The following is a 49,630-nucleotide window of genomic DNA, read 5'->3' as shown; positions in this document are numbered from 1 at the left end:
TTTGTCTGAAAGCCAACCAGGTTAAAGGCAGTCTTGTCCAGGTTTTCAGCCCTTAGCTGGACCACGGCAAAAGGCTGTTTTCCGGTACGCGGGTCAATAAGCCCCACTGGTTTTAGCGGACCATAAGCCAGAGTCATTTCCCCTCGCGCTGCCATGGCCTCGACAGGCAAACAGCCCTCAAAATGAATTTCCCGCTCAAAATCCTTGGCCGCAACAGTTTTTGCGGACACAAGCTCTTTATAAAACCGGAAGTATTCCTCCTTGGTTAAAGGACAATTCAAATAATCTTTATCGTCCGGCGCATACCGCGCACCCCAAAAAACCTTTTCCATGTTGATGGAATCCGCGCTCACAATAGGTGCTATGGCGTCATAAAAATAAAGATTTTTGCCATCCACCCCTGTTATTTTACTTAACTCCTCAGCCAAAGGATCACTGATTAAAGGCCCGGCAGCAATAATTATGTAGTCGTAGTCTTTAAGCTCCGGATCATCCAGGCTTTGAATTTCCTTAATCTTAACCTGAATACTTTCTCTGGTCTGAATCGCATTGGTAATAAAGGCAGAAAACTTTTTCCTATCCACGGCCAATGCCTTGCCGGCCGGAACCCTGCATGCTCTTGCAGCCTGAAGCGTAATACTATTTAACTGCTCCATCTCATGTTTTAAAAGCCCAATGCCCGTGGTTAGCTCCTCTGATCGCAGAGAATTTGAACAAACCAGCTCGGCCAGAAGGGGGCTTTTGTGGGCCGGAGAAAATTTTTGCGGCTTCATCTCAAAAATGGTACAGGGGATATCAAATCTGGCAAGTTGCCAGGCAAGTTCACATCCGGCCAACCCACCGCCGATAATGGCTATATTTTTATGCATGTGTTACTCCCATATATAATGTTGAATGTTGAATGTTTAATGTTGAATTAAGAGGATAAAAAAATAACGTCGAACAAAAAAATGCTGCAAATAAAGAATCTAAGAACCTATTTTTTCTTATCTCAGGGCATAGCAAAAGCAGTAGATGATGTCTCTCTCACCCTGAATCCAGGTGAGACCCTGGCTTTAGTAGGAGAATCCGGCTGTGGCAAGAGCATGCTTGCCTTGTCAATTTTAAGGCTTGTGCCAACGCCTCCTGGCAAAATTGTCCACGGCAAGATTGAATTTAATGGCCAGGACCTGCTTCTTTTAAGCGAAAAACAAATGCAAAAAATACGGGGAAATAAAATCTCCATGATTTTCCAGGAGCCCATGACCGCACTAAACCCGGTTTTACGCATAGGCGAACAGCTCTGCGAACCCTTGATATACCACCAGGGATTATCCAGGAACCAAGCCAAAGAAAAGGCTCTAAAATTGATGCAGGAGGTGGGCATTCCTGACCCGGAAAGGAGATTTTTTGATTTTCCCCATCAACTAAGTGGAGGGATGCGCCAGAGAATCGTCATTGCCATGGCGCTCTCCTGCTCCCCGAAAATAATTTTGGCCGACGAACCAACAACTGCTTTGGATGTAACCATCCAGGCCCAGATACTGAATCTCTTGCAAAAAATGCAAAAGACCAATAATACGGCTACCGTTTTAATTACGCACGACCTGGGTCTTGTAGCCAGCACATGCCAGCGCGTGAACGTAATGTATGCAGGAAAAATCGTTGAGCAAAGTCCGGTAAAAGAACTCTTTAAGGATCCTTTGCATCCCTATACGCAAGGGTTGCTTGATTCTCTTCCCAGGATTGATAAGGACAAGGAACTGATTCCTATTCGCGGCTCAGTGCCTAATTTGCTTAATCTTCCTCCAGGATGCGCTTTTCATCCCCGGTGTAAATTTAAAAAAACCATTTGTCAGCAAAAAGAACCGCCTTTACTCTCCCACTCTCAGACAAGAAAAGTTAAATGCTGGCTTTATTAATGCGAGACAGGGTAAAATGCTAAAAATTAAGAGTCGAAGAGGTTAATTAGGTTAAAAGGTGAATTGGAATTTCAACCAATTTAACCATTAAAGAGCCTGTGGCCAAACCCTATTTCAAGCGCTGATTGAAAGTCCTGGTTTCTGAAATGCATTACAAACGGCTTGGGTAACCCAATCTTAATGAACCTTGCGGAAAAACAGAGCATCGAGATGAGTGGGCTAAATATTTTGCGATATTGACCATAACTATCGATAATAAAAAGAATATTTGTTTACCCAAAGTATCCCATTATGCTCTGTCCGCAAGCAAACTTTAGATGGGTCCAAGTCTTTGTAGCAGCATGAAAGAAACCAAGACTAGAATAAACCATGGAAATTGAGTTGATATAAAGGTTCGGCCACAGGCTCTAAAACCAATTAACCTATTTAACTATTTAACCAAAAACTCAATGAACTCAACAACTCCATTATTATCCCTTAAAAACATCAGTAAGATATACACGGTAAAAAAAGGCCTTTTAAACAAAAAAAGGCTCGAGTTAAAAGCCGTCAAGGATATTAACCTGGATATCTATCCTGGAGAAACTATTGGTCTTGTTGGTGAATCCGGGTGCGGCAAATCTACCTTGGGCAAGATCATCTGCGGGTTGGAGCGGCCTACACAGGGTCAAATCTTCTGGTATGGCCAGGAACTTTCCTGGCCCCGAAAATTTTCTCCCCGAGATATACAGATGATTTTTCAGGACCCCTTTTCATCACTAAATCCACGGCAAAAAGTAAAAGATATCATTGCCGAGCCTTTAAAAATCAACAAAATAGGTACCCCAAAAGATATCCGGGACAAGGTTCTAGAACTGGCCACTCAAGTGGGACTTTCACCTGAACATCTTAACCGCTATCCCCATGAATTCAGCGGAGGACAAAGACAGAGAATAGCCATAGCCAGGGCCATCAGCCTTAACCCCAGACTGATTGTCTGTGATGAACCGGTCTCTGCCCTTGATGTATCTGTGCAGGCCCAGATACTTAAGCTTTTAAAAAGATTGCAAACAGAGTTCAATTTGACATATTTGTTCATTTCCCACGATCTGGCTGTGGTCAAGTATCTTTGCCAACGCATAGCGGTTATGTATCTCGGAGGACTGGTGGAGATAGCCAGCAAAAAAGAACTCTACTCGTCCCCCAAACATCCTTATACGCAGGCCCTGATCAAGGCTATCCCCATTCCTGACCCTGAAATACAAACCGCCACCATTCCCAATACCAGCACTGACACAAACACTAACACATACTTTGAACTTCCAAGCCCTATAAACCCACCATCAGGATGCAGCTTTCATCCTCGTTGCCCACAAAAAATGGACATTTGTACACACAAAAAACCATCCTGGGCCACGATTTCACCAAATCATAGGGTGCGCTGTTTTTTGTACGAGAAGCCTTGAATGTAAGTGAGACAGTGATATAGTGAAGGAAATCAAAAAACGGCCATGATTTTCTTAAGTTAAAGGAATTTCAGAATTTTTGAAGCTGAATTTCAACACTCGGAATTGACAGGAGTTTCCATGACTTTTGACCGCACTCATAACCCAGAACCCACAACTCAGAGCCGCCCAGAAATCCTGGCTCCGGCAGGGAGTGAAGACTCCTTCCTGGCAGCCATAGCTGCGGGGGCCGATGCCATCTATTGCGGTCTAAAGCACTTTTCCGCACGCATGGAGGCTGAAAATTTCTCCATCAGTCATCTCGCAGGGCTAACAGAGCTGGCCCACACCAGAGGAATCAAAGTCTATGTGGCCTTAAACACGCTGGTCAAGGAAGATGACCTGGACAGCGCTGGCCGCCTTTTGGATCGCTTGAAACAATACGTTCATCCCGATGCCTTGATTATCTCTGACTTGAGCCTTGTTAACCTGGCCCGGCAGGTAGATTATAGAGGAGAAATACATTTATCGACCCTGGGACATCTAAGCTTAAAATCCGGGTTGGCTTTGGCCAAAAACCTGGGAATCTCAAGGGTTGTGTTGCCCAGAGAACTAAACATTGATGAAATTAAAGCTTTGGCTTCTGACTCGCCCATAGACCTGGAAATTTTTGTTCATGGCGCGCTCTGTTACGCTGTTTCCGGCCGGTGTTATTGGAGTAGCTTTTTAGGAGGGAAAAGCGGGCTAAGGGGCAGGTGCGTACAGCCTTGCCGTCGATTATACACCTACAAGGGGATAAGACAAAGATTCTTTTCCTGCCTGGATTTAAGCCTGGATGTCCTGACCAAACCACTATTGTCCATACCGCGTATCAAGTCCTGGAAAATCGAGGGTCGCAAGAAAGGTCCCCATTATGTCTATTATACTGTGTGTGCCTATCAGATTTTGCGCGACCACAAAGATGCACAGATGAAAAAAATGGCCCTGGAACTCCTTGATCAAGCCTTGGGCAGAAACAGAACCCATTATTATTTTCTACCCCAGCGCCCATATAACCCAATAGCCCCGAAAAACCAGAGTGGATCAGGAAAATTTATTGGCAAGGTCCAGGGCCCGGCAGAAAAACCTTTTTTTACGCCCAGAGAAGAACTTATTCCCGGCGATCTTCTGCGAGTTGGTTTTGAAGATGAAAAAGGGCATCACTTGGTCAAAATTAGAAAAAGAATACCCAAAAGAGGAAAATTTCACCTTTCAAAAAAAGTAACAAAAAACACCCCGATCTTTCTTATAGACCGCCAGGAGCCGGAACTAACGTCTAAAATCAAAGCCCTGAAGGAGAAACTTGGAAGCTTGGAGACGGAGAAACGGGGAAGCAAAGTACTTTCTTCTAACTTTAAGCCTCGTATCCCTCACCCAAAAAAGTCGAAGAGCAGGCATGCGACGGCTTCTCTGGACCTGAATATCTTTCGCCAACCAGTTAGGACCGCAAGTAAAGCCCCTCTTGGCTACTGGCTAAGCCTGGATTTTAAAAAAGGCGTGCAATTCAAGGCCATAACAAACAAGTGGTTTGTCCTGCCTCCGGTTATCTGGCCCGGTGAAGAAAAGGCCTGGCAGAAACTCATTGAGCATCTGGTAAAAAAAAGAGCCAGAAATTTTATTTTAAATGCCATCTGGCAAATGGGCTTGTTCCCGAAGAACAAGAAACTCAACTTATGGGCAGGACCTTTTTGTAATACCAGTAATAGCCTGACTATACTCACCCTAAAACAAGTGGGCTTTGCCGGCGCGATCGTCAGCCCCGAACTTGAGAGAGACAGTTTTTTGGCTCTTCCGGAGCATAGTCCTCTGCCACTGGGCATAGTTCTCAAAGGACTTTGGCCCCTGTGTATTTCGCGCACATTTTCAGATGATCTCAAAACCAGAGAGCCATTTACAAGTCCTAAACAAGAAACGGCCTGGGCCATCACCTATGATAAAAACTACTATCTCTTCCCCAACTGGGAGCTAAACCTTTCTGAATACAAAAACATATTATCTCAGGCTGGATACTCTCTGTTTATTTATATCCACGAACCTATCCCACCTAAAATCAAACTCAAAAAACGAGCCGGACTCTGGAATTGGAAACATAAATTACTGTAAGATGTGAGTATTAGTTGTATTTCGCCCAACGTGCAACGAACTTTCTTCTGGCATGATTTATGCTTGAAATATCGTGACCAAACTTAAAATTTCAAATTTAACTGAACAGCCATGTATAAATTTTTATTATCCATTGTTATCCTCTGTCTGGCAGCCTGCTCAACCATTGAGTCAAAAATAGAACAAGATTTTGAGCCTTCACTGGATACCTTGACCTTCTATCAAAGTCCGGTTGTGGAAAGATCTGCCGCACCCATCTATACCATGCCTCCCTTTCCTGCTAAAACCGCATTAAAAGCAGTTTTCTTCCCCTTTTATGTGCGTGAGCAAGTGGAAAAACCAAAGGTTATCGGAGATACCATTGGCTACCTTTTCTGGCAGGCGTGGGTTGGACAGGGAGTATTTCCGGCCATGGTCTATGAGAACAAATTCGGGTATCCCGGCAAAGAAAAGGCAAGGGCTTATGCCATGAAAAAGGGTGCCGATCTTTATGTTCTGGGCCAGTTGAAACATTTCCTTGATGGAGGTTCGCAAGGTAGCTCCAGCCTGGCCATCCAGGTCAACATTTACTCCATCTACTCCAATAAGTTGGTCTGGACCATGGAACACTCAGGCCGGATAGATAACAGGCCAGATGTAGATTTTGTCCTCTTTAAACGAAAAACATGGATGCCGGAGTCACCCCTCTACGTCATCTTAAATGCCCTGGCCTATGATCTGGCAAGGCCAGTAAAAAAATGGGCTGCCGGTCAAGATTTCCGTAAGGGGCTAAAACATCTACGTTATTGACGTAACAGCAAAAAATCATTTAACGATAAATGGATAACTGTGACGCAATTTGTCAGGAGATAAAGGCAAAGGGCTAACGGAATTATTTAGGCCCCAAAAAATTAAAGGCATAGGGAAGACGTAACTAAAAAAAGTGTAAATTCCTGCATCAGGTACAGCACGGGGAAATGCTGGAGGTATAAGAACGTGGAACAAAAGACTCATTTAAAAATCAACCCAATATTATGGGGTCGCCCCATAGAGCTTGCAGACGGTTCAGCCAAGGTTGAGTTAACTGTGACCAAAGAAATGGCTGCCGATGAATATGGTCTTACCCATGGCGGAACTATTTTTGGACTGGCTGATTACGCCGCAATGCTTGCAGTCAATCATCCCAATGTTGTTCTGGCCGGGGCAAAAGTAAAGTTTTTGAAGCCCGTGCAAACAGGTGATGTATTACTGGCCAAGGCCAAAGTAGAGAAAACCGAAGGGAAAAAAATAACTGTTTTTGTACATGTAGAAAAGGACGCAGACCAGGTCTTCTCCGGAGAATTTATTTGTGTTATCCCTAACAAGCATGTTTTGAACAAGTGACAAATGTATTTTCCTACACTTTTCTTAATCCTTTAATGCCGCAAGAAAACTCCTGGCCTGGACTTTGTAGCGACTATCTTTGGATGCCTCTAAAAAAGCCTTCTTCGCCATGGAAAAATTTTCCATCTCCATGGCGCATACTCCCAACATGAAATGAGCAAGTCCATTTTTTGGTTCTATACTTAAAGCATTCTGAAACTCTCTGGCCGCCTCGGCCCATTTACCGTAACTATAATAAACCTTGCCTTTTTCCAGATAGCGTCGGCCTGTGGGTTCTTTTTGTAGGGCAAGGTCCAGGTAATAAATAGCTTTATCCAAACGTCTGGCCAGGGCAAATTCTTTAGCCAGTTCGTCGCACTTCTTGGGCTCGGGAGAGCTTCCATACGCCTTTTCTAAAGCCTTGGCAGCTTTTAATGGAAGATTTAAATATGAATAGATATTGGCCAGTTCCAGCCATTCTTTTGAGGTTGGAGATTTAAGCTTGTAAGCCACCTCAAGGGCGCTAACAGCCTGTGGATAATCTTGCTTCTGAAATGCAGTATAGGCCAGGAGTTTCCAGGACTCACTTGTTGTGGGGTTATGGGCAAGATGCTTTAATATAACGTCCTCGGCTTTCTTGAATTTTTTAAGTTCAAGTAGCACATATACATACAACTCTACCCAATCTTTTTGGACCTTATCAGCAGTCCTGGTAAACAGACGCTCCAGGGGACGAAGCGCCTTATAGTAGTCTTTGGCCTGATACCAGGATAAAGCCGCGTTATAGAGTAATTCCCCGTCAGGTTTGTCTGCCAGGCTAAAAGCCTGTTCAAAAAATTTCCCGGCTTCCCTGTATTTTCCCAATTCATAAGCTGCCTGAGCAAAATTTTGACACAGAGCAAAACAATCGGGGTCAAGGGCAATACCTGTTTTATAGGTATTATAGGCGTTTTGAAAGTCATGGCTCAAATACCATACGTTGCCCAGGAGATAGTAAATCATTGCATGGGGCTTTTTCGGATACTTTTGAACATAATCCAAAAGAAATTTCCTGGCCTGAGCATAGTCTTTTTGCTCTATGGCCTTTTGTGATACGTACAGGGTCTTCTGCACTGCCCAGGGGATTTCTGGACGAGGCCGCCCTGCCCAGGCTGACAGACTAAAAAGCAAAAAACCGGACAGAAAAAACAGAGGTACAGGCAACAAGCGCATCTTTGACCTCACTGAGCAAGATTAAATTGAATAGGCAATCGTATCCAGGTAGGTACAGGCATCCCCTGATATCTGCCAGGCGCAAAGCGCCATTTTTTAACGGCCATGAGGACACTCTGCTCAAACACCCCTTTGGGCCTGGCTTCCTCAATGGTTATTTTTCTCACATAACCGTGTTCATCGACTAGAAACCTGACCACCACTTTTCCGCTGATATTTCTGCGCCGGGCAATAAAGGGATAGATGGGTTTTACCTTATTGATGAGTTTCGGGGCTTGATCTACCTCTCCGAGCTCAAATTCGCCGAGGCCAGAGGGCAACCCTGGTAACGGGTTGGATACCCCAGACGAAAAAATCTCAATATCTGTCTTTAGTTTGGCTTGAAGCGAAAATTGCTTTTCTGGCAAAAGACAGCCTAAATCTGGTTTGATCTGTCCCACTTCTTTTCTTTGAGAGAAAGCAGTCTCCGGCACCTTTTTAGGTAGGTTTGGTTTAGGTACATCACGTTTTTGGAGATGGGACTTTGGCTGCCCCGGTCTATACGTGCTCAAAATAATCGGCTCGGTAAATTCTCTGTTTATTGTTACTAAATCCCTGGAAGACAAATATGGGATGGATAAAAAAACAACTAAATTGAAGACAAAAGCTATAGCAAAACTCAAGAACCATGCTTTACGAGACATAGGTTTATCTATTGGGCTTTTGGGCAGCAATACTGATATTTTTGGCTCCGGCCAAACGGCACGCATCCAAAACCCGAATCACCGTACCGGTCTGGCTGGCCTTATCCGCAACCACAACTACCGAAGCCTCTGGATTTTCTGCCAGAAACCTTTCCACGTGTCCCCGCACCGACCGAATATCCACTGTTTTTCCTGAGATGAAAATCAGTCCATCCTTGGTCACGCCTATAACCATATTAACTTTTTCCTTTGTTATGGCTGACCTGGCTGTGGGTCTTTGCACATCCACCCCGGCCTCTTTGACAAAACTTGTAGTGACCAGGAAAAAAATGAGTAGAATAAAGACCATGTCGATAAGCGGGGCCATATTGATCTCAACAGTCCTGGAGCGTCTGCTGTTTTTGTAACGAAAGCAACTCATATATATCCCCACTGTCCTTCTCAACTAGTCATCATCTCAACCATCAGACTATTGCAAAAGCGCTTAATCCGGGCCTTGAGCTGCTCTGCTCGACGAAGAAGAAAATTACCCATAAACAGCCCGGGGATGGCCACGATCAGACCTATTTGTGTTGTAATCAGAGCTTCTGATATCCCGGACGAGAGTGCTTTGGCATTGCCTGTCCCAAATAATGAAATTACTTCAAAAGAGGCAATCATGCCTGTTACCGTGCCCATAAGCCCAAGCAGAGGAGCTGTCCCCGCAAGAACCAAGATAGTCTTGATATGGCGTTCAATGGTCAAATAATATCTACAAGCCAAGGTATGAAGTAACTTTTGGTCAATTTCCGGATCAAAACTACGCTTGCCTAGAAAATTTTTGATAAGTTGTCCTTGCCATCCTGGAATATCCCTACCTTGTTTCAAACGGACAAAACATTCATTCAGTGGAATTTCTGTGCGACGATAAGTGTAGATTTGCTTTAATTTAACTATAATAAGGGTCCACATCCAAATAGAGAGCCCCAACAAAAGAACTATCACGCACCCGCCAGCATCAAAATAGCTGACAACCTGCTCAAACCAACCTGAGGAAACAAACATAACGAGTTTATTTAATTTCCGGAGCCAAACCGTGGCCTTCACCCTTCATTATACTCACCGTAAGCGTCATGCTTTTTTCCTCCATGTCTGCGACTAATCTATCTACTTTTTGTTCCAGAAAATGATGCATGAGCATGATCGGGATAGCCACAGCCAAGCCTAGCTGGGTAGTGACCAAGGCTTCTGAAATGCCCCCTGACATCATGCGGGGATCGCTTGTGCCGTAGAAAGTTATGACCTGGAAGGTATCGATAATACCAGTTACTGTTCCGAGTAAGCCCATAAGCGGGGCAATGGCCCCCAGAACACTCAAGGTGGGCAGAAAGCGCTCCAACCTGGGGACCTCTTTGATAATTGCTTCATGCAAGGCGTTCTCCAAAACATCCTTGCTCGCCCCAAGATGCGCAAGACCGGCTGCCAGTACCTTGCAAACCGGCACACGGTCATTGGTCGCGCTCAATTCTTTGCATTTGTCCAATAACCCCTGACTGACCAAGGAGTTAAAATTCTGCATAATCTCATCAGTATCGGCCTTGATCCTGGCCAGAAAAAATAATCGCTCCAATACGAGGACGAAGGCGGTTAACCCAACAAGGAGAATGGGCCAGACCAAAAATCCACCGGAGAGAAGCCATTCCTTTATTCCCTTGGAATGACTCAAACGCTCAAGAATCACGCCTCCGGACAAATCAAGGGGCAGAACATCGCTGTTGCCTTCCAAATATTTGCGTATCGCTCTAGCCACTGACCATGAAGTATCGCCGGAGTAAGCTGCCAAAAGCCTCTGTTTTGGATCATAGCGCAAAAACCCAACACTTCCGCCGCTTTCACCAACTTTATTCTGACGGTAGAAAGCTACAATGTCTCCCACGCGCAGGGTTTCACCTCTTATTCTTATACCTTTCGGGCTAATAAACTCTTCTCTTGATTGACGAATCTGACCCGATGCCTTCATGTGAGCAAATAACGATTCAACAAGGGCCCGGACATCCTCAAATGAAGGAAACTGTTTTGCCTCCGACAAACACTCTATTCTTTGGAGATATTGTGGGTATTCAGGAGATATAAGGCTGTTTTGAAAAAGTTTGTTCGCATCCCTGGCTGCCGCGCGCACAATTCCTTCCAGGCTCTTTGCCTCCTGTACCTCTTTTTCCAGTTGCGCACGCTCTTTTTCTTCCTGTTTAAGCAAGGCTTCAAACTGGCCTTTGAGTCGATTAAATTTTTTTTCTTCTCTGAGTACAGCTTTTTTTAATCGGGCCAGCTGCTGCAAAAGTGCGGCTCGCTCTTTCTTGATTATCTCTTTGGTTTCTAGTGTTTCTAGTTTAATCTGGTCGACTTCGTTTTGAACTCGAGCCGTCAGCTCTGGCCATGTCTGATTTTTTCCAAAGCACGGCAAGGTCCAAAAGCATACTATAAGTGAAACAAGGAAAATGGTGTGGTTCATGGCTGAACTCTCCTTAGTGGGAGCTCGACCAGTTCATAGGCCCGTCTGCGTTCAATCATGTCCAGGGCTTTGCTGATTTCTGAATTAAAGGAAGCAGGGAGTTCCCTCCACGTATTGGAAGACCTATCCAAATATCCACATTTTTTTCCATCCAAGGTTAGATAAAAAAGGGCAACGCGACCAACACGCAAAAGATAAACCTGGGTTGACTCGTTGTCCTGCGATAAAACTGCCTCGTTTTTTTCTATTCCCCGGCCATATTCAGCCTCAACCTGCAAAGCTTCCAGTACCCGACGCAATTTCTCGCTTAATTCAAGATGATAGTCGTCAAGGGAATTCTTTAGAAAGGCGAGTCTTTTTTGTCGTTCCTCGGGCAAAAAGCTTAAGTCTGATGCAATGAATTCCTCCAGCCGTTTGACGGTATCGTCCAGATATGGTTCCAAAAAAATGTTTATCTTTTTGGCTTCCTCTCTCTGCCTTTTAAGCTCAGCAATAACCTTTCTTTGCTTTTGAATATAGCCCTCATACTTTTTTTGCTGGTGGGTGTACCATCGCTTTAGATTTTTAAGTTCTAAAATTTCAGAAAGGAGTTTCTCCCGTTCCACAGCCCATGCATCAACTTCACCCTGGACCTTTTGCGCCTCTTTGACAGCTCCTTCCATGGAGTTAATCAATTTTTGCGGTGTCTCTTTGCCTTGGCCTGTAAAAGGAAAGAAAAAAAGAAAAGTGATAAAGAAAACAAGACCTTTTAGCACTTTTAATGCTCCATTTTTGATAGGGGATACTTTTTTGAAATGATTTGAACGACAAATTTAGATACCAAGGACATCTTCCTTGAGCACGTCTACTAAGGTCGCTGCTTTTAGATCTTCAATTTTAAAATATTGAGCTCCAAGTTTTAAAGCAATTTCTTTTGCCAGACCAAAAGTGATGAGACCGGATTTTTCCACATCAATCACTACACTACGAATACGGTTATCGTTTCGGATGATCGTAGCAAGCTCCATTACTTCTTCCAGCGGCTTTCTGCCAGATAGACTCACATTGGCCTTGCCATCAGAAACGAGCACCATAAGAGGATAGGTGTTGGGATCTTTTCTAAGCTGGACATCCAGGACATGGTAACCCACAGCAATGCCTTGGGATAGAGGGGTTTTACCTCCAGTGGGTAGTTCTTCAAGGAGTTTGTACGCGAGTTCAATGCTATTCGTTGGCGGTAGGAGTACTTCTGCCTCCTTGCCTCGGAAGGCCACAAAAGAAACCTTGTCCCGCTTTTGATACGCATCGAGAAGAAGGGAAAGGACAGCGCCCTTGGTTTCGACCATCCTTTTCCCAGCACCCATGGAGCCACTGGCATCCACCACAAAGACGATCAAATTGCCAATACGTTTTTCCCGCACTTTCTGGCGAAGATCGCATTTTTCAATAACAACGCTTACCCCTTCTCTACTTCGCTTAGCCTGATAAGGTGCTGCCGCGCGCAATGTCGCGTCCAGGGCCAGGTCCTGAGGATTTTGATTTAGATTACTTTTCACATAACGGCCCATTTTATGGGTCGTACGAGTGCGGGACCTCCGTCCTGACCCTTTTCTGAACGACCGGTCACGCTTCATTAAAAATGGTTTTGCCCTAAATGGTGCGCCTACAGGAAATATTGTTTCCACTCCTGGGCCGGCAGGAGATTGGTCCTCATGGGAATCATTTTGTTCAGGAGTGGCCTCCTCGGGAGTGTCTGGCATCTTTTGATTTTCGGCACTCCTTTGCTTGTGTTCATGGTGTTCCGTTCTGTCTTCGGATGATTCTTGCTCGTGCTTGCGCTCATGGTCATGTTCATGCCGAGATGGAGGAGGCGAGGGAGAATTAACTCTTCTGCGATGTAAAAGAGTCAATTCGGCAGCTTTTAACACATCATCTTCCAATACATTATCGCGTTCCTGAAGCGCTGCAAGCGCCCGTGCAGTTTTTCTAAGTGTAATATCTGCTCTATGGCCCGCAACAAAGGCCTCCAAACAGAGGCTGGAACAAAGCTGAAGCAGCTTTTGGGACATCCTCACCCGAGGCAAAAGCCGGCGAGCTTTTAGAATGCGCCTAGTCAAATCTTCCTGTTCAGAAAAAAATTTTTTAACAAACAACTCGGGATCCTGATCGAACTGTTCTCTCAGCTGAAGCACACGCATACGCGGTTCAGGCTCGGAAGGAGCGCAAACTTCCACGCTAAGCCCAAAACGGTCCAAAAGCTGTGGTCTGAGTTCTCCTTCCTCCGGATTCATAGTGCCGATGAGAATAAACTCCGACGGATGAACCAGAGATATCCCTTCGCGTTCAACAATATTCATGCCCATGGCCGACGCGTCCAGAATAATATCCACAATATGATCATGAAGCAGATTGACTTCATCGATATAGAGAATACCTCGATGGGCAGCGGCCAAGAGCCCTGGTTCAAAAGCCTTCTTCCCTGACTTAACAGCTTCTTCCAGATTAATGGTTCCCGTTATTCGCTCTTCAGTTGCACCAAGAGGGAGATCCACTAGTTTAATCTTTCTGCGCTTAACAGGCAGTGCTTGGCCTTGTTGGAGCTTTGTCCGACACAAAAAACAAAGCTCTCCATTCGGGTCACACCCAAAAGGACAGTCTGCTACTACCTCGATTTCAGGCAACAAATTTGCCAGTGCGCGCACTGCCGTGGATTTGGCTGTACCCTTTTCACCCCGGATTAGGACCCCTCCAATGGACGGACACACCGCATTCAACAAGAGCGCTTCTTTCATCTGCTCCTGTCCAACAATAGCCGGGAAGGGATAAACAGGCCGCGTTTCCCAGCCAACCCTTACTCCTGAGAAACTCGTATTTGCTGCGTAACTGGTCTTGACTTGCATCTTCGGATGTGTCCAACTCTTTGTTAGCATTGAATAAAAAACCTGGGAAAAGGCCACAAAAATTGAATTATCCACCAAAAATTTGCTGTATCTTTTCAGCTTCAAGACCAATCTTTTGAAAAGGCTTCTTGCGCATGCGGTGGGGCAAAGCCATTTCTGCGGCCTCCCTGATGTCTTCGCGGATTACCTCCTTACGACCACCAAGAGCAGCCAGTGTCTTGGCTGTTTTCATCATGACAATGTCGGCCCGGTGACCGTCCACATTCATTTCTATAGAAGTTTCAGCAATCAAGCGGAGCATGTCATCAGACAAACTGACCCCAGGCAAAATCTTTTTGGCCTGTACAATGCGCTGACTCAACTTTTCTTCTTCTTTACGCCATTTTTCCTGAAAAGCTTCAGGGTTTTCTTCATACTCTGCCCGCAGTTTAACTACTTCCACTCTCTGGTCCACATCCGTGATGCCTTCAACCTGGACACAAAGTCCAAACCGGTCCAGAAGCTGGGGCCTGAGCTCCCCCTCTTCCGGGTTCATGGTACCGATGAGAACAAACTCGGCAGGATGGGAAAAGGAAATTCCTTCCCTCTCTACTGTATTTACCCCCATAGCCGCAGCATCCAGCAGCACATCCACGATATGGTCATCCAGGAGATTGACTTCGTCTACATAAAGAATCCCTCTATGGGCCTGGGCGAGGATGCCGGGTTCAAAGTGCTTTTCTCCCTCTTTAATTGCCTTTTCCAGATCGAGAGTACCCAGGACCCTATCTTCTGTGGAACCAACCGGAAGATCCACTACGCGAATCTTTCTGCGCGTTACAGAAAGCTGTTTTCCCTGGGTCAACTTTTCCGCACATACAGGACAAACTTGCGAAGCTTGACGCGGACAGCACCCAAAAGGACAGTCTGCTACAACCTCGATTTCAGGCAACAAACTTGCCAGTGCGCGCACTGCTGTGGATTTAGCAGTTCCCTTTTCGCCTCGGATAAGCACCCCGCCCAGTTTGGGATTAACAACATTTAAAAGTAGCGCTTTTTTCATCTTTTCCTGGCCTACAATGGCCGAAAAAGGAAATGTTCGATTTGCCTTCATAATAACTTCCTACATTTCTCCTATTAGTCTAACTGCTTTGATCATCCCATTCCTTTCTCCACATCTTCAGGAGAAAAAATATCCACTGCTCCGCCCTGGAAATCACCTTCAACCTCGCCCATGGATTCTTCTAACCAGCCTTCCATTTCCAGGTACGCCTCACGCAGCCCTTGCGATACTTCCGGATCAGCCTTCCATAGTCCCCGACTTTCGGCCTCCAAAAGCCTGCGACCGATTTCTTCTAGGGCCCATGGATTGTTTTCTTTAAAAAACTCCCGGTTTTCTTCATCCAGAACAAATGTTCGGGCTATGTCGTCAAAGATCCAATCATCCACCTCCTGGGTCGTTGACTCCCAACCGTAAACCCGGCCAACTCGTTTGGAAATGTCTCCTGCACCTTTATAGCCGTGCCGTTTCATTCCTTCGATCCATTTGGGATTGAGCAATTTTGTCCTGACCACACGACGAATTTCATCGGCAAGATCACGCACTTCCACCCGTTCCGGTTCTCGCGTATCACCATAATAGACTTTGACTTCTTTCCCGCTGATGTGCCTGGCCGCAGCTGTGATCCCTCCGTGTGTCCCAAAGTAACAACAACACCCGAAAATATCGTGCTCGTCAGAAACGACCTTATTAAAGGTCACATCAACACTTTTAAGACTGCTCATAAATTGGTCATGGGATGCTTGCCCAAAAATTCCTTTTCCATAGGCATAGCCGTTCCAATGGACAAAGATATCTGACAAATCCTTTTCATCCTTCCAGGCAGACGCATATACTGCGAGATTGACTCCGGGCCGATATGTTCCCGGTTTTGAGGAGAAAATTCGCAAGGTAGCCTTTCGCCAGCGATCTTTATCAGACTTAACCTGCTCTTCTGACTCTAATTTTTCCAGAGAGTGCTTGCGTACATAATTCATGTTCAGGGGCTCATCCAGAGAAGCGACCGCATAGATGGCTTCGTCCAACAAATCGATACATTCCGGAAAATTATCCCTGGTGATGCCGGAAACGCGGATGGTCACATCAATCCTGGGCCTGCCCAACTTTTCCAGAGAAATGATCTCGAACCCCTTGACCCTGCCGTCTGAGAGCCAGACAGGGCGTACTCCAAGAAGAGAGAATATCTGCCCCATGCCCTCTCCGTCAGACCACATGATGTCCGTACACATCCAGTAAACAGCCACATTCTCAGGAAACCGGCCTTCTTCACTCATATGTTTATCTATAACTGCAGCAGCCAACTGCTCACCCACACGGTATGCTGCCTTTGTTGGCACCCGCCTGGGGTCGAGGGAATAAAAATTTCTTCCGGTGGGCAGAATATCATCCCTTCCCCTGGTAATCACTCCTGAAGGACCAGCAGGTATATATCTCCCGTCAAACCCATTAAGTAAGGAATCTATTTCTTTGGAGGCCTCAATCCTCTTGTCCAGATCAAGAATCCTGGCCTGAATCTCTGCCAAATGCTTGAGCTCGTGTTCATCTACGAGGCGCTCTCCCAAAAGTTTGCGCACCTCCTTTCCAAAACTCCCATTACCAGATGATTTGAGAGCCTGCTCCACAATAAGCCTGCCATAGGAATCAATCTCTTCCAGAAGTTCACCGTGACTCTTTTGCCACCTGGGACTCACTTCACCGGGTTCATTTAAAAGACTCTGAAGTTCAAGCCCCATAAGTCGGCAAAGAATTTTTCGAACCGACCTTTCCTCATCTGCATCAAAACGCAGGATTAAATAAATAAAGTTGGTCCGCCTCTCACCTTGAGGGATTTCTCCGAAAATGTGCATACCGTCCTGGATCTGGGTATTTCTGATACGACTTAATACTTCATGAGCTTTTCTTACAACTTCATCAAAAGGAGTCTCTTTATCGAGATTAATTTCCTGATCCAGGTTGGTCTGTTTTATCAGATCAATGATCATGTGTTCCAGCGCATGAGCGCGGGTTTTATCGGTAATTTTGGCCTGTTCGTATTCGCTCAAAAAACGTCCAAGCTCTTCCAGTTCTTCATATAATCCGGCCTGACTCATCACGGTCTGCATATGATCCACAAGGGTGGCGTAACTTCTCCTTTTAGCGATGATCCCTTCTGGAGAATTGTCGGAATTATAGATATAGAGGTGGGGCATTTCATGAATGCAAATATCCGGAAAACAGGCTTCAGAAAGACCGGCTCCTTTCCCTGGAAGGAACTCCACATTCCCATGCGTTCCTACATGCACAATTACATCCGCTCCAAAGCACTCTTCCAGATAACGATAGGTGGCCAGATATTGATGTGGAGGGGGAACATCAGGGTCGTGCAAAATTTTGCACACCTGGCCATCACAGCGGGGGCCGGCGCATCCACGTTTGGGTTGCACACAAACGACCGCATTGCCATAAGGGACTCCTGTGACCACAATTTTGCCCTCATGGACCATTGCCGGTGGCACGCCGTTTATTTCCTCTCCTGGGGGCTCTCCCCATGCACTGCTTATTCGCTTACGAACCTTTTCTGGTAAATCTCTCCACCATTTTAAATATTGGTTAAGCGGTACCAGGTCCAGGGCTCCGCCTTTCTTGACGATTTCATTGACAGTGGTCCAGCGAAATTCAGAAATGGCTTTGCGGTCCATGATGGTATTGATGAGTTCCTTGCCGTCTTTTGGGGCAGCCACCGCATAGCCTCGCTTGCGCATTGTTTGCAGGATGCGGGCGACACTTTCCAGCGAATCAAGTTTTGCCGCTCCACCTACTGTGCCTTCTGCTGAAGCGCAGGGATTATTGTGAAGAATAAAGGCTACCTTTCGCTCAGAAACCGGTTTTTGTCTGAGAACCACCCACTTTTTGACTCTTTGGGCCAACCGACGGCAACGTTCCTCAATAGGTACGCGCTCTTCAAGTTCAACTCCGGTTTCACTGTCTTCAGACTTCCCTGCCCCACCAATGATAAGGGGCTCAATCACGCCCTCAAATTCGGGCATTGCCACGCACCAGCTAATGTCGGTCCCAAGTCCTTGCTCGTCATTTTCCCATTCATCGGGCGACTTGTAGCTGGATACAACAGGTTGAAACACAGGAACATTGAGTTTTGTAAGCAGGCTAACACCATCCTCGGCGCTTCCAATATCAGAAGATTTGTCACCTCTCTGTTTTCCCAGAAAAAAAGCCTGAAGTTTTACCATGGCCTGGATGCGGGAATTACCTTCAGGAGTAAAAAAGACCTCCTGGACAACTTGAGCGCTTCCTTTTGCGCCCAGGCCGGGATCTTTCACACTGTAGGAAAAGGCCGGGATAACTCTAAGTCCAAGGTTCTCCAACTCGGTAACAAGAAAATCTTCAACCGCCAGATTGTTATTAACCCAATAATGGCGGGCAAAAAGTAGTCCTACACTAGGCGCGTCTTTTATATTTTTCTTGGCAGCATGTCCTTCATACCACTGCAAATAGTCATCAACCGAAGAAAAGTAAGAAACAGGTGCCAGAGGATGATACAGCCCCTCCCACGGGACTTCTTTAGGCTGCTCTACTGGAATGTCATGCCCCATCACTTCCCTGGCAATATAACAAAACATGTTGGCACAATTTTCTTCGCCTCCCAGGGTGAGGTAATCGTAACAAGTCTGAACTATAGCAGGAGAAACAGTGGACAGGGCCCAATAGGAGGGGTCATGGCTCAGGCAAACAACCGGGATACTTTGGCCAATATCCTTGAGCTCTCTTTCAATGATTTCCCAAAATGATTCTGAAGAACGATACAGCAGGATTACATCTGCTTTCTTGAGTTTACTCAGTGCATCTTCTGGTTTTGATGGGTCTTTTTCCAGGGTGCTGGAAGAAAAAATTTTTAGGTCAAGCCAATCTAAGCTCTTGCTGGCCTGAACAAGCGTAGGAACGTAGCTATTCCAAACAATAGCGGCAATGTTCATAGATTCTCCCATGCATTATACGACTGCAATCCGCTATAGCGGATTGCAGTCGTATATGTTGCCTGGTTAATATTTGAGCCTTACTTCAAAGAAATAGCTTCTGCCACGGCCCTTGTAGTATTCAAAATATTCTTCATCAAAAATATTATCTACAGAAAGTGAGAGTTCCACATTTTCTTCAGGTGTGAAGATTAGTTTTGTGTTCCAGAGCCAGCGCTTTGAGTAAGCTCCATAGACATCAGGAACATCGTTATTATCTTCTCTGGTGTAAATCCTGCCCACATAATTTCCAGCCAGGCTTGCCTTGAACCATTTGTATGCTAATTCACTGCCTAAATTGATGGTTTCAAGAGGTATTTTAGTGAGATGTTGGCCTTCGGCGTCCGGGTTACGTTCATTTTCTTTTACTTCACTGTCGTTATTGGTGTAGTTGGCCCAAAGTTTCAACCAATCAAAAGGAGAGTAGAAACCTTCCAGTTCCCAGCCGTTTATTTCTACTTTTGCTACATTATCTAAATAATAATCATAGCCTTCACTATATCTCAAAATCATATCTTTAAAATCGCTATGAAAAAATGTTACTCCAAGCTTAAGTTTCCGATCAAAGAAATATTGGTCAGCACCTATTTCATAAGTCCAGACAGTTTCAGGCTTAAGATTGGGGTTAAAATGATAAGTATATGATGAATACCATTTACGGTAAAGATCATAAATCGTTGGAGCGCGAAATGCTTTAGCTACAGAAGCGCGAAAGTATGTGTCTTCAAGAGGATTCCAAACCGCTCCAATTTTTGGGCTTATAGCGTGATCTTGAAGCTCATCAAAATTTTTCACATCATCAACAGGACCGGCTTCACCATCAGCTTGCCAAAAATCTAAGCGAAGTCCCCCGTAAAGAGTCAGCTCCTTCAAGACTTTCCACTCATCTTGAACATATAACGCATAAAAAAGGTCTTCTCCTCTTGTAACGTATGTTTTATCCTGCTTGCTGTCTTCATCCCGATAAAATGAAAGATTGTATTCGTCCTGCTTAAAATTATCCGTTTTAAAGTAGAACCCACAAGTAAGGAAATGCTTATCTCCTAAAGGCATGTCTGACTGAAGATCAGCGAGCCAGGTGTCGGTGTCAGCATCAGCTAATTTCCCTGTGGCATTGTCATAAGTCCCAGATACCGGGCTAGTATACCATTTATTATTAAACTGATATCCAATTTTTCCGGTAAACCCCACAGAACCGAAGGTTTCTTTGTATGTTAATGAAACGAGATAACTGTCTTCATTGCCAATGCCTGCAAGATAATTTTTCGACGCAACCGATGCAAATTGACCATCACCTACATCTACATTACCGTCAAAACTTGGATTACCATTGGCATCGGTCAGGTATGTATTTGGTTCATCATAACCGTATTGATGTTGTCCGTATTGAAAATCAAGCGAAATGGTTCCTGTCTCTGTCAAGTCATAAGAGGCCATCAGGTTTATATTCTGTCTCTTGCCCCAGTTATCGCCCTTGTCTCCAACCACCCACTTGGACTTACCTGATGGATCTGTAGTAGGATAGCCCCCGGTAAGGGTACCAGTACCGGAGTAGATTGACATGGTAACGAGAGAGGTTGGATATCCACCGGTCTCCTCCGCTTCATATCCAAGCCTTATCCCAAACTTATCAAACTTATCACCTGCATAGCCACCATAACGATAAGTCTCATCACTTCCTATGCCTCCAAAAATTTCGGCTTCAAGTTTTTGAGGAGTAGTGGTGATGATATTGATTACACCGCCCATGGCATTTCCTCCATAAAGGGCTGAGGCTGGACCGCGAATAATTTCAATACGTTCTACATTTTCCACGCTGATATTATTCCATTTCACATTTCCGTTGTATCCATCATTAATGGGGAGACCATTTAACAAAACCAATGTCCGCTTTTGGTATGGCAAACCACGCATTTGAATACTGGGAAGATTATCACTCAGTCCTTTTTTTCTCTTGAAATATATCCCGGCTTCGTATTTTAAGGCTTCATCAATGGTCTGGATGTGATACTTTTTCATCTCTTCCCTGGTAATCACACTCACGCTTGCAGGAACATTGTCTATTTCCCTTTCTGTCCTGGTCGCAGTGACTACCATCTCTTCCATATCCACAGTTTCGTCTGCTTTCACATCTTCCTGCTGAGCTGCAAACAATGGATTTCCAAGACAAACTACCAAGCAAAACAATAGCAACACCTTAAAAATTTTCATCTTGTCCCTCCATAATCTTAATTTAATAGTCTATTTGTATGATATCAAACCTTGTCTAATTTACATAATATTTACTCAATAGTTAGTACCGGCTATAATATTACGTTATGTCTACAAAAATTTATCTATAATCATTTCTTGTTATTGAACTAACAGGATATAAATAGTTATACCCCTGGTTACTGAAGCTTTCCACATTTACTCCATAAACAGTGCGAATATTATCCTGATTCATAACTTTATCGGGCAGACCGGAACAAAATACAGTCCCGTTTTGCATCATGACCACCCGGTCGGAGAACCGAAGGGCGAGGTTTAGATCATGGATGGCCACTACTATCCCCATGTTTTTTTCTTTGACGATTTGACAAAGAAGTTGCATCACTTCGAGCTGATATTTGAGATCCAGGCTGCTTGTAGGTTCATCCAGAAGCAGATAGCGGGCTTCCTGGACCAAAGCCCTGGCCAGCATGACCTTTTGTTTTTGCCCTCCACTTAAGCAATCAAAATCTTTCGCAGAAAAGGAATCCAGTCCCATTATTTCAAGAATACTGGTTACCTTTTTGAGTTCTTCCCTGGCAGGACGCCAACATAAGTAAGGTCTGCGCCCCATAAGAACTGTATCAAATACTGTCATGGGAAATTTTGGAGGGTATGCCTGGGGAACATAGGCCAGTAGTTTGGCCCTTTCCCTGGAGGACATGTGGAGAAGATCCTGTTTATCAACTGTTATGACCCCTTTGGCAGGCCTTAAAATATTGAGAATACACCTCAACAAGGTGGTTTTGCCCGCGCCATTTGGCCCGATAATAGCTAGAATTTCTCCGGGACGCGCTTCCAGGGAAATATCTTTAAGAATTTCCTGATGCTTATATGAAAATTTTAGATTTTTTACCCGCAACATTAGCAGTATTTCCTGGCCTTTTTCATCAAGAGGTAAAAAAAGAATGGGCCCCCCAGGAAAGAAGTCATGATACCAATTGGGATAACTTGTGGCGGCCAGATGGTTCTGCTCAACGTGTCAGCACCCACCACCAGTATTGCGCCCACAAATCCTGAAGCTGGGATCAAGAAGCGATGGTCACTTCCAATTAGCATGCGCGCGATATGAGGTGCCACCAGCCCAATAAAACCTATAACTCCAGTGAAACAAATGACGCCCGCGGTCATAAGCGCTGTCAGAAAAATGCCTCCCGTCCGTATGGTGGACACATTGACCCCAAGGGCACTGGCTGATTCATCTCCGGTCATCAAAAGATTCAAGTCCCATGCCCTTGCCATCACCAGTGGAATGGGAGGAATGATCATCAGGCAGGCGATACTAATTTCAGCCCATCCCACTTTGGAGAGACTGCCAAAAAACCAGAAGACCATTTCATGCACTTCTTCAATAGTTGCTGTATATTGGACAAAGGAAGTAAGCGAAGAAAAAAGGAACATGATGGCCACGCCAGCCAGGATTAAGGTCTCGGATGTGGTGCTTTTCAAGCGAGCCACCCCATAAATAAGTAAAGATGTGAGCAAGGCAAAACCAAAGGCACTGGCAGCAACTATTTCCCTGGAAAGCCCGTTTGAGAAAACAATACCAATTACGGCTCCAAAGCCTGCTCCTGAAGCTACTCCCAGTGTAAACGGCGAAGCTAAAGGATTTTGCAAAATAGCCTGGGAGACAGTCCCGCCCAAGGCCAGACCCCACCCGGCCAGAAAAGCCATAACGATTCGAGGCAGGCGCAATTTCCAGATGATTACACTTGATACGGTCGATTGCTCAAAAAGAGCTGCGAACACTTCTTGCAAGCCAAGAGCTGAACTACCTACACAGAGACTGACCATGCCCATCAACACGAGCAGAGCCGCCAAAATGCAAAGAAGCAAGGTTCTTTGCCTGATCAGATGCCTATATTGGGCTAATCCATATGAAGCCGGAAGCCTTCTAGAGATACTCATGTCTTCAATTCCCTGTTGGGTAGGCATAAAAACCACGGTATGGCACCTTTAAAAAATCCTCCAAATACTCCCTGTGTATTTCCTGAGGATTTAAGTCTGCTTCAGGGAAAAACCATTTGGCCATGTAAGCGATTCCCACTGCAGCCCTGGGTCCCCCGGCAACGTCTGATGCTAATACATAAACTTTGCCTTCTTGCACTGCACGGATGAATTTCCAGCCGGGACGTTCCATGATATTTTTCTGTATTTTTCGAAATTTTTTCGAATTATCGCATACATAGGCATCCTTTATCGAAGCTATCTTAACGATAACATCCGGATTTTTGCTCAGTACCCATTCAGGACTAACCCTAGAAAACGATGTAGAAAAAGCAGAAGCAATATTACGAGCTCCGGCATAAACACTTAGTTCATACCCGCCAGACTCCGGTCCCATCACCTGATAGTCAGAAAAGCTTTCAACATAGACCTTTGTTCCTGGTGAGTTTTTTCCGCGCAACTTTTCGATATATTCCATTTTTTGAGCATGCCATCGTAAAAACGCTTCTGCTTGCTTTTGCTTCCCTAAAATATCGCCCAGAATTTGCACCTCTCTGGGCAGCGCGCTTATTTTATAAAAATCGAGGCGAAGCACCCGGATTCCCAGCGGCTCCAATTTTTGTTCAGCCTCAACCCCGGGGAAACGCCCGTAACACAAAACCAGATCAGGCCGGAGGGTAGCTATCAATTCGTAATCTGGCTCATTCCAACGTCCAACCACCGGGCGATCCTGAAATTTCGACCACAACCGCGGTTTTTGGTGGATGTAATCGCTGACTCCGACTACAAGATTTTCTGCCTGTAAAATTTGCATAACTTCCAAGGCATTTGCGCTGAGAACAACTACCTTTCGGACAGGCAAGCTGACCTGGATTTCACGGTCCCTGGCATCGATAACGGTTCGTGTTTCCTCAGCAAATCCACCTTTGCAGGCTAAGAGGAAAATTAAAATAAATATAAAATAGTTGGCAGCACGCATAGGGTTTCTCGACTTAAAAAGAGCCTTAAATTTTTTATGAGAGGCTTTGTAGAAGTTGGTACTAAGGATACGGTTCCTAGCGAGCCACAAGAAGGAGCTCCTTTATGTATGCGCATCTCTCCGGGCAGCCCTCACAAAAAAGAAATACCTACCGAGCCATCATAACATTTCAAATAAAGTAATATTATCTGGCTACAACTTTTGTAAAATAGCTCAGCTACGTTTAAAAAATAAAAAAGTCAATATCTTTTATCGTCACTTTACCATATGCGTAACACACAAAGACACTAAAATTCACACGTACTGCAAAAAAAATATGTCTATTTTTTGCTACTCAACAATAACAACATGATTAAAATTGAAAAAAATTGTAAAGTTTTTTGGTCTTAAAAAGATAATTCTAGCATGTTCCAAAGGCGAGGACCTAATAGGGGGGGGGTGAAAAAACTATGCTTGCATATTAACAGGACAATTGACTTCATTGGCTGCTTATTTAAAAATAAGTTAGCATAAAAAAACAAAGACATCGGGACTAGAAGCAAGGGGCTGGTTTCCTAATCAAACAACTTGGACCGGGAACCTAACTGTTTTTAAGAATCAGGTCATAAGCGATCATTGCAAATTATAGCCGCAAAAAAACAAAAAAGTAGCTCAAAAACTGTTGGAGTTCAGTTGTGTTTTCCTACCGATTCTATTAAAAATTGCTGTCCATTTCAAAACAAATAAAATTCGACATCCGATATTTTGCGGAGGTATTTAAAGTGTTTAAGTCTGCTGTTATTTTTAACGAAATCTTTTTGAAACATGATCTTCCCTCCCATCCTGAAAATGCAACAAGACTGCATGCATTTTTAAAAACCCTTCCTTCTTTTAATATTCCCATTCTAGACAGTAAACCAGTGGACATGCAACTTCTCAAGTTGGCCCATGAAGAAAGCTATATCCACGAAGTAGAAAAAAGATGCCAGGGTTTTGAGGGACACCTTGATCCTGACACCTATTACAACGAACACAGCTACTTTGCCGCACTCATGGCCGCAGGTGCAGTGGAAAAAGCAGTGAATCTCTGCTTTAAAGAAAACTTTAATTGTGTTTTATGTGCAGTAAGACCGCCTGGACATCACGCAGAACATGACAGGGCAATGGGTTTCTGTATCTTTAACAATGTAGTTGTAGGAGCGCTAAAAGCCCTTGAACTTGCCTTTAAAAAAGTATTCATCGTCGATTTTGATGCTCACCATGGCAACGGGACTCAGCATATCCTATCTTATAATCCCGATGTATTTTACTTTAGCTCTCACCGGTATCCATTCTATCCAGGAACTGGAAGCGAAAGAGAAAACAACGAACATATCCACAATGTTCCTCTCTCGGCAGGGGCAGGAGATGTGGAGATAAAACAGATTTACGGAGAAATTCTTCCTGGTTTGATAAATAAATTCCAACCAGAAATCCTCCTTGTCTCAACCGGCTTTGATCTGCATAAGGATGATTATCTGGCTGGCATGAAAGTCACAGATGAAGGCGTAAGGTTCATCCTTGAGACTCTTGTTTCGATTGCCAGAGAGAAAACATTGCCCATTATCTTCTCCCTCGAAGGGGGGTATAACCTGGAGGTTCTGGAAAGGAGCGGGGAAATGTTGTTTAAATTAATTAGCTAAAATAATATAGATGGGTTACAGTAAGCACCCATTAAAAATTAGACTAACAGTTAACCAGTTAACAACCTAAAAATTCCATGAATTTTTTGGCTTCTTTCAGGTCAGGATTCAATTCCAGGGCCTTTTTTAAATGCGTTAATGCCTGTTCAATTTTATTTTGGCCAAAATATGCCCGAGCGATATTGTAATGCAAATTTTCATCATTCGGGCTAAGCTCAAGTGCCCGTCCATAATACTCTACTGCCTGTTCAAACATCTTTTGTTTACGCAAATTTATTCCAAACTCATTAAATAAGTGCTTGTGTTTTAGCTCAAAAGCGGCATCTAGCTTGACCAATCGCTTAAAGATGTTGTTGGCCTTTTCTTTGTTACCTCTTTCCAGATAAGTTAGCCCCAAACCAAAATTTGCCCTGATGTTTTCTTCATCAATCTTTAATGCATTCTTATACTCATACTCAGCACTGTAAGTTTCTCCCCGCTTGCGATGTCGCTCAGCCCTGGCAATGGTTTTATTTAGTTCGCACATTTTAGGATAAACTGTTTGCATATAAAACTCTGGCTCAGGAAAAAACTTATCCAGAAACTCTTCTTTGGAAATGATTTTCTTTGAGTTGGAAGGGACTAATTCGACATTAAGAGGCCTGATCTCAATCAGGTCTTCATCAATCTCGGTTGCAAACCAATACTGTTTTTGGATATCCTTTTTCTGAGTGGTTCCAATACCTACTTTTGATACGGTCTGGAGAGAAAATAGCCCCTTGATTTTATTGTCTTTTTCTTTTTCTGTTGTTTTAAGGCTATGGTTACTAACCATGAATCCCTCCCAGGCTCACACTATTTCCTTTATTAACCTTAAATATAAATACGCATTAAATAGATTAATAAATTATGAAGTACAAATTTTGTAAGCCACAAGGATAAAAAGTTGTAATTAAAAGATACAGAACTAGTAAACAAAATATCAGATACATTCAAGTATTTATTAAAATGGACAATGAATATACCAAATGAACAGCGTACTACGCTATTGTCTTGCTGTGTCATTATTGATTACACTATTTTTACCTAAATCATGCGTTCTTTTGCAATTTAAAGTGTGAGATTCGTTCGCCTGTTTTGCTCAAATCTCGCAATAACAATGAGGAGATTGTCCTTGCGAGGGGTGCGAACCAACCCACCCGTGTCAATCTCACCCGTTGGTTGAAAATCGCTTGCTAAAAATCTATCTCCCAAAAAATCTTAGCTATTTTATCTTGACCTTTTTTTTAATTGAAATTAAATGGAGAATTCTCTTAGCGCCTGTAGCTCAGCTGGATAGAGCAACGGCCTTCTAAGCCGTCGGCCCGGGGTTCGAATCCCTGCAGGCGCGCCATTGAAATCAAGGGTTTACCGACTTGCTTCGGTAAACCCTTTTTTGTTTTTGCTACCCTATTGCTACCTCACATCAAGGCGTTCGCCTGCCTTTCCCCTTACCCCCATAGCTTCGTCAATCAAACCAAACATCTCATTATCCTGGATCATAACAGTAGCGCTACCCAGCTGGGGAGCGTTCCTATGGCTTATCCTGCAGGGGTCGCCATAAAAAGAATAAAAAAAGGGGTTAGGTGATTTGACCTAACCCCTTTTTTTATAAAAATCGCTCCTCTTGTCTAATTGCCTCGAAATTGTCTTGTCTAAATATTCTCAAAATTACTTTTCCTAGTCCTCTTTCATAACTATCTACTATTTTATATGCCTTCGGCAATTGCCTGCAGACACGCCATTAAGAATTTTTCCTGTGTTTATAAAATTAGCGGACTAGTTTATAATATTCTTCTTATCGGGCGTATCCTGTACCTGCATCTGTCTAATTTAAGGGCTAGGGATTAAGGGCTACGGGGTAAGGATTTCTTACTTGAACCCCTCTTTTAAAGTTTAACCTCTTGCTTACTTCTTTGTAGACTTCTTCAAAATGCCTACAACCAACATCCGACAAATACTGTAAATCTTTTGCCAAACACAAAAACATATCATGTCTTCAAATCTTCCCAGAACATTTCAATTACCCCACCTTACCCCTTACACCTTAATCCTCTTTAATATTTTCAACCGCAGACCCACGCAGACTAACGCAGACATTTTTGCTCGGCAGACTTTGCCGAACAAAAGCATGACGGCCTTTCAAGCCAGGACAGCAATGTGACCGGCAAGTCACCGAGCGCACTTGTCTGTGTCCTTCTGTGGTTAAAATATAACCTTTCATAAATAGCAAATGCAGTTATCGGATGCACCCTTTGAGCTAAATTTTCCCCTTCTGACATTTTTCAATAATCTTCTTAATCGCTTCTTATAAGTCTTTTTACTTCGAAATCAGGGAGTTAAGAACCTTAAGATTTTCTATATCTTCATGTAAGTCCTTGTCTTTTGGGGTTTCCAGGACCATGGGATGCTCACGGAAACGGGGATCATTTAAGAGAAGCTTAAATCCTTCCAGGCCAATTCGTCCTTCTCCGATATGCTCATGCCTGTCCTTGCGTGAGCCAAGTCCTGTCTTAGAATCATTGAGATGGAAAAAATGTATCCTTTCCAAACCAATATTTCTTTCTAACAAATCAAAGGTCTGGGCATAGGCTCCTGGAGTGCGCAAATCATAACCAGCGGCAAAAATGTGGGCAGTGTCCACACAGATCCCAAGCATTTCCTGAAACTTAGACTCCTCCAGAATAAAGGCCAATTCCTCAAAACTCGCACCCAGGTTCGTTCCCTGTCCGGCTGTTGTTTCCAGAAGGACTATTACTCCTCGCTTTCCTGATAATTCAATGGCCTGGTCAAGATGGCGTACAAACCTTCTTAAGCCTACTTCCACTCCGTCCCCGCCGTGCGACCCCGGATGGGTGATCAAAAAAGGGATGCCAAGAAGCGCGGCTCTTCTCAATTCATCAGCAAACGCATGAATGGATTTTTTAAGTACATTCTTATTTTTTGCGGCCAGGTTAATGAGATAAGATGTGTGCGCGGCAACGGGATACCCGCCCCATTGTTGCCATTCTTCTTTAAATGCCTGAATGGATTCTTCAGTCAAGGAAGGGGAATGCCACTGTCTTTGATTTTTAGAGAATATCTGCAGGGCCCTGCCTCCTACCTTTTGGATGCGTTGTATCGCCTTATATAGTCCGCCGCTGATGGACATGTGAGCGCCTAAATAGGGCACAATATTTCCTCCAAAACTTAAAAACAAACTCGGAGCGAACGCAGAAAGTTGACTAATTACATCCTGGCTACTCCCAGGAAAACCGCATGCAGGCTCACGACCATAACAACAAAAACTTTCCTGGCCAGTCCAGGGGAGAGACCTGGAAATTTTAGATAAATATGCTTCTTTTTGCAGACCCCAAGACAATCTCCGCATAGTGTGCAGGATAAGTTCGGCCTACCCTTTTGCAAATCTTCACCAGTCAAGGCTCCATACCGACATATGCTTGAACATCTGCCGCATTTATTACACCCGGAACCAATCTTTATCCTCCAAGGTGAAATCTTGCCTAAAATATTACCCACCAGCCCCATGGGACAATACGTTGTGCAATGAACCAGTTGTCCCCTTCTAGAGGACACAAAGAGCATGACTCCTACTCCCACAAGTCCGAAAATGGAAGCCGAGATTAAAGCCATCGTCCAGGGGGAGCCCAGAATACGCATTGTCAAAGCTACTACAACAACCAAAACAAGATTGAATACTTGTACCCTTTTGGCCCATCTAGGAAGATGCCGGATTTTTTTGACCCCCCGGCTGGCCACATCATCCCAGGCCCCTATATAACATAGGTGGCTACACCAGGCCGGACCTACCAAAAGAACAGTTATCGTAAAGAGGGTGAGCATAAAAAAGCCAGAACCACGATAAATTGGTGCTGCCAGTATCAAAGCAGGCACTGGTAAATGCAGTTTTCCGGTCATGAGCATTTCCTCTATCCCTAAAAGCCCCAGGAAAAGCTGAAGAAAGAAGACCAGAGAAAACAGGGCCCAGATACGCGGCCTAACCCGAATAGACGCTTTAGGATCAAGCATTTTTCCAGTAATCCAGGCTGCATACAAGGCAAGAAAAAAGATTTCTACCCACCCCATGTTCAAATGAAAACGATCAGCAAGAAGTATAGGAAAACTTGTCTTTGTTCTGGCCAATACAAGAGTCAGGGTTGTGCTCAAAAAAGCTGCACCTTGGGCTGGTCCACTCTCTACTGCTTCTGAGAAGAAAAGTCGTCCTTTTTGGCCAAGGATCAGGAAAAGGGAAAAAACCGTAATCCCAAAGACAGTGAGCATAATCAGTCCAAGCCTGAGCCAAGGAAGCCCAAAAGCCATTCTGAACTGAACAAGCTGGATTCCTGTTTCCAGCCAAATAAAAGCCCCCAAGGTCAAAGCAGCAGCCAAAACATATCTGACCCAACTCTTTTTGGTGAAAAATAAAAGACTAAGGAGAATCCAGGCAATGCAAAGGCCCAGGTCTCCTGCCCTAAGGGCATGGGCCGAAAGCAAGACCAAACTCAAAACCGGGGGAACTAGCCAGAGATGCATTCGATTATCTCCTATTGATAATTTTTAACAATCCCATCTGATTACACCAACTTTTTCAATACCCTATCCTGACCAAAAAGGTCAAAAAGATCGCCAAATCTTTTTACGTGTTGGTAATGCTCCATGTACAGGACCAGTGCTTTACCCAGAACATTTAAAACCTCCTCTTCGGAAAAAATATCTGAAAGTTCGGTCGCCAGTCTTGGGTGTCTACCAAGTTTACCCCCGAGAACGATGCGAAACCCATCCTCACTGGCAATGATGGCCTGAGTTGGGCATATCTTCTGGCATGCCCCACAATAAAGACAATTATTCGTGTCAAATACAAGCCCAGCATTCAAAAGATCAATCGCATCTTCATCACAAGTCTGGGCGCAAAGCCCGCACTTTATGCATAACTCCCTTACAAACTCCGGCTTCCTGGCCCTTATCAGACCAAAATCGGCAATTTGTGGACGGGAACAAGCATTAGGGCAACCAGCCACGCTGATCCTGAATTTTTGATGAGCCTTGACCGGACCATTGATCCAGCCCTTAAGAAACCCCGGCCATCCGCTTTCCAGAACAACCCGTTTTAATTCCGTCTCAAATTCTCCATTCCAGGGCAAGACATTAGGGCAGCTACCTCCACAAAGGCCGTGACATATATCCAAGGAAAAAGAGTCTGTTCGCACGGTACCTCCTTATTTTTTTGCCAACTATTTCTATTCTAACACTTATAATTATCTATATTGATGAAAAATTGAGCACTGCATTGACTTAAGTCAAAATATCATTTTTTTGCCTTCAATTTTCTTTTTTTGACTTGCTTTTTCTTGAATGTTAGTACAAACTAACTCTGCTTTTGTTGATAATCTTAACCAACAAGCTCGCCAACTACGCGAGAAAAATACAAGCGCATCATAAGGAGAGTCAGGACAACTATAGGTATAGGCAATTGATTACACTCTATTGCATAGTTAATGTTTATTTCATTGACACAAATGTTAGTTAGTCATCACAAACAAAGACCATCTTCCCAAAAATCAAAGGGGTTCAACAAAGTGCTAACTATTTTTAAACCTTTAATATGTTCTTAATTTAAACTTTAAATATTTAAAAGGAGGTTGCTTATGTCAGAAGACAGAAGAGAAGAGGGATGCTGTTTGCTATCAAGAAGAAAATTTCTCATGGATGCTGGTGTAGTTGCAGCCAGCGGTGCCTTGGTTAGCGGTGCCTTCCTTTCTCCCAAAGAAGCAGAGGCCGCAAAGACTGAAAACCCGGGCAGCATAGTAAAGATTGGAATAATTCAATGTTCAACTGTTCATCGTGAGGTGGCCTGTGCCTCGTTCGCGTGCTTTAAGGACCTGCACGCAGGCAGAGGGGCGTTTGCACGGTATGCTAAAAATGGTCAAAAGCCCCTCTTGGCTGGATTCATAACCTGTGCGAAATGCCCTACCGCAGTAGGTTTTGAAAAATTCCTCAGGCGTGTCAGGCCGTTAGTTAGCGCGGGGGCAAAGGTGATTCACTTTACGTCCTGCATGTCGCTTATCTGTCCCTGGCTAGACGAGTATTTGGAGATATCAAAAAAAGAATTTCCCGATATTGAATTCGTGGCAGGAACGCACCAGGAGCCCCCGGGACTCACGACTACAGACCTTGAGGAAGGTTTGGCTCGATTAATCACTGCGCCTCGAGAGAACGGGGTAGATATGGTAAAAAAGTTAATGCAAAAGGCCGGGACCAAGTAGACTGAACAATACAGATATGATAAAATTATATTATAGTTTATAATTATTTTGTGAGTCCAAGGACGTTAACTTTATGTTCTTCTCCACCTCATGGCAAAGCACGTAAGGTATCATGGAAGCCTTAACTTGCCCAGAATTCATACGATTAGGAGAAGTACAACGTACTTAGATTAATATTTTAATAAGAGCCATACTTTATCATTCCTTAAGAACGTCCTCCTTTTAATCACCCTTATTGGGCCCTTCTCCAGGAGGACGTTTCTATTTCATCTCCCCAAAACGACAAGTCTTTTCAAGTCTCTCGGCAATAGGTCGTGGTTTACTTAAACTATTAGAAGAACGTAATTGGGATTATATCCGGGGAGTGCGGTGCCTGCAAAAAAATCGTAGAGATTTTACAAAAAACAGGCCCGTTTCAGGAAGTTCATCTCTAAGGAGACAAAGAAAGAAAACCATCCACCTTTGAAGATGAAAGTAGTGAAAGTCGCTGACCGGAAGATACATAGTCTGTCTAAATAAAAATCGGACTGGAAAGACGCAGCGAATCGAGAGACCATTAAAGCAGATCTTGAGAAACAATTGAAAATAAGCACGGTGGTTTCGGTGGCGATGATCGCGGCTATCGTAGTCGGGGAGTATGCTGCAGCCGCTTTGGTGGTCTTTATGATGGCCATCGGCGAATGGCTGGAAAATTTCACGATTGCCCGAGCGGATAATGCTTTGCGGAGTTTGGCCGGTATGGTTCCCGCAACCGTGACTGTCCGACGAAATGATCAGGAGGTAGAATTGCCCATCGAACAAGTCACCATGGACGACATTGTGCTGGTTCGAACCGGGGAACGTATTGGTGTTGACGGAATTGTCGTGACAGGCAGCGGCTCTGTTAACCAGGCGGCCATTACCGGCGAGTCTATGCCCGTTGAGAAGAAAAAAGATGACGAAGTCTTCGCGGGGACCATCAATGAACTGGGGATGCTTGAAGTGCGGCCAACTCGTCTTGGCGAGGACACCACCCTTGGCCAGATCGTTAAGTTGGTGAAAGACGCACAGGCCTCACAGGCGCCGGTGCAACGGTTGGCCAATCGCTATGCCCAGTATCTGGTCCCGCTTACATTCCTTATCGCCTTCTCGGTTTATGCATTTACCCAAGACATTATGCGATCTATCACGGTACTTGTCGTGGTTTGCCCGTGCGCCCTGGTTTTGGCTACCCCCACGGCTATTGTCGCCGCCATCGGCAATGCCGCAAAACAAGGAGTGCTGGTTAAATCGGGGACGACCATCGAACAAATGGGCAAGGTAAATGTAATCGCATTTGACAAGACTGGTACATTAACTCATGGTAAACCAATTGTAAAAGACTTAATCACTCTCAATGGTACAGACACTGACCGCATCTTGGCATTAGCGGCAACAGCCGAACGTTTTAGTGAACACCCTATTGGCCGCGCCATTGTTCAAGCAGCAGAGAAAAGAGCAATCGTTTTAAGCGAGCCGTCAGATTTTACGGTCCTGCCGGGATTCGGAGTCACAGCCCGGGTAGATGAACGTCATGTAATCATTGGCAACCGAGCTCTGCTGGCAGAACAGGGAGTCGCCTGGCCGACCGCTCTTGATGACCTCCTGCAACTCGAAAAACAGGGGCAAACCGTGATCCCCGTAGCGATAGATGGCAAGGTAGAGGGTCTAATTGTTATGGCCGATGCCCCCAGGCAGGAGGCAAAAGAGGCCATCGCTGAACTTAAACGGCTGGGAGTCGACCAGGTCATCATGATCACGGGAGACAATCCCCGGACAGCAGAGATGATTGCCCAAGACCTGGGCTTGGATAATTTCTATGCGGAAGTGTTGCCTCAGGACAAGCTCGAGATCATCCGTAAACTTCAGGCGGAGGGCAAGAAGGTAGCCTTTACCGGCGATGGCGTGAATGATGCGCCGGCGCTGGCTGCGGCCGACGTTGGGATTGCAATGGGAGTTGCCGGCACCGACGTGGCTCTTGAGACTGCCGACATTAGCCTGATGCAGGATGAGATTAAACGTGTGCCTTATGTCATCGGCCTGTCACGCAAAGCACTCAAGGTCATCTGACAAAATGTTGCTTTCTCTATGAGTATCAACGTCCTGTCAGTCTTGTTAGGAAGTTTCGGGATCATCGATCCAGTGGCCGGTGCGCTTATGCACGAATTTTCAGCACTGCCGGTCCTTGCGAACTCAGCCCGGTTGATTAATTTTCGCTACCAACGCCAAATATAAGGATTCCCTACAAAATGAAAGAAAATATAAATTAAATAATATGTCGCTTATTCTTATCCGCGCTCCATAAGCTGTTTTATACCAGCAGATTGTAGATCGTAGTCCGTAGAAAAATTTATTGCTACCAGCTACGAACTCACCACTTTTCGAATTCGCCATGGGCCGAATTTACATTAAAGACCCCGGCGATATGAATGAGGTTCACTAAATATTTATAGCTTGTTATTTAACAAAAGGAGACTAAATTTATGAAAGGTCACATTGGAAAAACTGACAGAATTATTAGGGCGCTTGTTGGAGTGGCTATCGCTGCAGCTGGGATCTATTTCAAGAGTTGGTGGGGACTTATTGCCATAGTGCCGTTAACTGTGGCTGCTATTGGCTGGTGCCCAGGTGCTTTAATTGGAATCTCCTGCAAGTCCAAGGACAAAAAAGGGTGCAACTGTTCATGACTTATTGACATTGATCTGTAGTAAGCATTCAGCTATCTGCCACTGGCTTTCATTGAAAACAAAAAAGTCAAATAAAATCCGCATATCTGACGACACAGCGATTCTCGATACCAACATACTTTTACATTGCTGATGCCTGAGTGCTGGCCGCTGAATGCTTACTATATCATAAAAGGAGATTGGTTATGTCAGAAGACAAAAAAAGAACCCTGTCCTGTGCTGTTCTCTAGAATGCTGGTCAACTTGCCCACTATAGAAACAAAGATAGAGGCTAACACTCTTAAATTTTTAAATAAAATTTGAAGTGGGTAATTAAGAGATAGACAATCAAGGTTCTGTTTGCTTTTCTCCAAAGGTTAGGTTATACTAACATTATGTTAACCACAACAACATGGACTCCTCGCCAACGAGAGGTGCTGGCCACTGCCCTTGAAATTCTTGCCCGCGAGGGAAGCAGAGCGCTTACCATGAAACGGGTGGGGCAAAAACTAGGTGTAACCGAAGCTGCCATTTACAGACATTTTGATAGCAAGCATCACCTGCTTGTAGAGCTCTATGCGTATGTCCGGGAGGGTTTGCTGACAAAATTGGCACCGATTCTAGGCAGCGAGATGTCGCCTGTAGACAGAGTCCGTGTCTTTATACGGGACTCCCTCCGCTACTTTTTGACCCACCGAGGGGTGAATCTCATCTTGTTGGCAGAGTCTATTTATCACCATGATGACGAGCTGCGAAAGGCCATGCTCTCGATCTTCACAGCCTACAAGACCCTTGTGGAAACACTTCTTCAGGCAGGCAAGGCCAGCGGCCACTTCTGCAAAGACTTGGACACAGATATTTGCGCCACATGCCTCATCGGGATGATTCAAGGCGCCCTTACTCGACACTTCCTCACCACAGGAGGTCCAGATGCCTTTGATCCGTCAGAAGCTGCAGAGACTATAAGCCGCTGCTTTTTGCGCGGAGTCCTTCCCCCTAAAAATACCTAAGGTGATGAGTAGACGTTTTTTAAAACATTATTCTGGAGAATTTTTATGGTCATTAATGTTTGTCAGTTAACACTTACTAATAGAACACTTACCCATCATATTGAGACCAAACGCCTGTTTTTGCGAGCTTTGTCACTTGTGTTATTAGGCTGTTGGCTGGCCTACGTCCCTATTGCACAGGCCGAAACTTTCCTGACGCTGGAGCAAGCTATTGCTACGGGCTTATCACAAAGCCCTGTGCTCGGCGCCAGCCGCTATGAAATATCTGCAGCGAGCGAGGCCAGCAGGAGCGCAACGGGTCGCCTTTGGCCACAATTAGACGCCTATGCCGGTTACCAGCGACTAAGTGATCCGGCAGCAGTGGTCCCCTTTAAGAATCCGGTTTTTAGCCGAGATCAGTACAGGACGGGCATCAATCTTAAAGTTCCCATCTACCATGGAGGCCGTCTCAGGGGCCTGACCACTATTGCTGACCTAGAGAAAGCCATTGCCAAGACCAATTTCGATTTTAAAGCACAAGACTTGGTGTCCAATGTCACAAATGTTTTCAACTTGATACTTTACTTAAAAGCTCTCCGCCACGCACAGGAAGAAACCCTGGCTGCCCTTCGCAAAACCCGAGATGATACTGCCTTAAAGCTCAAGGTAGGCAGGATAGCCCCAGTGGACCTCATGCAGATAGACACGCAAGTGGCCGCCCAAGAACAGGCATTGATAAAGACCCGGGAAGCGGAGCGTCGAGCCAGGCAATCTCTGGCCATGCTCCTTGGCTGGGAGCCCAGCCGAGAACCTGACGCACAGGGGACTTTGGCCCCTGCACAAATAGACCTTCTGGGCGAAGACGTGGCCCAGCTGATAGAGGATCGGCCGGATGTTCGCAGGGCCAGGAATGAGGTTCGCAAGGCAGAAGCCGCAGTTAAGATCGCCCGGGGAGCGCACCTGCCTTCTTTGGACCTTGTTGGAGATTATGGCCGGAGAGCCGGAAGTGATCTAGAGGGAAACGAAGAGGTGTGGTCTGCCGGGGTGTCATTGACGATTAACCTTTTTAGTGGCGGAACGATATCTAGCCAGGTTCGTGAAGCCAAACAGCGGCTTATGGCTGCCCGAGAAAATTTGCGTGCAACTCGTCTCAGGGCCCAGGCTGAGGTCCTCCAGGCTGTTTCCTCCATCAAAGAAGCTGAACACCGGCTTATCCTTGCCCGGACAGCCAAAAAAACCGCAGCGGAGAGCTATCGTATAGAGGAACTCCGCTACAAAACCGGAGCCGGCACAGTCACCGACGTTCTTCTTGCCCAGGCAGCATGGCTCAAGGCCCAGACCAATGAGCTAGCTGCCATCTATGACCATCAGGCAGCTGCAGTGGCATATAGCCTAGCTACTGGAAAAATCAATGCGTCTTACTCTCGTTGGCGAAAGAATCTACACAAAAAAGTTTTGGAGAGATAGTTATGATTAAAAAAACCCTGGCCATACTCGTGGCCCTGACCTTGATTGCGGGAGCCATTTTGCTTGTCAAACATCGCAAGGCTCAGCTGTCCCAACTCCCCTTGCCACAGCAACCCCTGCTGGCAGTAGAGGTAGCACCGGTTTATCAGGGTAGCCTAGCTGTCAAGGAACGCTACCTTGGAACTATCGAATCCAAACTCTCTGCAAACATCACCCCACGGGTCACTGGTCACCTGGTGGATGTCCGCGCTCGGGAAGGAGACAAGGTCCAAAAAGGAGATCTCCTAGCTCTATTGGACGACCGTCCCCAAAGAAACAGGATTGTCGGACTTAAAGCAGAACTAGAGGCTGCCAGGACCGCTCTAGTCACCCAGACGAGCGTCTATGCCAGAGATAAACAACTTTTTGAGGCCAAGGCTCTAAGCCAGGAAGCCCTTGACCGGTCAAGAGATGCAAAAATCGCTGCCAGGGCCAGGGTCATCAACCTTGAAAGGGCACTGGACACCGCCAGAATAGAACTATCATATACCCGTCTCACCGCACCATTTGACGGCGTGATAACTGCCCGGTTCCAAGAGCCTGGAGACCTTGCACTTCCTGGCAAGCCCATCCTCTCAATGGAGGCCCCGGAAGCCGGATATACTGTTGAGGTTAAGGTCTCCCAGGATGTTTTCCCAAAGCTCCGTGTAGGTGGAGAGGCTATCATCTTAGGCCCACCAGAAAACACGCCTATAAAAGCGACTATCAGTCGCCTGCACCCTGCCATTCGATCCGAGGGGGGTAAATCCGCTATTTTACCCACAGTAGAGATCGACCTTAAAAAGCGCCCTTTTTCCCTATCCACAGGCTCAACAGTAGAGGTTGAACTCGTTACCAGCGAAGTGCAGGGCTGGATCGTCCCGACCCGGACTCTGCTTGAAACGACCGAGGCCTCGTATCTCTTTTTGGTAAGCGGAGAAAATACTATTCGCGTGCTTCCAGTTACCGTGCTTGCTAGAGGTCCAGAGAAGGCCTGTGTAGCTGGGGACATACCAGCGGACGCTCGCGTGGTGGTGGCGGCCGGAGAAAGCAGTTTACTACGGCTTCACCCAGGCCAAAAAGTGCACCCAGTAGCGAGGTAAGGTAAGCAATGAAACACAAAAATTTTGCGGAGTTTGTCCTTTCACGATCCCACCTTGTTGCGTCCCTTGTCCTAATTACAGCGGTCCTGGGGTTGATAGGCTTTAAATACATGCCCCTTAACCTCTTTCCTGACGCCAATTACCCGTCAGTGGTGGTGCTTATCTCACAGCCCGGTGCAGCGGCAGGGGATATGGAGGACAAAGTCACGCGCCCTTTAGAGAAGGTACTCGGCTCTATCAGTCTCGTCCGTAAAGTCCGTTCGGTGAGCCAGGATGAGATGGTCGCGGTTGCTGTGGAATTTGAGTACGAAAAAGGCCTGGACGCTGCAGCAACAGATGTAGCCAATGCAATAAAACGCATCGAGGCCAGTCTTCCTCCGGACATCTTGCCCCCCCAAATCTTTAGGGTGAGTGACGCCACAGTGCCGGTCTTTACCCTGGCCCTGAGGCCCAAGCCAGGCACGCACCTAGACCTGTCAAAGGTCCGCCAGCTTGCAGACAATGAACTGCGTGAGGACTTTCTTCGAATCCCGGAAGTGGGAGATGTCGAGGTCTTTGGAGGTTACGTTCCAGAACTTTTAGTGGAGATCGATGCTCGCCGCCTCCATGCCCATGGTCTTTCCCTGGAACAGGTCATAATGGCTATTCGGTCACAAAATATTAACCTCCCTGACGGGTTAATCCTCCAGGATCACCAGCAGTTCCGACTGAAGACCTCAGGGGAAAAGCTGACCAAGGCCGAAATTGAAGAGATCGTGATCGCAAGCAGTGCCCAAGGCGAGATCTCCCTCAAGGACGTAGCCCGGGTCCGCTCCCATTACCGGGAACGACAATCCCTCTTTCGCGGAAATGGCCATCCTGCCATTGGCGTAAACCTATTGAGATCGGAAGCCGGTCACGTCACCACCACTATTGCTGCTGTGGAAAAGGCCCTGCCAGAAATCGAGGCCAAGTACCCAGAAATTGCATTTGAGATCGCCGACACCCAGAAGGAACTCATAGGGACCAGTATCGACAATATGGTCGATGCCCTGCGCGACTCCGTGATCATGACCGTAGGGGTAATTTTCCTGGTGCTGGCCAGTCTACGACTCTCGCTTCTATCGGCCATATCTATTCCGCTCGCCTGCTGCATGGCCTTTGCCGGGATGTATCTTTTGGGTTACGAGTTGAACATCGTCACCCTTACCGCAATCATTCTCTCGGTTGGTCTCCTGGTGGACGACAGCATCGTGGTCATCGAAAACATCGAACGACACGCAACTACCCTGGGCAAACCCATCCGCAAGGCCGTAGTGGATGGCCTGAACGAGATCGTCCTTGCGGACTGGGCAGGTACCTTCACCACAGTGATCGTCCTCGTGCCCATTATGTTCATCGGAGGCTACGTAGAGAAGATACTTCGGCCGCTCACTACTGTCTTGTCTCTTACCCTCGCGGCCTCCTTTCTCGTATCAGTGACCATTATCCCGCTCCTGGCCCCATATGTAGTTGGCCACTCTTCAAAACGAAATCCTCTCGAACGCCTGGCAACCTTGGTGGACCGCTATACTATTGAGCCCATGAAAGACTTTTTTGCCAAACTCGTCCATGTGGGGCTAAGGCACCGCGTCGTCTTTCTCCTTGGCGGTGTGATCCTTTTGATCCTCAGCATCAGGCAACTCCCCCTGGCAGGCCGGGACCTCATGCCGCCCATGGATACCGGAATCATCAAGATTAACTTTGAAGCCGAGTCCGACGCTTCGCTCTCAGCTACAGAGTCCATAGCAAAACGGTTGGAAGCCATCTTGATGGAGATGCCAGAGGTCCGGCTCATCTCGGTTGCCGTGGGCTCAGAACCCGGCGTCGTCAGCTTTGGTACCGGCCGCATCCCGCAACAGGGCCAGATTACTGCCCATTTCGTGGACCGGTTTCACCGTAAGGAAACGATTTGGGGCTTGGAAGAGAAAATACGTCTAAAGGCAGCGACCATTCCAGGACTCAAGTCCATTGACGTCTACGACTTCGGCGCGACTCCTCTGTCGTCAATAGCAGCTCCGGTGGATGTTATGCTGTCAGGGCCAGACCCGAAAATCCTAGACAGCCTTGCAGATGAGGTGGTCCGTCGTCTGCGAAAAGTCCGGGGTCTGACCACGGTTACCCGCTCCTGGACAGGTGACAGGACAGAAATCGTCCTCAAGGTTGATGAAGCCAGGGCCATCCGCTACGGCCTGGACCCTGTGGAGATCAGCCGCCAAATAGCAACGGCTGTGAACGGCGGCCCAGCCTCGATTCTACGCGTTCCTGGCGAAGACGGCTATCAGATCCGGGTTCGCTACACCCTCCATAGACGGGACAGCCTGATGGACATAAAATCTATACAAATAACAACCAAGACCGGGCCCATCCCCCTTTCCCAAATCGCCACGCTTGCCCGTACCAAAACAAGAACAAAGTTTACACGCCAGGACCTTGAACCCACAGTGGACATCTACGGTTATCGGAGCGTAGCAGCAATCAGTCACATCCAGGCCCAAGTCTCCAAGGCCCTGCAAGGGCTGCCACTCCCTCCTGGCTACCGTCTAAGTCAAGAAGGCGAGATAAAAAAGATGGGAGAATCGGGTCAGCGCCTTGCCAAGGCCTTAAGCGTAGCAGTCATCCTCCTCTTTTTCTCCCTGGCCACGGCCTTCCGCTCGTGGACCAATCCAATCGTAATCATGGGCGCTATCCCCTTGGCTTTGATCGGGGCCGCGTGGGGCCTCCTCTTGACCGGCCGCCACATGTGCATGCCTGCCTCCATGGGTATGATTTTGCTTGCTGGAATCGTGGTGAACAATTCCATACTCTTGATCGACTTCATCGAAAAGGCCAGGGGAAAAGGCATGGCTCTACTTGAGGCCATCGAGCAATCCGTTCGCATGCGTACCCGTCCCATCCTCATGACTGTTGCTTGCACCGTGGTCGGTATGTTGCCTGTGGCGTTAGAACAGGCCCTTGGACTTGAACGCCTTTCCCCGCTGGCCGTGGTGGCCATTGGCGGACTCGTAAGCTCCACCATCCTCACTCTGGTCTATATTCCGATTCTCTATAGCCTCTTGGATGGATTGAGGGAGAAGGTGCTACGAAAATTTCATCTTATAAGAGGTACTCACAGCTCTCATGGCAATGACTAAACTTTAACATCAAGCGTTACCTAATAAAAAATAATGCGGTGTTACTACTATGCATATTTACGAAATCAATAATTTAAAGCATGATCATTACTTCCACCTGGATAGTGCAAGAGAAAATGAACGTAATACGCATAAGGTAATTATTCTTACGGTTATAATGATGGTGGCAGAGATTATAACAGGAAACATTTTTGGATCCATGGCCCTTCTTGCAGATGGCTGGCATATGGGAACTCATGCTGCCGCCTTAGGTATTAGTGCATTTGCCTATGCTTATGCGCGCCAACACGCAAATAATCGGATTTTTACCTTTGGCACTGGAAAAGTTGGAGTCCTAGGTGGCTTTGCCAGTGCTATAGTTCTTGCTCTGGTTGCTCTGATAATGCTTTGGGAGTCTGCTAAACGTTTGATAGCTCCCGTAAGCATTCATTTCGACGAGGCTATTACTGTGGCGTTCGTTGGTTTATTAGTCAATCTGGTTAGCGCCTATTTACTAACAAATCACCATCATAGCCATTCAGGAACGAGCGAACATAGCCATCACCATCATGACCAGAACCTGCGGGCAGCATACCTGCATGTGCTTGCGGATGCCCTAACCTCATTGCTGGCAATCCTTGCTTTGGGAACTGGAAAAATCTTTGGATGGATTTGGATGGACCCTGCTATGGGTATTGTTGGTGCCTTGATTATTACACGCTGGTCCTACGGATTATTACGTGACACAAGCAAAGTATTACTTGATGGAGAAGCTTCTCCAGACATCACAGTAGCAATTCGGAACACCATTGAATCCGATGCAGACAATCGTGTGTCTGATCTACATGTGTGGCGAGTAGGACCGAATCATTTGGCGGCAATAATTACAGTTTTAACCCACAATCCAAGGTCTCCTGAATATTACAAATCTCTTCTTTCTAAGTACCGGGAGCTTTGTCATGTGACTATTGAAGTGTATGGGTTCCCTGGTCCAAGTTGCCTAAGTTCTTCAAAGGATAAAAAAAACGGCTGCGCATAGTGTCTTTTCACGCGCTATGCGCAGCCACATTAGCCAGCATATGATTTAATAAGATTGCCATACCTTTCTCTTCTTCCTATTTTTCTACAATTGTTCACTGCAAAAATTCTTCCCCGAAACATTACCCACCTGGTTCCAATCATTACTTTCCAATACATAATTTCTGAAAATCCTCCATTGACCACACATGTATAAACTAAAATTTTTTTTACCGTAAGAGAAAATAAAATCCTCTATATCCTTCACATAAGCTTAATTCGGTGTTATCTTTATATATAGAATTCAGTCTTAACCGACAAAAACTGAAGTATAATTGATTACCTTTTCTGAATCCAAAAATAAACATTTTGTCCAGTTGACAAGGATATCAAGGGATTGCGCAACACCTTATCTTAATAGGACGACCTTGCAATAACGTTTCATTCAACAAAACAGACACAAAATCCCGCGAATAGACAGACCTAGCATAAACGAAAAAAGGCCCTTTCCCGAAAAAACTAACTACCTAACCTTTACCGCCTGATGCTCGGCACTTAATAACTAGCAAACTTTTCGAAAATGACCAGAAATCACCCCCTACTCTCTTAACTGTAGTCTAATTTGAATTCGAAAAAATACTTTAATGACAGCCGAAATCTAATTCCAAACCCAGCTTAGGATTTTATACCCTCTGAATTCTCACTGCTAGTCAGGCCATATAACTGAAGATAAACCCGAATAACCAAGGGGGAACTACCATGAATAAAGGCCGATACGGAAGAAATGACAAGTTAATCAAAGAACACCGGCATGATGTTTACGAAGAAAAGCGTGGGTCAGAACCTAGTCTATGCACTGAATGTGGTGCCCTCTTCGTAAATGGACGCTGGACATGGAAAAAAACAGGAGAATACACAAACAAAATGACTTGTCCTGCCTGTCGACGGTGTGCTGACAACTATCCTGCCGGCTACATCCAAATAAAAGGAGAATTTTTTGAAGAGCACAGAGACGAAATATTAAACCTTCTTCGCAACGTAGAGGAACTGGAGAAAGGCGAACATCCCCTGGAAAGAATTATGTTAATTACAAACGAAGATGACCATACATTGGTAACGACAACCGGAGTTCATATTGCCCGACGAATCGGTGAAGCTTTGTCTAGATCTTACAAAGGTGATTTTTCGTTTCGATATGGAGAAGGTGAAAAAAGCATAAGGGTCTATTGGCAGCGGTAAGATTCGGATGACCTCTGAGAATATATTGCTAAATCGAGAAAAGGTACTGGCCGCGCATCATCAAGGCCCAAAATAATGTTCGGTCATCAGGATAATCTTCCCAAACAACACTAAAAAAAAGGAGAGTCGTGTAGCGACGGTTAGGCAAAGACTATCATTATCATCCTTAAATTATTCAAACGCGCTATATCGCGTATTTTTAAGAAGGGGATCAGACTATGCAATCACCCTTACAGATCAGTTTTCGTAATTTGGACAGGTCCATGGCAGTCGAAGCAAATGTCCGGGAGAAGGTCGAAAAGTTAGACAAACTTTTTAAGGAAATCATAACTTGTCGGGTCAGTGTCGAAGCCTTGCATAAACACCACAACAAAGGCAATCTCTACCATGTACGGATTTACATCACCGTTCCGGATGGAGAACTGGTCGTCAGCCGGCGACCAGACCTCCATCATGCCCACGAGGATATCTATGTGGCAGTCCGAGATGCTTTCAACGCGGCACGCCGCCAGCTAAGAGATTATTTCAGGCGTCGCAAGGGACATCTTAAAACGCACGAAATGCCTCCTCAAGGAAAAATCTCGCAATTATTTTTGGAGAAAGGTTACGGATGGATTACGACACCTGGCGGCAGACAGATCTTTTTCCACGAGAACAGCGTCTTGAACCACAGCTTCAATGAGTTGGAAATCGGTACAAATGTCCAGTTTCATGAGGAAAAGGGCGATCATGGTCCCCAAGCCAGTACAGTAAGAGTTATGGGCAAATACCAAATCTAGGTCGAAATAGAGAAAGTGAGGAGATGTTCCCATGTTCCATACAATAGCAAAGAAAATAAAACTGCCTAGGCCTCTCTATAATGGCAGGGTCTCTGTTGAACATACTTTACAGCAGAGACGTTCTGTAAGGAACTTCAAAAATGGATCATTGACCCTCGCTGAAGTATCGCAACTGCTGTGGGCTGCACAGGGAATAACAGACCCAGGCGGGTTTAGGACAGCACCTTCTGCAGGAGCCATTTATCCCCTTGAGGTATACATAGCAGTTGGGAGTGTCGAAAATCTGAGCGCTGGCGTTTACAAATATATACCCCTCGAACATCAACTCGTGAAAACTGTGGAAGGCGATATACGTCGTGAGCTCTCAACTGCCGCGCTCAATCAGAGTTGGGTGAAAAATAATGCAGCAGTGTTAGTTTTTTCCGCTGTAGAATATCGAACGACCCAAAAGTACGGACGCAGGGGAATTTGCTACGTGCATATTGAAGTAGGTCACGCTGCACAAAATGTGCTTCTGCAAGCGGAAGCATTAAACCTTGGTGTTGCTGTGGTAGGAGCCTTTAATGATGAAAGCGTGGAAGGCATAATGAAAATGTCAAGGGATGAGCACCCCTTATACCTTATGCCCATCGGCAGAAAATAGCTGGCATTTATCATTCTCTAGGACCCACGCATTATCTGTGGAAGTGGGTGCTGCACCCGGTAGTTGTTCTAGCTCAAAAATTTTTTCCATTTCTCCTCACTCTGAGGGTGCGAAACACCGATGATTCTATTAACAGTAGCGAACGAGATTCTTCGCTTTGCTCAGAATGACGTAATCAAAACAACTAGCGGATGCAGCCTCTAATCAGCAAAATCGGCCCCATGGATTCTGCCAAAAAATCGTCAATGACACATGCAAAAGAGTCTAAAAACTCCCATAAAGGAACTGATCTTTATCCAAGCGGCTGAAATAGAGCTAGAGGGGCTACTCGAAGTTCCTCTAAACCCTAAAGGCCTGGTGCTCTTTGCCCATGGAAGCGGCAGCAGCAGACATAGCAGAAGAAACAACTATGTAGCCAGTATACTCAGAAAGGCCAAAACTGCAACATTGCTTTTTGACCTGCTAACGGATAGGGAGGAAGCGGACAGAACGAGTGTGTTTGATATCGAACTTCTATCTAAAAGACTTATCACTGCTACCGACTCGCTAAAAAGAGACAATCGAGTCTGTAAGCTTCCTTTTGGTTACTTTGGTGCAAGCACTGGAGCAGCCGCTGCACTGAAGGCCTCTACAAAAAACGAATACATTAAAGCTATTGTTTCCAGAGGAGGCAGGCCGGACCTGGCCGAAGAGAGCCTTTCTTTGGTTAATGCCCCTACTTTACTAATTGTAGGAGGTAACGATTTTGGCGTGATTGAGCTTAATGAAAGAGCGTATAATCAACTCGCTTGCGAAAAAGAACTAACGATCGTTCACGGCGCCACCCATCTCTTTGAAGAACCGGGGAAACTGGAAGAAGTAGCTAAACTAGCAAGAGATTGGTTCGTCAAACATCTAAAAGGATATCAAAAATGTTTTACGATAGAAGACAAGCTGGCAAGCGTCTGGCAGAAAAGCTCCTGCGCTATAAAGACGAACAGCCGGTTATTCTAGCTCTCCCAAGAGGCGGAGTACCTGTAGCCTTCGAAGTAGCAATGAAACTACGTGCTCCTCTGGATATCGTAATCGTAAGAAAGCTTGGTGCACCGGGACAGAAAGAGCTGGCCATCGGGGCGTTGGTTGAAGCCAAAAAACCACTGGTCTTCCTCAACAACTATATTATGAACGCCCTCCAGGTGAGTGAGTCCTATCTGGAAGAAGAAATTGCCAATGAAACTGAAGAGATGAAAAGACGCCAAAAAATGTATCGAGGAGAGGAACAACGGACTCAGCTGAAAGACAAGACAATAATTGTCGTTGATGACGGTATTGCAACCGGTGCTTCTATGAGAGCAGCGTTGATGGGGTTAAGGGCTGATGAGCCTAAAAAAATTATCCTTGCTGTCCCTGTGGCGCCACCGGACATAATAGAAGAATTGGAACAACTTGTTGATGAGGTTGTCTGCTTGGAAACACCGGCAGTATTCTTTGCCGTGGGGGAACACTATACTGATTTCTCTCAGACAACGGACGATGAAGTGATTGCTCTTCTTGATGAGGCAAAGGAACAACTTCAAAAATGAGCCCCCTGTAATAAAATCTTAAATTGTAACCGGGAACGAAAACCTTATGAGTCTAATTCTCATTGTTTCTATAATAATTCGCCTGAGCGCAATGTTCTTGTCTTTTGTTATACTGCGCCGCACTAAAGATTGGCGCATCGGATTTATGACCTTAATGTTGGGGTTAATGGCCATGCGTCAAACTTTAACATTGATGAAAGGAGAGGATTCGTGGCGTACACTTGTCACAGGTGACATAGAAGAGCTTCCAGGACTAATTGTTAGCGTAATGGCGCTTTTAGCTATCTTCTTTTTAAAACGTATTTTTATCGAACAGAAGCAGGCAAAAGAGGCTTTGCAGGAAAAAGAGTCCATGGTCCAATCTCTTATTGCCCACGCCCCATATAGTGTCTGGATATGTAATGGTGAGGGGACGATCATTTATATTAACAAGGCAGCAATGGTCCTGTTTGGGGTAAATGACCCTACAAAAATCGTTGGTAAATACAACATCTATCGCGAAAGCACTAAAAACGAAAAACAACTTTTGACTTATTTTGAACGTGCACGGGCCGGCGAGGTTGTCCGCTTCCGCCAGGACCTGGACATCCCAACAACTAAACGCAACTCATCGCGTCAGCAAACCTTTCATTTTTATACGACACTATTCGCTATTCCGAGCAGTGATCCACAGCGCTCCAACATCGTCGTAATCCAGGAAGATTTCACCGAAAAGGTGCGGGCAGATGGGCACATTCAACATCTTCAACGTGTTTTAAAGGCGATCAGGGACATCAATCAATTGATTGTACGTGAGAAGAATCGGCAAAAGCTACTGCAAAGGGCATGTGATATCCTAAATCAGACACGTAACTATAAGCTAGTATGGATCGGGTTAGTTGAAGCAGAAAGTAAAGAAGTTTTGCCCGTGGCCCAGGCTGGCTTTGAGGGGGGCTATCTGCAGTCGGTAAAGATAACCTGGGATGACTCAGAAACGGGCGAAGGGCCAACAGGTACAGCCATCAAGACCAAGGAGCCTGTTATCATGCGGGACATCCCCAATGATCCCCGGTATAAACCATGGCGGGAGGAAGCAATTAAACGCGGCTACGCCTCGTCTGCGGCTATACCTCTGATTTATGAAGAAAGGGTCTATGGTGCTATTAATGTCTATGAAGCCCGTCCCGATGCCTTTGATGAGGAGGAGATGGATCTACTTGTTGAGGTGGCCCTGGATATCGCCTTTGCCCTGCATAATATTGAAATGGAAGAAAAACGAAAACATGCGGAAGAAGTGCTGCGCGAGGCACATGAGGAACTGGAGGCCAAAGTGGCGGAACGAACCAAGGAATTAGCCCTGGCCAATGCTAAACTCAAAGAAATAGACCGCCTCAAGTCTGAATTTCTTGCCACTATGAGCCATGAACTTAGAACCCCTCTAAACTCCATTATTGGTTTTGTAGGCATAATCTTGCAGGGCATAACCGGAAAAATCAACGAAGAGCAAAGGAAACAACTCTCCATGGTCTATTCTTCCGCAAAACATCTTTTGAGCCTGATAAATGATATCCTGGACCTCTCCAGAATTGAATCTGGCAAAATGGAAATCGCGGTAGAACAGGTTAAGATAGAGGATATTATCTCTCAGGTCGCTCAAACATTGTCCCCTATAATTTCCGAAAAAGGCTTACAACTTAACACAAAAATACCGGACGAAATACCGGAAATCTACAGCGACAAAAAGAAAATTTTTCAGGTTCTTCTGAATTTGGTCAACAACGCAATAAAATTTACAGAACAAGGAGAGATAAGAATTGAGTGTGAAGCTGATGAAGCAAATATGAAAGTAAACGTTTCAGACACAGGTATTGGAATCAAAAAAGAGAATATGAACCATCTTTTCGAGTCCTTTCGTCAAATCGACGGTACTGCGCAGCGTAGGTATCAAGGTGCTGGTCTGGGACTTTATCTTTGCAAAAAGTTAGTAACGTTAATGGGCGGAAGGATTTGGGCAGAAAGTGAATATGGAAAAGGTTCCAAATTCACCTTTACTCTGCCTCTCAGGCTCGAAAAAGGTGAGTAGTTATGAAAAAGAAAAAAAGGATATTGATAGTAGAGGATAACGAACAGAATCTGTACTTGGCAACTTTTCTTTTGGAACAAAGTGGTTATGAGGTCATCGCCGCTCAAAACGGATTGGAGGCAATAGATAAAACCTTAACGGAAAAACCGGATTTGATACTCATGGACATCCAACTCCCCGAGATAAATGGTTATGAGGCCACAAAACGGATAAAGAGCATGAGCGAAATCCATCATATTCCCATCGTCGCGCTTACTTCTTATGCCATGGTAGGAGATAGAGAAAAAGCGCTTGCTATTGGCTGCGTGGGCTATATTGAAAAACCATTTGACCCAGAGACATTCGTGTCTGAAATTGAAAAATACCTTTGATACACATGGCTATATACCCAGACCTCCTTTTTCAGAAACAGCGTTACCAGATATTCATTTGAAGCTCCGAAAATTCTTAACACTCTCTTCTTCACCGTCCTCTCTGCAAAAACGACTCTAACCAGAGGAAACATGCACAGAAGCACTTATGATGTTAGGAACGTTATTGGATGGAAGTTTGGGCGAAAAGTGAACATGGAAAAGCTTCCAAAATTACCTTTACCTTGCCTCTCAGACTCGAAAACAGAGAATAATTACTGAAAGAATTGGTTGACAATCGTGTCTGAAATTGAAAAATTGTTATTTGATGAAATGCCTCCCCCAAAGG

The 49,630-nt window shown here is 45.4% G+C and carries 39 protein-coding genes and 1 tRNA gene; 22 read left to right on the top strand and 18 right to left on the bottom strand.

Annotated elements, in window-relative coordinates; all coding sequences use genetic code 11:
- Positions 1-869 (bottom strand): methylenetetrahydrofolate--tRNA-(uracil(54)-C(5))-methyltransferase (FADH(2)-oxidizing) TrmFO (trmFO, locus tag AC3WVG_RS03685; RefSeq protein ID WP_488796829.1); only part of this gene is annotated, 869 nt, incomplete at its 3' end.
- Positions 870-950: 81 nt separating this feature from the next.
- Between trmFO and AC3WVG_RS03680 the strand changes: the two genes are divergently transcribed.
- The 5 genes from AC3WVG_RS03680 to AC3WVG_RS03660 all read left to right on the top strand — a co-directional run bounded on the left by AC3WVG_RS03680 (position 951) and on the right by AC3WVG_RS03660 (position 6,829).
- Positions 951-1,901 carry an ABC transporter ATP-binding protein gene (locus AC3WVG_RS03680; RefSeq protein WP_488796828.1) on the top strand — a complete coding sequence of 317 codons (951 nt, stop codon included), beginning with the start codon at positions 951-953 and terminating at the stop codon, positions 1,899-1,901.
- 449 nt (positions 1,902-2,350) lie between these two features.
- On the top strand, positions 2,351-3,346 hold the full coding sequence (locus AC3WVG_RS03675; RefSeq protein ID WP_488796827.1) for an ABC transporter ATP-binding protein: 996 nt from the start codon (positions 2,351-2,353) through the stop codon (positions 3,344-3,346).
- Positions 3,347-3,466: 120 nt separating this feature from the next.
- Entirely contained in the window at positions 3,467-5,467 is a 2,001-nt protein-coding gene (locus AC3WVG_RS03670; protein WP_488796826.1) for a peptidase U32 family protein, read from the top strand.
- A 111-nt stretch (positions 5,468-5,578) separates the two neighbouring features.
- Positions 5,579-6,256 carry a hypothetical protein gene (locus tag AC3WVG_RS03665; RefSeq protein ID WP_488796825.1) on the top strand — a complete coding sequence of 226 codons (678 nt, stop codon included), beginning with the start codon at positions 5,579-5,581 and terminating at the stop codon, positions 6,254-6,256.
- 186 nt (positions 6,257-6,442) lie between these two features.
- Positions 6,443-6,829, top strand: coding sequence for a PaaI family thioesterase (locus AC3WVG_RS03660; protein WP_488796824.1), 387 nt, complete (start codon positions 6,443-6,445; stop codon positions 6,827-6,829).
- Positions 6,830-6,853: 24 nt separating this feature from the next.
- On the opposite strand, the gene AC3WVG_RS03655 is transcribed toward AC3WVG_RS03660, so the two are convergent.
- The 13 genes from AC3WVG_RS03655 to AC3WVG_RS03595 form a co-directional block, all read right to left on the bottom strand.
- On the bottom strand, positions 6,854-8,020 hold the full coding sequence (locus tag AC3WVG_RS03655) for a tetratricopeptide repeat protein (protein WP_488796823.1): 1,167 nt from the start codon (positions 8,018-8,020) through the stop codon (positions 6,854-6,856).
- Positions 8,021-8,028: 8 nt separating this feature from the next.
- Positions 8,029-8,703, bottom strand: a complete 675-nt coding sequence (locus tag AC3WVG_RS03650; RefSeq protein WP_488796822.1) for an energy transducer TonB — start codon at positions 8,701-8,703, stop codon at positions 8,029-8,031.
- A gap of 4 nt (positions 8,704-8,707) precedes the next feature.
- Entirely contained in the window at positions 8,708-9,124 is a 417-nt protein-coding gene (locus AC3WVG_RS03645) for an ExbD/TolR family protein (protein ID WP_488796821.1), read from the bottom strand.
- Between the two features lie 20 nt (positions 9,125-9,144).
- A complete protein-coding gene (locus tag AC3WVG_RS03640) occupies positions 9,145-9,747 on the bottom strand; it encodes a MotA/TolQ/ExbB proton channel family protein (RefSeq protein WP_488796820.1) in 603 nt (200 codons plus the stop codon).
- 7 nt (positions 9,748-9,754) lie between these two features.
- Positions 9,755-11,191, bottom strand: a complete 1,437-nt coding sequence (locus tag AC3WVG_RS03635; protein WP_488796819.1) for a MotA/TolQ/ExbB proton channel family protein — start codon at positions 11,189-11,191, stop codon at positions 9,755-9,757.
- The gene (locus tag AC3WVG_RS03630) at positions 11,188-11,946 is read right to left on the bottom strand and encodes a DUF3450 domain-containing protein (RefSeq protein ID WP_488796818.1); all 759 of its coding nucleotides are present in this window, start codon (positions 11,944-11,946) and stop codon (positions 11,188-11,190) included. Before AC3WVG_RS03630 ends, AC3WVG_RS03635 begins: the two co-directional genes overlap by 4 nt.
- A gap of 57 nt (positions 11,947-12,003) precedes the next feature.
- The gene (locus AC3WVG_RS03625; protein WP_252380382.1) at positions 12,004-14,070 is read right to left on the bottom strand and encodes a putative cobaltochelatase; all 2,067 of its coding nucleotides are present in this window, start codon (positions 14,068-14,070) and stop codon (positions 12,004-12,006) included.
- Between the two features lie 67 nt (positions 14,071-14,137).
- Positions 14,138-15,163, bottom strand: coding sequence for a magnesium chelatase ATPase subunit I (gene bchI / locus AC3WVG_RS03620; protein ID WP_488796817.1), 1,026 nt, complete (start codon positions 15,161-15,163; stop codon positions 14,138-14,140).
- Positions 15,164-15,204: 41 nt separating this feature from the next.
- A complete protein-coding gene (gene cobN / locus AC3WVG_RS03615; protein ID WP_488796816.1) occupies positions 15,205-19,080 on the bottom strand; it encodes a cobaltochelatase subunit CobN in 3,876 nt (1,291 codons plus the stop codon).
- Between the two features lie 66 nt (positions 19,081-19,146).
- A complete protein-coding gene (locus AC3WVG_RS03610; RefSeq protein ID WP_488796815.1) occupies positions 19,147-21,330 on the bottom strand; it encodes a TonB-dependent receptor plug domain-containing protein in 2,184 nt (727 codons plus the stop codon).
- 121 nt (positions 21,331-21,451) lie between these two features.
- Entirely contained in the window at positions 21,452-22,234 is a 783-nt protein-coding gene (locus AC3WVG_RS03605) for an ABC transporter ATP-binding protein (RefSeq protein WP_488796814.1), read from the bottom strand.
- Entirely contained in the window at positions 22,234-23,304 is a 1,071-nt protein-coding gene (locus AC3WVG_RS03600) for a FecCD family ABC transporter permease (RefSeq protein WP_488796813.1), read from the bottom strand. The genes AC3WVG_RS03605 and AC3WVG_RS03600 overlap by 1 nt, the downstream gene beginning before the upstream one ends.
- A complete protein-coding gene (locus AC3WVG_RS03595; protein WP_488796812.1) occupies positions 23,282-24,295 on the bottom strand; it encodes an ABC transporter substrate-binding protein in 1,014 nt (337 codons plus the stop codon). Before AC3WVG_RS03595 ends, AC3WVG_RS03600 begins: the two co-directional genes overlap by 23 nt.
- A gap of 761 nt (positions 24,296-25,056) precedes the next feature.
- Between AC3WVG_RS03595 and AC3WVG_RS03590 the strand changes: the two genes are divergently transcribed.
- Positions 25,057-25,956, top strand: a complete 900-nt coding sequence (locus AC3WVG_RS03590; protein WP_488796811.1) for a histone deacetylase family protein — start codon at positions 25,057-25,059, stop codon at positions 25,954-25,956.
- A gap of 58 nt (positions 25,957-26,014) precedes the next feature.
- On the opposite strand, the gene AC3WVG_RS03585 is transcribed toward AC3WVG_RS03590, so the two are convergent.
- The gene (locus AC3WVG_RS03585; protein ID WP_488796810.1) at positions 26,015-26,770 is read right to left on the bottom strand and encodes a tetratricopeptide repeat protein; all 756 of its coding nucleotides are present in this window, start codon (positions 26,768-26,770) and stop codon (positions 26,015-26,017) included.
- Positions 26,771-27,251: 481 nt separating this feature from the next.
- Between AC3WVG_RS03585 and AC3WVG_RS03580 the strand changes: the two genes are divergently transcribed.
- A tRNA-Arg gene (locus AC3WVG_RS03580) sits at positions 27,252-27,328 on the top strand.
- Positions 27,329-28,294: 966 nt separating this feature from the next.
- On the opposite strand, the gene AC3WVG_RS03575 is transcribed toward AC3WVG_RS03580, so the two are convergent.
- From AC3WVG_RS03575 to AC3WVG_RS03565, 3 genes are read right to left on the bottom strand one after another with little or no spacing between them, the layout of a single operon-like run.
- Entirely contained in the window at positions 28,295-29,146 is an 852-nt protein-coding gene (locus AC3WVG_RS03575; protein WP_488796809.1) for a deoxyribonuclease IV, read from the bottom strand.
- Positions 29,147-29,202: 56 nt separating this feature from the next.
- Positions 29,203-30,507 carry a 4Fe-4S binding protein gene (locus AC3WVG_RS03570; protein ID WP_488796808.1) on the bottom strand — a complete coding sequence of 435 codons (1,305 nt, stop codon included), beginning with the start codon at positions 30,505-30,507 and terminating at the stop codon, positions 29,203-29,205.
- 41 nt (positions 30,508-30,548) lie between these two features.
- A complete protein-coding gene (locus AC3WVG_RS03565; protein ID WP_488796807.1) occupies positions 30,549-31,181 on the bottom strand; it encodes a 4Fe-4S binding protein in 633 nt (210 codons plus the stop codon).
- Between the two features lie 438 nt (positions 31,182-31,619).
- Here AC3WVG_RS03565 and AC3WVG_RS03560 point away from each other — a divergent pair, with 438 nt between their 5' ends.
- From AC3WVG_RS03560 to AC3WVG_RS03490, 15 genes are all read left to right on the top strand, one after another.
- A complete protein-coding gene (locus AC3WVG_RS03560; RefSeq protein WP_488796806.1) occupies positions 31,620-32,237 on the top strand; it encodes a CGGC domain-containing protein in 618 nt (205 codons plus the stop codon).
- 579 nt (positions 32,238-32,816) lie between these two features.
- Positions 32,817-34,325 (top strand): heavy metal translocating P-type ATPase, encoded by a 1,509-nt coding sequence (locus AC3WVG_RS03555; RefSeq protein WP_488796805.1) that lies wholly within the window; start codon positions 32,817-32,819, stop codon positions 34,323-34,325.
- A 413-nt stretch (positions 34,326-34,738) separates the two neighbouring features.
- Positions 34,739-34,942 carry a YgaP family membrane protein gene (locus tag AC3WVG_RS03550; RefSeq protein WP_488796804.1) on the top strand — a complete coding sequence of 68 codons (204 nt, stop codon included), beginning with the start codon at positions 34,739-34,741 and terminating at the stop codon, positions 34,940-34,942.
- Positions 34,943-35,316: 374 nt separating this feature from the next.
- Positions 35,317-35,931: a TetR/AcrR family transcriptional regulator gene (locus tag AC3WVG_RS03545; RefSeq protein ID WP_488796803.1), complete on the top strand. Its 615-nt coding sequence runs from the start codon at positions 35,317-35,319 to the stop codon at positions 35,929-35,931.
- 45 nt (positions 35,932-35,976) lie between these two features.
- Positions 35,977-37,377 carry a TolC family protein gene (locus AC3WVG_RS03540; RefSeq protein ID WP_488796802.1) on the top strand — a complete coding sequence of 467 codons (1,401 nt, stop codon included), beginning with the start codon at positions 35,977-35,979 and terminating at the stop codon, positions 37,375-37,377.
- A 2-nt stretch (positions 37,378-37,379) separates the two neighbouring features.
- Positions 37,380-38,498 carry an efflux RND transporter periplasmic adaptor subunit gene (locus AC3WVG_RS03535; protein ID WP_488796801.1) on the top strand — a complete coding sequence of 373 codons (1,119 nt, stop codon included), beginning with the start codon at positions 37,380-37,382 and terminating at the stop codon, positions 38,496-38,498.
- A gap of 8 nt (positions 38,499-38,506) precedes the next feature.
- Positions 38,507-41,650 (top strand): efflux RND transporter permease subunit, encoded by a 3,144-nt coding sequence (locus tag AC3WVG_RS03530; protein ID WP_488796800.1) that lies wholly within the window; start codon positions 38,507-38,509, stop codon positions 41,648-41,650.
- Between the two features lie 49 nt (positions 41,651-41,699).
- Positions 41,700-42,668: a CDF family Co(II)/Ni(II) efflux transporter DmeF gene (gene dmeF / locus AC3WVG_RS03525; RefSeq protein WP_488796799.1), complete on the top strand. Its 969-nt coding sequence runs from the start codon at positions 41,700-41,702 to the stop codon at positions 42,666-42,668.
- Between the two features lie 737 nt (positions 42,669-43,405).
- Positions 43,406-43,885 carry a BCAM0308 family protein gene (locus AC3WVG_RS03520; RefSeq protein ID WP_488796798.1) on the top strand — a complete coding sequence of 160 codons (480 nt, stop codon included), beginning with the start codon at positions 43,406-43,408 and terminating at the stop codon, positions 43,883-43,885.
- A 218-nt stretch (positions 43,886-44,103) separates the two neighbouring features.
- Complete coding sequence (locus AC3WVG_RS03515; protein WP_488796797.1) at positions 44,104-44,664, top strand: HPF/RaiA family ribosome-associated protein; 561 nt, start codon at positions 44,104-44,106, stop codon at positions 44,662-44,664.
- A gap of 31 nt (positions 44,665-44,695) precedes the next feature.
- Positions 44,696-45,307, top strand: a complete 612-nt coding sequence (locus tag AC3WVG_RS03510) for a SagB/ThcOx family dehydrogenase (protein ID WP_488796796.1) — start codon at positions 44,696-44,698, stop codon at positions 45,305-45,307.
- 252 nt (positions 45,308-45,559) lie between these two features.
- Positions 45,560-46,300, top strand: coding sequence for a dienelactone hydrolase family protein (locus tag AC3WVG_RS03505; protein WP_488796795.1), 741 nt, complete (start codon positions 45,560-45,562; stop codon positions 46,298-46,300).
- Positions 46,219-46,869: a phosphoribosyltransferase gene (locus AC3WVG_RS03500; RefSeq protein WP_488796794.1), complete on the top strand. Its 651-nt coding sequence runs from the start codon at positions 46,219-46,221 to the stop codon at positions 46,867-46,869. Before AC3WVG_RS03505 ends, AC3WVG_RS03500 begins: the two co-directional genes overlap by 82 nt.
- Positions 46,870-46,915: 46 nt before the next feature.
- On the top strand, positions 46,916-48,931 hold the full coding sequence (locus AC3WVG_RS03495; protein ID WP_488796793.1) for a sensor histidine kinase: 2,016 nt from the start codon (positions 46,916-46,918) through the stop codon (positions 48,929-48,931).
- A 2-nt stretch (positions 48,932-48,933) separates the two neighbouring features.
- Positions 48,934-49,302 (top strand): response regulator, encoded by a 369-nt coding sequence (locus AC3WVG_RS03490; RefSeq protein WP_488796792.1) that lies wholly within the window; start codon positions 48,934-48,936, stop codon positions 49,300-49,302.
- Positions 49,303-49,630 lie beyond the last annotated feature (328 nt).

It is taken from the genome of Desulfovulcanus sp. (assembly GCF_982781345.1).
The sequence above is the reverse complement of the archived record's forward strand: the minus strand, read 5'-3'. Positions and strand labels throughout refer to the sequence as shown.

Excerpts from the sequence above, each read along its gene's own strand:
- AC3WVG_RS03650 (WP_488796822.1), bottom strand. The coding sequence starts at position 8,703 with ATGTCTCGTAAAGCATGGTTCTTGAGTTTTGCTATAGCTTTTGTCTTC.
- AC3WVG_RS03510 (WP_488796796.1), top strand. The coding sequence starts at position 44,696 with ATGTTCCATACAATAGCAAAGAAAATAAAACTGCCTAGGCCTCTCTAT.
- AC3WVG_RS03520 (WP_488796798.1), top strand. The coding sequence starts at position 43,406 with ATGAATAAAGGCCGATACGGAAGAAATGACAAGTTAATCAAAGAACAC.
- AC3WVG_RS03640 (WP_488796820.1), bottom strand. The coding sequence starts at position 9,747 with ATGTTTGTTTCCTCAGGTTGGTTTGAGCAGGTTGTCAGCTATTTTGAT.
- AC3WVG_RS03605 (WP_488796814.1), bottom strand. The coding sequence starts at position 22,234 with ATGTTGCGGGTAAAAAATCTAAAATTTTCATATAAGCATCAGGAAATT.
- AC3WVG_RS03540 (WP_488796802.1), top strand. The coding sequence starts at position 35,977 with ATGGTCATTAATGTTTGTCAGTTAACACTTACTAATAGAACACTTACC.
- AC3WVG_RS03680 (WP_488796828.1), top strand. The coding sequence starts at position 951 with ATGCTGCAAATAAAGAATCTAAGAACCTATTTTTTCTTATCTCAGGGC.
- AC3WVG_RS03490 (WP_488796792.1), top strand. The coding sequence starts at position 48,934 with ATGAAAAAGAAAAAAAGGATATTGATAGTAGAGGATAACGAACAGAAT.
- AC3WVG_RS03500 (WP_488796794.1), top strand. The coding sequence starts at position 46,219 with ATGTTTTACGATAGAAGACAAGCTGGCAAGCGTCTGGCAGAAAAGCTC.
- AC3WVG_RS03530 (WP_488796800.1), top strand. The coding sequence starts at position 38,507 with ATGAAACACAAAAATTTTGCGGAGTTTGTCCTTTCACGATCCCACCTT.
- AC3WVG_RS03645 (WP_488796821.1), bottom strand. The coding sequence starts at position 9,124 with ATGAGTTGCTTTCGTTACAAAAACAGCAGACGCTCCAGGACTGTTGAG.
- AC3WVG_RS03515 (WP_488796797.1), top strand. The coding sequence starts at position 44,104 with ATGCAATCACCCTTACAGATCAGTTTTCGTAATTTGGACAGGTCCATG.
- AC3WVG_RS03545 (WP_488796803.1), top strand. The coding sequence starts at position 35,317 with ATGTTAACCACAACAACATGGACTCCTCGCCAACGAGAGGTGCTGGCC.
- AC3WVG_RS03595 (WP_488796812.1), bottom strand. The coding sequence starts at position 24,295 with ATGCGTGCTGCCAACTATTTTATATTTATTTTAATTTTCCTCTTAGCC.
- AC3WVG_RS03585 (WP_488796810.1), bottom strand. The coding sequence starts at position 26,770 with ATGGTTAGTAACCATAGCCTTAAAACAACAGAAAAAGAAAAAGACAAT.
- cobN (WP_488796816.1), bottom strand. The coding sequence starts at position 19,080 with ATGAACATTGCCGCTATTGTTTGGAATAGCTACGTTCCTACGCTTGTT.
- AC3WVG_RS03675 (WP_488796827.1), top strand. The coding sequence starts at position 2,351 with ATGAACTCAACAACTCCATTATTATCCCTTAAAAACATCAGTAAGATA.
- bchI (WP_488796817.1), bottom strand. The coding sequence starts at position 15,163 with ATGAAGGCAAATCGAACATTTCCTTTTTCGGCCATTGTAGGCCAGGAA.
- AC3WVG_RS03495 (WP_488796793.1), top strand. The coding sequence starts at position 46,916 with ATGAGTCTAATTCTCATTGTTTCTATAATAATTCGCCTGAGCGCAATG.
- AC3WVG_RS03610 (WP_488796815.1), bottom strand. The coding sequence starts at position 21,330 with ATGAAAATTTTTAAGGTGTTGCTATTGTTTTGCTTGGTAGTTTGTCTT.
- AC3WVG_RS03655 (WP_488796823.1), bottom strand. The coding sequence starts at position 8,020 with ATGCGCTTGTTGCCTGTACCTCTGTTTTTTCTGTCCGGTTTTTTGCTT.
- AC3WVG_RS03505 (WP_488796795.1), top strand. The coding sequence starts at position 45,560 with ATGCAAAAGAGTCTAAAAACTCCCATAAAGGAACTGATCTTTATCCAA.
- AC3WVG_RS03635 (WP_488796819.1), bottom strand. The coding sequence starts at position 11,191 with ATGAACCACACCATTTTCCTTGTTTCACTTATAGTATGCTTTTGGACC.
- AC3WVG_RS03665 (WP_488796825.1), top strand. The coding sequence starts at position 5,579 with ATGTATAAATTTTTATTATCCATTGTTATCCTCTGTCTGGCAGCCTGC.
- AC3WVG_RS03535 (WP_488796801.1), top strand. The coding sequence starts at position 37,380 with ATGATTAAAAAAACCCTGGCCATACTCGTGGCCCTGACCTTGATTGCG.
- AC3WVG_RS03560 (WP_488796806.1), top strand. The coding sequence starts at position 31,620 with ATGTCAGAAGACAGAAGAGAAGAGGGATGCTGTTTGCTATCAAGAAGA.
- AC3WVG_RS03670 (WP_488796826.1), top strand. The coding sequence starts at position 3,467 with ATGACTTTTGACCGCACTCATAACCCAGAACCCACAACTCAGAGCCGC.
- AC3WVG_RS03570 (WP_488796808.1), bottom strand. The coding sequence starts at position 30,507 with ATGCATCTCTGGCTAGTTCCCCCGGTTTTGAGTTTGGTCTTGCTTTCG.
- AC3WVG_RS03550 (WP_488796804.1), top strand. The coding sequence starts at position 34,739 with ATGAAAGGTCACATTGGAAAAACTGACAGAATTATTAGGGCGCTTGTT.
- AC3WVG_RS03625 (WP_252380382.1), bottom strand. The coding sequence starts at position 14,070 with ATGCAAGTCAAGACCAGTTACGCAGCAAATACGAGTTTCTCAGGAGTA.
- dmeF (WP_488796799.1), top strand. The coding sequence starts at position 41,700 with ATGCATATTTACGAAATCAATAATTTAAAGCATGATCATTACTTCCAC.
- AC3WVG_RS03600 (WP_488796813.1), bottom strand. The coding sequence starts at position 23,304 with ATGCCTACCCAACAGGGAATTGAAGACATGAGTATCTCTAGAAGGCTT.